General features: G+C 44.2%; 38 protein-coding genes, 1 rRNA gene, 1 pseudogene and 1 other annotated feature (1 of these 41 running past the window's edge). Of the genes and pseudogenes, 36 read left to right on the forward strand and 4 right to left on the reverse strand.

The features are described from left to right. Positions 1 to 170, forward strand: partial view of an alpha/beta hydrolase gene (locus C7R73_RS10240; RefSeq protein WP_106450428.1) — the final stretch only. It extends 565 nt beyond the left edge of the window; the window shows 170 of its 735 coding nt (coding positions 566–735); its start codon lies beyond the left edge, outside the window; the stop codon is at positions 168 to 170. Between the two features lie 23 nt (positions 171 to 193). Here C7R73_RS10240 and tnpB read toward each other — a convergent pair whose 3' ends face one another. Then, entirely contained in the window at positions 194 to 1402 is a 1209-nt protein-coding gene (gene tnpB, locus C7R73_RS10245) for an IS200/IS605 family element RNA-guided endonuclease TnpB (RefSeq protein ID WP_106450429.1), read from the reverse strand. Between the two features lie 205 nt (positions 1403 to 1607). Here tnpB and C7R73_RS10255 point away from each other — a divergent pair, with 205 nt between their 5' ends. From C7R73_RS10255 to C7R73_RS10275, 5 genes are all read left to right on the forward strand, one after another. Beyond that, on the forward strand, positions 1608 to 3074 hold the full coding sequence (locus tag C7R73_RS10255; RefSeq protein ID WP_106450431.1) for a glycoside hydrolase family 1 protein: 1467 nt from the start codon (positions 1608 to 1610) through the stop codon (positions 3072 to 3074). A gap of 26 nt (positions 3075 to 3100) precedes the next feature. Then, the gene (locus C7R73_RS10260) at positions 3101 to 3952 is read left to right on the forward strand and encodes an AraC family transcriptional regulator (protein WP_106450432.1); all 852 of its coding nucleotides are present in this window, start codon (positions 3101 to 3103) and stop codon (positions 3950 to 3952) included. Between the two features lie 38 nt (positions 3953 to 3990). Beyond that, complete coding sequence (locus C7R73_RS10265) at positions 3991 to 4752, forward strand: ChbG/HpnK family deacetylase (protein WP_106450433.1); 762 nt, start codon at positions 3991 to 3993, stop codon at positions 4750 to 4752. A 14-nt stretch (positions 4753 to 4766) separates the two neighbouring features. Then, entirely contained in the window at positions 4767 to 5066 is a 300-nt protein-coding gene (locus C7R73_RS10270) for a PTS sugar transporter subunit IIB (RefSeq protein WP_106450434.1), read from the forward strand. A 103-nt stretch (positions 5067 to 5169) separates the two neighbouring features. Continuing rightward, on the forward strand, positions 5170 to 6072 hold the full coding sequence (locus C7R73_RS10275; RefSeq protein ID WP_106450435.1) for an ROK family protein: 903 nt from the start codon (positions 5170 to 5172) through the stop codon (positions 6070 to 6072). 121 nt (positions 6073 to 6193) lie between these two features. Here the strand turns inward: C7R73_RS10275 and C7R73_RS10280 are convergent, their stop codons facing one another. Continuing rightward, the gene (locus C7R73_RS10280; protein ID WP_106450436.1) at positions 6194 to 7048 is read right to left on the reverse strand and encodes an aldo/keto reductase; all 855 of its coding nucleotides are present in this window, start codon (positions 7046 to 7048) and stop codon (positions 6194 to 6196) included. 162 nt (positions 7049 to 7210) lie between these two features. Next, the gene (locus tag C7R73_RS10285) at positions 7211 to 7429 is read right to left on the reverse strand and encodes a nuclear transport factor 2 family protein (protein ID WP_106450437.1); all 219 of its coding nucleotides are present in this window, start codon (positions 7427 to 7429) and stop codon (positions 7211 to 7213) included. A gap of 264 nt (positions 7430 to 7693) precedes the next feature. On the opposite strand from C7R73_RS10285, the gene C7R73_RS10290 reads away from it, so the two are divergent. From C7R73_RS10290 to rpoC, 29 genes and pseudogenes are all read left to right on the forward strand, one after another. Next, positions 7694 to 8014, forward strand: a complete 321-nt coding sequence (locus C7R73_RS10290; RefSeq protein WP_106450438.1) for a helix-turn-helix domain-containing protein — start codon at positions 7694 to 7696, stop codon at positions 8012 to 8014. 591 nt (positions 8015 to 8605) lie between these two features. Further along, positions 8606 to 9532: a sugar phosphate isomerase/epimerase family protein gene (locus C7R73_RS10295; protein WP_106450439.1), complete on the forward strand. Its 927-nt coding sequence runs from the start codon at positions 8606 to 8608 to the stop codon at positions 9530 to 9532. Between the two features lie 14 nt (positions 9533 to 9546). After that, entirely contained in the window at positions 9547 to 10644 is a 1098-nt protein-coding gene (locus C7R73_RS10300; RefSeq protein ID WP_106450440.1) for a sugar ABC transporter substrate-binding protein, read from the forward strand. A 28-nt stretch (positions 10645 to 10672) separates the two neighbouring features. Next, complete coding sequence (locus C7R73_RS10305) at positions 10673 to 12184, forward strand: sugar ABC transporter ATP-binding protein (RefSeq protein WP_106450441.1); 1512 nt, start codon at positions 10673 to 10675, stop codon at positions 12182 to 12184. Then, complete coding sequence (locus tag C7R73_RS10310; protein ID WP_205076508.1) at positions 12174 to 13175, forward strand: ABC transporter permease; 1002 nt, start codon at positions 12174 to 12176, stop codon at positions 13173 to 13175. The genes C7R73_RS10305 and C7R73_RS10310 overlap by 11 nt, the downstream gene beginning before the upstream one ends. Further along, positions 13165 to 14091 carry a ribokinase gene (locus tag C7R73_RS10315; protein ID WP_106450443.1) on the forward strand — a complete coding sequence of 309 codons (927 nt, stop codon included), beginning with the start codon at positions 13165 to 13167 and terminating at the stop codon, positions 14089 to 14091. Before C7R73_RS10310 ends, C7R73_RS10315 begins: the two co-directional genes overlap by 11 nt. Before the next feature lie 26 nt (positions 14092 to 14117). After that, positions 14118 to 14858, forward strand: coding sequence for a DeoR/GlpR family DNA-binding transcription regulator (locus C7R73_RS10320; RefSeq protein WP_205076509.1), 741 nt, complete (start codon positions 14118 to 14120; stop codon positions 14856 to 14858). Between the two features lie 130 nt (positions 14859 to 14988). After that, positions 14989 to 15742 (forward strand): annotated as a pseudogene (locus tag C7R73_RS10325) (transketolase-like TK C-terminal-containing protein); the annotation flags it as partial. 90 nt (positions 15743 to 15832) lie between these two features. After that, entirely contained in the window at positions 15833 to 16585 is a 753-nt protein-coding gene (locus C7R73_RS10330; RefSeq protein WP_161525928.1) for an HAD family hydrolase, read from the forward strand. 146 nt (positions 16586 to 16731) lie between these two features. After that, positions 16732 to 17337, forward strand: coding sequence for a sigma-70 family RNA polymerase sigma factor (locus tag C7R73_RS10335; protein ID WP_106450445.1), 606 nt, complete (start codon positions 16732 to 16734; stop codon positions 17335 to 17337). Positions 17338 to 17473: 136 nt separating this feature from the next. Next, positions 17474 to 18061: a Gx transporter family protein gene (locus C7R73_RS10340; protein WP_106450446.1), complete on the forward strand. Its 588-nt coding sequence runs from the start codon at positions 17474 to 17476 to the stop codon at positions 18059 to 18061. 227 nt (positions 18062 to 18288) lie between these two features. Continuing rightward, entirely contained in the window at positions 18289 to 20166 is a 1878-nt protein-coding gene (locus C7R73_RS10345) for an NAD(P)/FAD-dependent oxidoreductase (protein WP_106450447.1), read from the forward strand. A gap of 71 nt (positions 20167 to 20237) precedes the next feature. After that, on the forward strand, positions 20238 to 20660 hold the full coding sequence (locus C7R73_RS10350) for a NusG domain II-containing protein (RefSeq protein ID WP_106450448.1): 423 nt from the start codon (positions 20238 to 20240) through the stop codon (positions 20658 to 20660). 34 nt (positions 20661 to 20694) lie between these two features. Beyond that, positions 20695 to 21675 carry a polyprenyl synthetase family protein gene (locus C7R73_RS10355; RefSeq protein ID WP_106450449.1) on the forward strand — a complete coding sequence of 327 codons (981 nt, stop codon included), beginning with the start codon at positions 20695 to 20697 and terminating at the stop codon, positions 21673 to 21675. A gap of 211 nt (positions 21676 to 21886) precedes the next feature. Continuing rightward, entirely contained in the window at positions 21887 to 22423 is a 537-nt protein-coding gene (locus C7R73_RS10360; RefSeq protein ID WP_106450450.1) for an FMN-binding protein, read from the forward strand. Between the two features lie 126 nt (positions 22424 to 22549). Further along, positions 22550 to 23605 carry an FAD:protein FMN transferase gene (locus C7R73_RS10365; RefSeq protein WP_338064720.1) on the forward strand — a complete coding sequence of 352 codons (1056 nt, stop codon included), beginning with the start codon at positions 22550 to 22552 and terminating at the stop codon, positions 23603 to 23605. 11 nt (positions 23606 to 23616) lie between these two features. Next, entirely contained in the window at positions 23617 to 24558 is a 942-nt protein-coding gene (gene menA, locus C7R73_RS10370; RefSeq protein WP_106450452.1) for a 1,4-dihydroxy-2-naphthoate polyprenyltransferase, read from the forward strand. Further along, on the forward strand, positions 24555 to 25061 hold the full coding sequence (locus C7R73_RS10375; protein WP_106450453.1) for a GNAT family N-acetyltransferase: 507 nt from the start codon (positions 24555 to 24557) through the stop codon (positions 25059 to 25061). The genes menA and C7R73_RS10375 overlap by 4 nt, the downstream gene beginning before the upstream one ends. A 258-nt stretch (positions 25062 to 25319) precedes the next feature. Further along, positions 25320 to 27494: a PTS sugar transporter subunit IIABC gene (locus C7R73_RS10380; RefSeq protein WP_106450454.1), complete on the forward strand. Its 2175-nt coding sequence runs from the start codon at positions 25320 to 25322 to the stop codon at positions 27492 to 27494. Positions 27495 to 27686: 192 nt separating this feature from the next. Then, positions 27687 to 27839, forward strand: coding sequence for a 50S ribosomal protein L33 (gene rpmG, locus C7R73_RS10385; RefSeq protein WP_072763840.1), 153 nt, complete (start codon positions 27687 to 27689; stop codon positions 27837 to 27839). Between the two features lie 35 nt (positions 27840 to 27874). Then, positions 27875 to 28045, forward strand: coding sequence for a preprotein translocase subunit SecE (secE, locus tag C7R73_RS10390; RefSeq protein ID WP_106450455.1), 171 nt, complete (start codon positions 27875 to 27877; stop codon positions 28043 to 28045). 139 nt (positions 28046 to 28184) lie between these two features. Next, positions 28185 to 28733 carry a transcription termination/antitermination protein NusG gene (nusG, locus tag C7R73_RS10395; RefSeq protein WP_086628827.1) on the forward strand — a complete coding sequence of 183 codons (549 nt, stop codon included), beginning with the start codon at positions 28185 to 28187 and terminating at the stop codon, positions 28731 to 28733. A 127-nt stretch (positions 28734 to 28860) separates the two neighbouring features. Continuing rightward, positions 28861 to 29286, forward strand: a complete 426-nt coding sequence (gene rplK, locus C7R73_RS10400) for a 50S ribosomal protein L11 (protein ID WP_068562458.1) — start codon at positions 28861 to 28863, stop codon at positions 29284 to 29286. A gap of 104 nt (positions 29287 to 29390) precedes the next feature. Then, positions 29391 to 30080, forward strand: a complete 690-nt coding sequence (gene rplA, locus C7R73_RS10405; RefSeq protein WP_086628828.1) for a 50S ribosomal protein L1 — start codon at positions 29391 to 29393, stop codon at positions 30078 to 30080. 40 nt (positions 30081 to 30120) lie between these two features. Then, positions 30121 to 30247 (forward strand) — a sequence feature (ribosomal protein L10 leader region). 37 nt (positions 30248 to 30284) lie between these two features. Then, a complete protein-coding gene (rplJ, locus tag C7R73_RS10410) occupies positions 30285 to 30785 on the forward strand; it encodes a 50S ribosomal protein L10 (protein ID WP_106450456.1) in 501 nt (166 codons plus the stop codon). An 82-nt stretch (positions 30786 to 30867) separates the two neighbouring features. After that, complete coding sequence (rplL, locus tag C7R73_RS10415; protein WP_086986651.1) at positions 30868 to 31233, forward strand: 50S ribosomal protein L7/L12; 366 nt, start codon at positions 30868 to 30870, stop codon at positions 31231 to 31233. 135 nt (positions 31234 to 31368) lie between these two features. Continuing rightward, a complete protein-coding gene (locus C7R73_RS10420; RefSeq protein ID WP_106450457.1) occupies positions 31369 to 31977 on the forward strand; it encodes a class I SAM-dependent methyltransferase in 609 nt (202 codons plus the stop codon). A 314-nt stretch (positions 31978 to 32291) separates the two neighbouring features. Continuing rightward, positions 32292 to 35819, forward strand: coding sequence for a DNA-directed RNA polymerase subunit beta (rpoB, locus tag C7R73_RS10425; protein ID WP_176974279.1), 3528 nt, complete (start codon positions 32292 to 32294; stop codon positions 35817 to 35819). 119 nt (positions 35820 to 35938) lie between these two features. Next, positions 35939 to 39583 (forward strand): DNA-directed RNA polymerase subunit beta', encoded by a 3645-nt coding sequence (gene rpoC, locus C7R73_RS10430; RefSeq protein WP_106450458.1) that lies wholly within the window; start codon positions 35939 to 35941, stop codon positions 39581 to 39583. A gap of 61 nt (positions 39584 to 39644) precedes the next feature. Here rpoC and C7R73_RS10435 read toward each other — a convergent pair whose 3' ends face one another. Beyond that, on the reverse strand, positions 39645 to 40382 hold the full coding sequence (locus C7R73_RS10435; RefSeq protein ID WP_106450459.1) for a prepilin peptidase: 738 nt from the start codon (positions 40380 to 40382) through the stop codon (positions 39645 to 39647). Between the two features lie 510 nt (positions 40383 to 40892). Between C7R73_RS10435 and C7R73_RS10440 the strand changes: the two genes are divergently transcribed. Then, positions 40893 to 42451, forward strand: a 16S ribosomal RNA gene (locus C7R73_RS10440). Positions 42452 to 42493 lie beyond the last annotated feature (42 nt).

Genomic DNA, 42493 nt, shown 5'->3' on the forward strand with positions numbered 1-42493 from the left:
AAGATAATGTCAAATTTGCCCAAAAATTAAAGGAAAAGAATTTTGAACATACTTGGACCTTGGCGCCAAATTATCAACATGAATGGCGTTTTTGGAATGAATATATCGAAAAATTCTTAGATTGGCTTCCGAGGACTGACGGCTATAAAGATGTAAGAAGACCAGTTTGAACTACTCCCACCTACGCATTTGCTTAGGGGTGGGAGATTCCTACGAACACCGGAGTATCCCCCGGTTCATTGAGTAGGCTAGCCCCGCAGATTCCTGCGGTTAGAAGTCTCAAGGCTTCATTCATGATATTGATGCTTGCGTTCAGATCCCGGTCGTGGTGGGCATGGCACTTCGGGCACGCCCATTCCCGGACCGCGAGATTCTTCACGTCTTTGTTTTGGTATCCGCAGCAGGAACAGAGTTGACTGGACGGAAAGTTTCGGGCGACCGCTACGATCTGTTTGCCGTACCAGCCTGCTTTGTATTCCAGCATGGACCGGAATTGAGACCAACTGGCTTCGCTGATGGCTTTCGCCAAATTGGGATTCCTGATCAGGTTGGTTACATGCAGATCCTCGATGCCGATGATGTCGTGGTTTTTGACGATTTCGGTCGATATTTTCTGCAGGTAATCGGTTCTGGCGTTGCGAATCTGTTCGTGGATTCGGGCTACTTTGACGCGCTGCTTTTGGTAGTTTTTTGATTCGGACAATTTTCGTCCGTCCTTTTTTGCTTGCCTTGTCCTCCTGGAAAGGATTTTTTGTTCCTTAGCGAGTTTCTGTTCCAGTTTGTGAAAAACTCGCGGGTTCTCATAGACGGTATTGTCTGAAACTACGGCGAAATCCTTCAACCCGACATCGACACCGCAAGCGGAACCCGTTTTCGGCAGTTCCTGGACAGCGGTTTCGACCAAAAGGGAAATGAAATATTTCCCAGAAGGGTTTCGTCGGATGGTGGCGTTCAGTATCCTGCCTGCCACTTCTTTGGACTTGGCGAATTTGACCAGCCCCAATTTGGGCAGTTTCAGTTTGTTGCCCACGATGGCGATGTTGCTGTTCGTCTGTTTGGTTGTGTAGGATTGGACGGGGTTGCTTTTGGTTTTGAAGCGCGGCGCACGGTTCTGCTTTTTGAAAAAACGATCGAAAGAAGCGCTGAGGTTCCGCAGTGCGGACTGCAGCGCGATGCTGTCGACTTCCTGCAGCCAGAGCGTCTCTGTTTCCTTTTTCAGCAACGTCAACTGGGCGGAACAGGCACAGTAATTCAAACCTAATCCCGTCTGTTCATAGGTTTTGTTCCATTCGGACAGAAAATGGTTGAACACGAAACGGGAGCAGCCGATGGTCTTCCCGATCAGGATGCGTTGTTGTTGATTGGGGTAGATCCGAAACTTGTAGGCTTTATGGATCATCATTGTCATTCACCTTCTTATACCATCCATCGTACACGAACGTACGTTCTATGTCGAGCGGGAGGGCCTTCGTTAGCAACAAGAATTTTTCAAAAAAAATAGGCTAATGCCTACCGACATTCATCTCCCGCCTACTCGTTGGGCTGCGTCCGGTTCACTCCTTGAGGCGGGAGTCTTCTGTCGGAAAAAGATAAAGGAGTGTTGAAAAGTGGGATTTCCTAAAGATTTTTTATGGGGCGGAGCAACCGCTGCCAATCAATATGAGGGTGGCTATTTAAGTGGCGGTAAAGGCTTAGCGACTTCTGATTTTATCACTGCAGGAAGTATGACAGAACCTCGTATGATTGTGATTGAGCTTGAAAATGGTGAAAGAAAAGCCATCAACCGTTTTGAGGATGTTCCAAGTGGAGCAAGGGTAGTTATTGATGAGCAATTATATTATCCTAGTCATACAGCAACTGATTTTTACAATCATTATGAAGAGGATATTAAGCTGTTTGCCGAAATGGGCTTTAAGGGATTCAGAATGTCGATGACCTGGTCAAGAATTTTTCCAAATGGTGATGATGCAACGCCTAATGAAGAAGGCCTAGCCTTTTATGATAAAATCTTTGACTTATGCAGGGCTTATGGGGTTGAACCAATCGTCACCTTAAATCATTTTGATTTGCCGAATCATTTGGCTGTCACGTATCAAGGGTGGTTGGATCGAAAAACAATTGATTTCTTTGCCAACTATTGTAAAGTCGTATTTGATCGTTACAAGGATAAAGTCAAATATTGGATGACTTTCAATGAAATCAATTTCTTACGTGATTATAGTACCTTAGGAATTACGGATGCATCCGATTTGACGAAGCAAAATCAAGCAATTTACCATCTATTGTTGGGCAGCGCAAAGGGTGTGGCAATCGGGCATGCCATCAATCCGGAATTTAAGATAGGCTTAATGATCGCCAATATTTTATTCTATCCAGAAACATGCAATCCAAACGATTCGATTCGCATGATGGAATTGGAAAGAGGCTTTAAGGATTTCTATTACGATGTCCAATGTCGTGGCGCTTATCCAAACTATAAACTCAAGGAATTGGAAAGAGATCATGTAGAACTAAAGAAAGTCCCAGGAGACGATGAGATTCTTAAAAATGGAACAGTCGACTTTATTGGTTTTAGTTATTATAATTCTACTGTGGTCAGTACCAGCGCCGAGTCTGAACAAGCAGGCGGTAATCAATTTGGAGCAGCAAAGAATCCATATTTGGAAGCGTCTGAATGGGGATGGCCAATTGATCCCTCAGGTTTACGGTTGGTCTTGAACCGATTATATGATAAATATCAGTTGCCATTGATGATTGTCGAAAACGGTCTTGGGGCGATAGACAAAGTGGAAGAAGACGGCAGCATCCATGATGACTACCGGATTGATTATTTAAGAAAACACATTACAGAAATGAAAAAAGCTGTAGAAATTGATGGTGTCGAGCTGTGGGGCTATACGCCATGGGGTTGCATCGATCTCATTTCAGCCGGCACAGGGGAAATGAAAAAACGGTATGGCTTCATCCATGTGGATCTGGATGATGAAGGAAAAGGGACTTTGAAGAGGAGAAAGAAAGACTCATTCGAATGGTATCGTAAAGTGATCGCATCGAATGGTGAAGAGTTGTCCTAGTCCCAATTGATGAATGAGGTGTTTCCATGCGAATGATTTTTGATAACGAATACGAGGATTTAAAAGCGAGTGTGATCCGGAGAACCGATCCGAATAAACACTGCCTATTAGTAGAACAAGCAGGCACCAATTTAAGTCAAAGTATTATTGAAACGCATTGGCATGAATGGCTGGAAGTCACTTATATTATCGAAGGGTCCATGCAAGTTCAGTTTCCGAATGGACAATTAGAGGTCAACGAAGGACAAGTTGCTTTGATCGGTATGCAAACACTGCACAAGATTACCGGGGATACAGGGAAATATCACTTCAAATGTTTGCATATCAACTTCGGTTTAATTTCTCAATACGTAAATCCTTCAGTCTTGATGGACAAAGTAGTCCTTATCAAAAATACAGAATACTTAATCAAGGTTCTCGAAAATATTGATGCATTGATGGATTTGGACAATGTCGTTTCAAATATTCGCTATCAAAGCAATCTGTTGGAATTGCTGGCAATCGGTGTTGAAGAAGTTGAAAATGCTTCAGAAATGGATTCTCCGAGAGGGCCGATAGATTTCTTTTCCAAAATACTCTTTTATCTGGGTGAGCATTATCAAAATAATTTGTCGTTGGAACAGGTCGCGAAGCATTTTGGTTATTCCTCGCAACACTTGTCGCTGATGTTCAAAAAACAACTTGGCATCAACTATAAAGCGTACTTGACTCGGATCAGATTAGAAAAGGTAAAATTTCTGCTGGTGAATACTGATAATAGGTTGTTGGAAATCGCATTGGACAGTGGTTTTACATCCGAACATTCATTAATTAAAAATTTTAAGAAAACGTACCAACGGACACCTACAGAATATCGTCGGGAAAATCGGATAGGATGAAATAATCTGAGAGTGACATTCTTCATGGAGATGATTGTATGCCAAAGTTAATTTTGCGAGCGGATGATTTAGGAATCAGTGAAGGGGTTAATTACGGAATCTATAAAGCTGTCAGCGATGGGGCAATTTCTTGTGTGGGATTAATGTCCAACATGCCTGCAGCCGAACATGGCTATAAACTGGTGGAAAAGGCTTGTACTTGTGTCGGGCTACACCTGAACATTTGCTTAGGGAATCCTGTAGCCGCCCCCGCTAAAATCCCGTCTTTAGTGAACGAAGCGGGTCTATTTTATACGAGTCGGGAAATAAACCAGAGAAAGAACGATACAGCAGACTTAGCGGAATGTGTGATTGAGATAAAAGCACAAATTCATCGATTTGAACAAATCACAGGCAAAAAACCGGATTATGTCGATGGTCATGCTATCATGTCGCCTACATTTTTTCAGGCAATAAAGGCAGTCACCGAAGAACAACACTTATTTTTTTCGATGCCTTCATTCGATAAAAAATGGGGAAACGACAATGAAATATACGGATTGGATTTCTTGAGCTTCAATGAAAAAGGTCTCTACAATCCCAGCGAATACTTTGAACGTAATCTAGCAAAAATGAACGCCCAGTGTTGTTCTATTGCGGTTTTTCATCCAGGTTTTTTAGATCAATTTATCCTGGACCACTCTTCCTATACGTTCATACGTCCAATGGAATGCGAATTCCTGTGCAGTGAGTGGCTGGAAAATTGGATCGATCAAAATAATATTAAAATTGTTGATTTTAATAATTATAAGGGTATTTAATGGAGGAATAACTGATGAAAAAAATAGTATTGTTATGTGCAGCAGGAATGTCCACAAGTTTATTGGTTAAGAAAATGGAGCAAGCAGCGAAGGAAGAAAATTTTGAGGTGAAGATTGAAGCGCACTCTGTTTCAGGTTTCAAAGATCATACAGCAGGTGCAGATGTAGTCCTGCTGGGACCGCAAGTGCGTTTTCAATTAGCAAAAATCAAAAGCGGGATAGACTGTCCGGTTGAAGCGATTGATGTAGTGGCATATGGTCGTATGGACGGAAAAACAGTCATGCAACGTGCAAAGCAATTGATGGGTGAATAATCCTATAAGAATCAATTGGGTCCTCATCAAATCAGAGACAAAATAACAGTACGAAGAGTTGCAAACAAATCTGAGTTTGTGACTCTTTTTTAGGAGGGGTGAAATGACGATACGTGACTATTTTACAATTGATATTGGAGGTACTTATATTAAGTATGCCATTGTGGATGAAGCATTTGAGCTGAAGCAGCAGGATAAGGTGTCCACACCAAAAAATAAAGAAATGTTGATAGAAATGATTTATGGTCTGATTGGCCAACATCCCGAATTGTCTGGGGTTGCGATTTGTTGTCCAGGAAAGGTGACCTCAGATGGAACAGTCTACTATGGCGGCGCGTTACCGTTTATGCATGAAACGCCTTTAGCTTCGTTGATTACAACAAAATTCGCGATTCCTTGTTCGGTAATAAATGATGGCAAGGCAGCGGCATTGGCTGAACACGCAAAAGGCAATCTAAGAGGCGTGGCAAATGGTGCTGCGGTGATCCTTGGGAGCGGCGTTGGTGGGGGAATCATCCTGAATAATAGCCTATTGATGGGCGCCAATGATCAGGCCGGAGAATTCAGTTTCATCAATGCGAATCTTGATACGCGCCCAGTAGCGGGTCAGATGGTGGGGAGAAAACTGTCAGCCGTACATTTTGTGAATGAATGTGGCCGATTATTAGCGTTAGAGGATCACGATGATGGCCAAACAGTCTTTCGCGAAATTGAGAATGGATCTGACGAAAGGGTTGTGTCTTTGTTCAAAGATTATTGTCGAAAGGTTGCATCATTGATCATGAATGTTCAGGCAACCTTGGATATCGAAAAAGTAGTAATTGGTGGCGGAATCAGCTCACAGCCTATCTTAGTTGAAACGATCCAAAGTCAATATTATCAATTAATTGAAGAAATGGGCTTCTTCGGTGAAATGCTGCATAAAGTAGACATTGAAGTTTGCGCCTACTCAAACAGCGCAAACCTGATCGGCGCACTTTCGTATTTTAAAACAGTACATTCCTGAAGTAATGTATCGAATCATAGAAATCAAAAAAGACACGCGTCCGTGTCTTTTATTGATTTCTATTTTTGTAATTGTAATGCTTATACATCTTTGTGCTTAGCGTCCCGTTTGTTGCATCCACTTAGGCTTGCTTATCGTAGTTCATGCGTGTCAGCAAGAATATACGGTGCATCCATTTTGGCATATTGAAGAAACGTTTACCTTTGTCAATTTGGGAGATTTGCTCCAAGTCAGCCACTGTCAGTTCAAAATCAAAAATATCCAGATTACTGTCTATGTGTGCTGGATCTTTTGAACCTGGAATGACAATATTTCCTGTTTGGACATGCCAATGCAGGATGATTTGAACAACGGATTTATTGTATTTACTTGCCAGTTCAGTGAAGATTGGTTCGGCCAGCAAGTCTTTGTCAGCTGAACCAAGTGGATACCAAGCTTCAAGCGCAATATTATCCTTAGCAAGTTTTGCTTTTAAATCTTTTTGTTGGAAATAAGGGTGGCATTCCACCTGCACAACAGCAGGTTTGATGGTTCCTTCAGCCAGCACCTTATCCAATTCAGGTCCGGTAAAGTTAGAAAGACCAATGACCCTAATCTTTCCAGTTTTTACAGCCTCTTCCATAGCTTTCCAAGCGCCTAGATAATCGCCTACTGGTTGGTGCAACAGCATGAGATCAAGGTAATCGACACCTAAACGGTTCAGGGTATCCTCAATTGCTTGCTTAGCTTTTTCATATTTATATTCCGTCGGCCAGATTTTGGAGGTCAGGAAAATTTCACTTCGATTAATGCCTGATTTTTTGATAGCCCGACCAACAGCTTTTTCATTCATGTAAATATTTGCCGTATCAATCAATTGATACCCGTTTTTCAAGGCATGTTCCACGGAACATTCTGCATCTGTTGGACTGATCCGATACGTTCCTATCCCAAGGCTTGGAATAATCTCATTATTATTTAAAGTTGTATATCGCATTGTTTCCTCCTTATTTAGTAAAATCGCTGCTATTTTTCAAAAAATAGCGGGAGCATATTGTAAATGTATTCTTGAAAGTAAAAATTGGTCTTTTGCGCATCTCCTCCACATAGTTTAACACTTTCACAGTAACGAACAGCATCGTAAGCCTGTCCGAGTTCCTCACATTTTATATGTATCAAAATCAGTGGCTACTCGTGTATAGGTTTCGGCAGCTAATTTCCAGCCATCCTCAGTCTTTGTGAAGACTTCCGAGATGACGAAAGGATTCTGCACTTCATTTCCCCCGATTACCGCTGTTAAGATTAGTTTTTTGAAAATAATAGCGGTACTGCCGTAGTCCTCAACGTATTCCTCTGCAATATCAACCGCTTTGAACATCGTGTGTTATCATAATCATTCTCCCCTATCATTAATAAGTATAACCAAAACTTGGATTAAGTCTTGATTGTGATGATAAGCCCACTGTAAACCGTGGAGTTCAGACCATAGCAAGTGTTAGCCTTGTTTATATATATATTTCTTCTCCTGAGAGGGGTTACACATTCAATCTCCTCACCGTCTTTATAAGTAGAGACCCAGATAGCGATTCGCCTTCAAGGTAACGATACGGTCGAAACATATAAAAGGGAAGCAGGGAGAATAATGAATAAGATGGAAAACCAGGTAGATGTATTATCGATGGGACGTGGCATCATTCCGAGAATGGTGATGAGCGATCGTAATCTGACGGTCGAGGCGAAGACAATTTATTGTTACATCGCTGCGTGCATCGGAGCGGGAGACACGCGGTTGCCATCAGTGCCCGTTATCTGCGAAGATCTGAACATGGGGAAGGACCGCTTCCAAAAGCATAAGAAAAAATTGATTGAGCAAGGTTATCTGACGGTCCAAAAAGATACCGATGCAAACGGCAAGTACAGCACGAATGTGTATGTGATTCAGGAACGGATTGCCAACGGATAAAATAGAACAGAAAATCGACAAAAAGGATTGCCCTAAACCAAAAATGGTTTAGGGTAGTCCTTTTTGCATATAATTTGGAATCTAAGATCCTAGATTTTTACATACCAAAAGAAACGCCTGTGTCTCCATCTTAAAAATTTTCCAGGCAGTTGGCGGAAGCCATCCTTAATGCAAAATCATTATCGAACAGAAGCAAGTCTACGTCCAGAGCACTGATACTGGGTGCGTCGTGAATCTGTTGAAGGACTCGATCAACCGTTGAGAGCACGCTGGGGGAATGGACGAAGATGATGGTGGAGTTGCCGAGAGGGTAGGAAATGAAGCCATCGAATTTGTTCGACTCTGGATTATAACTTGCATTCTCGGGAATTTAAAACGAGGTTTTGCAGAATTCAGTAACACCAATGCATTAAGTGATTCTTCAGTGTCGATCCACCACGTTACATTTTTTTATAAGTGGTACTAATTATAGAAAAAAATAAAATAATATGAAATTATTTGGAATAAAGTGAAATTATATGTTGTTTTTATGAAATATAAATGTTATCTTTGTCTTGTGATAAAAATTAAGTCAAAGGAGTTACGCTAAAGATGAAAATTGCGACTAGGTTAAATTCATTTTTACCAAGGTACGACGGAGATATAAAGTCTGTATTTAAAGTTATTAAAGAGATAGGAACAAACTACGTTGATTTAAATTATCCTGAACATACTGCTGGATTTAAGTCCGAAGAAATGAAAGCGCTTATTGAATTGAATGGATTGAAAGCTAATGGAGTAGCTTTACGATTCAGAAGTGAGTTCATCAATGGTGAATTAGGAAATTCAGATGTCTCTATTTCGAATGACGCTCTTGAGTTGTGTAAAGAAGCTGCTGACTATTGCAGGGAAATCGGAGGAGAAGTTGTTACAATTTGGTTAGGTTTTGATGGTTTTGACTATCCTTTTCAAATTGACTACTCAACGGTATGGAATCAAATCAAAAATAATGTAATTGCCGTTGCTGATTATGCCCCTGATTTAAAAATCAGTATTGAGTACAAGCCATTCCAACCGCGTGCTTATGCATTTATAGATAGTGTTGGAGTGGCGCTGATGATGGTAAATGATGTGAATCGAGACAATGTAGGTATAACATTGGATTACTGTCATATGTTAATGAAACATGAAAATCCAGCTTATGCAATGGACTTGGTAGCGTCCAGAGGAAAACTTTTTGGAATGCATGTAAATGATGGATATGGATTAAATGATGACGGTTTAATGGTAGGTACGTCATCATTTATGCAAACAATTGAATTTTTCTACTACGCAAAATTGTATGGATATGATCATGCTATTTACTTTGACACATTCCCTATTATAGAAAATCCAATTGACGAATGTCAGCAAAATATCAAAATGATGAAAAAGATTGATGAGATTATTGAAAGAATAGGTATGGATGAATTTGGTAGAGTCATCAAACAAAATAGCGCCATAAATGTAAGCGATTTAATGTTAAAAATACTAAACTAGAGGAGAAATTTACCATGAAAAAAAACTCAACCTTAAGAGGACTTTTATCTTTATCAGTAGCATTAACATTATTAGCGGCATGCAATTCTGAAGGAAATACAGAATCTTCCGACTCTAGCTCTGAACAAGCAACGCCGAAAGCTTTTAATCCAGATGATCCAGGTGGTGTTGCGTATAAGGATTTATCTGAAGAACTAGGAGCAATTCCAAAAAATGATGAGCCTATTCAACTAGGCGGAGTAGCAAAATCATTTCAAAATGAATATTGGAGAACTTTAAAAGACGGTATGGAAATTGCTGTCGCAGATTTAGCAGCGGCAGGTTATGATGTCTCGATTGAAGTGAAATCCGCACAACAGGAAAGCGATGAACAAGGTCAACTTGCCATTGTATCCGATATGATTAATAAGGACTTCACAGCATTATTACTATCACCTATTTCAGATAGTAACTTAGGACCTGGGGTTACGGAAGCAAAAGAAAAAGGCATTCCGACCATAAACGTTAATGACGGAATTATTCAAGAAGCTGACATCTTTGTTGGCCCTAAGGCAGACCAGAACGGTGAATTGCTTGGAGAATGGGTAGATGAGAAGCTGGATGGTGAGGGAGAAGTCGCTATCATTGTGGGCATGCCCAAAGCATTTGCAGCAAAGCAGAGAACTATTGGTTTTGAGGAATATATGGCTGAGAACGCGCCAGGAATTGATATCGTAGAAAAACAAAACGCAGATTGGGACAGAGGTAAAGCTAAAAATATTGCTGAAACCTGGATTAAAACACACCCAGATTTAAAAGCAATTTTTGCTAATAATGACACGATGGCATTAGGAGCACAAGAAGCCGTTAATGCTTCAGGAAAAGATATATTGGTTGTTGGTGTTGACGGAACAAGTGAGGCATACGAATCAATACGTAAAGGAGAATTGGATGCTACTATTGATTCATTCCCATTATACAAAGGTCAAATTGCGGTAGAAGTAGCGTTACGGAGATTAGCCGAACAAGAACTTCCACGTGTAATCTGGACACCACAAGCTTTGATTGACAGTGAAAATGTAGATGAAAAGGCTGAAGATATCATTGAGTGGACAGGTCTAACACTTAACTAAGAAAATGGGTAAGGGAGATATGAAGTGAATGTCACATTCAGATAATATAATCGAAGTTCGTAACCTAACAAAAGTATTTCCTGGAATAAAGGCTCTTGATGATGTTAGTTTTTCTGTAAAAAAAGGTGAGATCCATGCTTTGCTGGGGGAAAATGGAGCGGGCAAATCGACACTGCTTAATATTCTGCACGGTGTTTATAACGATTATGAAGGTAATATTTATTTCAATGGCGAGAAATGTGAATTCAATAATGCTCATGAAGCGATTAATGCAGGAATCTCAAAAGTTCACCAAGAGGTGAGCTTGATTCCTGAATTAACGATAGCGCAAAATATCGTATTGGGATATGAGCCGATAAAAGGAATTTTTATCGATGAAAAAAAGATGTATAACAAGGCAAACGAATTGTTGAAAAGTTTAAATTGTAAATTTGACTCAAAATTATTGGCTGGGGAATTAAGTACGGGCGAAATGCAGATGGTGGCGATTGCCAAAGCGTTATATCACGATGCACAAGTAATCTCTTTGGACGAGCCAACTGCATCTTTGTCAAGAAATGAGATTGAAAGTCTATATGAAGTCCTATTCAATTTAAAAAATAAAGGAATCACACTAATCTATGTCAGTCACAAGTTAGATGAAGTATTTAAATTGTGCGACTCCGCAACAATTCTAAGAGATGGTAAGTTTATAAACACAGTAAAAATAAGCGACATCACTGAAAGAGAACTTATCAAATTAATGGTGGGGAGAGATGTTTCTGCATTTGCTGTTCGACAAAGACCACAACTTCAAACGACGGAGGTTGTTTTAGAAGTTGAGAACCTTACTAAAACTGGAGTATTTAACGATATAAGTTTCCATTTAAAAAAAGGTGAAATTTTAGGATTATCAGGATTAGTTGGTTCAAAAAGGACAGATGTCGTAAGAGCATTATTTGGAGCTGACCACTACGATGAAGGAACAATTAAAATAAACGGTCATACGGTCAAGATTAATAGTTGCATGGACGGTCTGAAAGCTGGTATAGGTCTTATACCAGAAGATAGAAAAAGACAGGGGTTCCTAAAAAACTTTAACAACTCAGATAATATTGCAATAACTACGGTGCCTAAATTTTCAAAGAATGGTTTGATCAATGAAAAACTAAAATTAGAAAACGCGCAACACTTTATTGATAAATTAAATCTTAATCCAAAAAATGCAGAATATCTCACAAAAGATTTAAGTGGGGGAAATCAACAAAAAGTTGTGTTGGCGAAGTGGCTTTCTTCGGATGTCGATATCATTATATTAGATGAACCGACAAAAGGTGTGGATATCGGTGCAAAATATGAAATATATAAAATATTAGAAGAACTAGTCATGAATGGAAAATCAATCATTATGGTTTCCTCAGAGTTGCCAGAAATTATTGGCCTCTGTGACAGGGTGATTGTAATGAGGGAAGGGTTAATAATGAAGGAATTGGTTAATGAAAATTTGGATGAAGAAATTTTATTACAATATGCGATGGGAGTGAATGAAGATGTTTCATAAAATGGGCCGAGAAATTGGTATGGTTGCCGCCATACTAATGTTATTCGTAGTTTTTTCATTCATTAATCCTATCTATATGAGTTATTCCAATATGATAGACATAATTGATCAAGCTACTATAAATGGGTTGTTGGCTGTAGGTATAACGTTTGTTATCATTACAGGAGGGATTGACCTATCGGTTGGATCAATCTTTGCAGTAACTATCGTAATCGTCGGAGACTTATTGGTTAAGGGAATGAATCCATTTCTGGGTATCTTAGCTGGGTGCTTAATTGGAGGAATACTGGGCTTAGTGAATGGGATTGTTATCACGAAGCTAAAGTTACAGCCTTTTATTGCTACTCTAGGTACGATGAGTGTGTATCGTGGATTGGCCTATATTATTACAGGTGGATGGCCAGTATTGAACATACCAGATAATTTTAGAAAGTTAATGGATGGAGATATAGGGTTGGATATTTCTTCCGCAATTGTAGTTTTGCTAGGATTTACGGTGCTTTGCTATATTTTGTTGAAATATACCAAATTCGGTACATTTGTCTTAGCTACGGGTGGAAATGAAGAGGCAACTAGGCTATCAGGTGTGAATGTAGATAGAACAAAAATGTTGACTTACACACTTTGCGGAGTTGCAGCAGCATTGGCTGGCATGGTCATGTTGGCGAGGTTAGGAGCTGGAGAACCCACAGCAGGACAAGGTTATGAGACGGATGCAATTGCAGCAGCAGCTATTGGTGGAGCAAGTTTAGCTGGAGGTAGAGGGAATATCTTTGGAACAGTATTAGGAGCTATTCTATTATCTGCATTGAAAGTTGGTCTAGTAGTTGTCGGCGTAGACAGTTTTTGGCAGTTCATTGCAACAGGATCCATTATCGTTGTCGCAGCATATTTTGATGTTATTCAGACAAAAATTAAGGAATTATCTATGAAGAAAAGAAAGGCTTCTACTATTGAAAAAGTGAAGGCTGGTATGAAAAATGAAAGATAATGATGTAATAGTTGTCGGTAGTTTAAATTATGATATTTTGTTTAAGCAAGAACGATTACCACATATTGGAGAAACATATACGGCCGATGAGGTTGCCTTTGCTTGTGGTGGAAAAGGTGCTAACCAAGCTACACAATGTGCAAAACTCGGCCTTAACACCTATATGGTGGGTAAAATTGGAAATGATAATTTCGGATCAATATTGAGAACTAACTTAATTAAAAATCATGTAAATGTTGATTACCTAGGTGAAAGTGATACATCTAGTACTGGTCTAGGAGTCGTTAACGCTTTTAATGATGGATCTGTCATTGCAACAATATCAAAAGGAGCGAATTTTGATATATTAGAGCAGGAAATAGAATTAGTGGATCCTATATTTAAGCGATGTTCAGTCCTGATTATTCAATTGGAGATCCCAATTGAAATCGTTGAGTTAGCTGCAGTGAAGGCAAAAAAACATGGTAAAATAGTAATCTTGAATGCTGCTCCGGCAGTTCCACTGACAGACAGAATTCGAGATAATGTTGATTACTTGGTTGTTAATGAGACTGAAGCACAATTTTACACGGAAATTTCAATTAATTCGATAGAGGATGCACATAAAGCTGCTGAAGTATTATGGGAAGAATTTCATTCAAAGATCATCATTACCCTTGGAGAAAGCGGAAGTTTATATTATGATGGTAGTGACTACTACTTTGAACCTGCGAAAAAAGTGAAAGCTATTGAAACAACAGGTGCAGGAGATTCCTTTGTAGGAGCACTTGCATACTCATTAATTAACAAATTTTCTGTTAGAGAAACATTACAGTTCTGCACAGCTGCTAGTGCATTAACAGTACAAGGAATTGGTGCGCAAGAATCGATGCCGAGATTGAAGGAAATAAAGTCATTCATGCAAAATGGTGACTAAAGTTATGTCGTCTAGAAGGTGGTAATATGATGATTCCTTATTTAAGAAAGAAAAAAATTGTTGAAATACTTGGAAATGAAGAAATTTTCTATATCGACGATTTTTTAAATCACATCGAAGGCATTTCTAAATCTACGCTCAGACGTGATTTAAAAGATTTAGAAGATGAAGATGTGGTTGTTTTTTTAAAAGGAGGAGCAGTTAAGCTGAAAAGTCAGTCCTTAGAACTCCCAGTATCAACAAAATTAGGTTTACAAAAAAAAGAAAAAGACATCATTGCAAAGACTGCCGCATCATATATTTCTGATGGAGATGTAATATACATTGATTCTGGTACAACATGCACAAGCTTGATGAAATATATCAATAATAAAGACATTACAGTAGTGACTTCAAATACAGCTTTATTGAATGGACAGTATGAACATATTAAGATGTACATCATAGGTGGAGAATACAATAGCGATATTAGTTCTGTTAATGGCCCTATTGCAGAAAATAATTTACGGAATTTCAATTTTGATAAAGCTTTTATAGGAACATCGTATCTGGATGTATCCCGAGGAATAACTACACCCAATATTCACGAAGCAAATAAGAAGAAAATTGTTATAAGTAGATCAAAAAAAAATTATGTGTTATGTGATAGTAGTAAGTTTAATAAGAGCGCTCTCTGTTTTGCATTTGGAGTTGAGGAATGCACAGTGATATCAGATAAGTATGACGAAAAAATTGCTAAAGCAACAGAGTTTATAGTTGCAGAATAGTGTTTTAAGTAAGTTCGATTATAAAATGATAGAACGACAAACGTTTCCTTAGTGAGACGTTTTTTTATTTGTCCTCTAAAAGCATATTTCATAACTAAGTAGGGACCAAAAAAAATGATTCGCCTTCACGGCAGCGGCTATGAATGGGATCCAACTACATGGCGGAACAAAAGTTTATGGCGGAACATTTTTCGTATTCCTCGACTATCTGAAAGCTGCTGTACGTCTGAGCGCCATTCAAAAAGTCCCGGTTACATACGTAATGACCCATGATTCCGTGGCGGTCGGGGAAGATGGACCTACCCATGAACCAGTCGAACATTTGGCAAGCCTACGCTGCGTGCCGAATGTCCATGTCATCAGACCCGCTGATGGAAATGAGACAGTCGCGGCCTGGAAAATTGCGATGCAGTCAAAAGAGACACCTACAGTCTTGGTGCTGAGCCGACAAAACCTGCCGGTCATTCCTCAAACGAAGGAACTGGCTGAGGCCGGTGTCGCAAAAGGCGGCTACGTCCTCTCCAAACAACAGGGCGAAAAAACCGGACGGCATTCTGATCGCAACCGGATCGGAAGTGAATCTTGCAATCAAAGCCCAGAGCAGCCTGCGTGAACAAGGCAAGGACGTCTCCGTCGTGTCCTTCCCAAGCTTCGATCTGTTCAACCGCCAGTCGTCGGAATACAAAGAATCCGTGTTGCCGAAAGACGTGAAGAAGCGCGTGTCGGTTGAAATGGGCTCCAGCTTCGGTTGGGAACGCTACGTAGGGGATCATGGTGCTATGATTGCAATCGATACATTTGGAGCCAGCGCACCTGGTGAGACGGTCATCAGAGAATATGGTTTTACTGTCGAACGCGTCGTTTCTGTTTTTAATACGTTGTAGAAAAACGAAAGGGATAAGACTCGATGGAGTTTTGTCCCTTTTTGTACTATTGTTAAGATAATGGATTACACCTTAGGGAGGATCATTAAAATGGTGACAACATTTATATTCGATGTCGATGATACATTGTACGACCAATTGGAACCCTTCAGACGGGCTTTCCAAAAGCATTTTAGCCGGTTTGAGGATGAAGTGAAGATAGAAGAACTATATAAGCTGAGCAGAAAATACAGCGATGAGGCTTTTGAATCGACGGGCTATGAAATCACAAACATGAGAAAGATGCACATTTACCGCATCTCAAAGGCATTCGAGGAGCTGGGCATCCGGATAACCGATGAGGAAGCGTTGCAATTTCAAATGGCCTACGAAGCATTTCAGAACGAAATCAAACTAATCGAAGAGATTCCGCAGATTTTTGAACTGCTGCTCCAAAGAGGCGCCAAAATCGGCATCATCACAAACGGTGCCAACGATAACCAACTCAGGAAAATCAATCAATTGGGTCTCGACAAATGGATCGCTCCCGAAAATATGCTGGTTTCGGAAGGAGCCGGCGTCTCCAAACCCAGTAAAGAAATCTTCGAAGCGATGGAAAGAAGAATGGTTTTCTCGAAAAACGACGTATATTACATTGGAGACAATTTCGATAATGATGTAATTGGGGCAACTGCGGCTGGCTGGAAGACAATCTGGGTGAATTTCCGGAACCACAAAATAACCAACCAGGAAGTGTCGGCAACTTATGTGGTGGAGACCCCGGAGGAATTGTTGCGGTTGGTGGATGGACTTACTCAACCAAACGAGAAAGCATCCAGGAATTACTACCTGTTTAAAAGTTAAAGTATAAGAACGAAAATTGGTGAATAAAAAAACAAACTAATGTTTGACAGCGCTTTCTTTATTGGTATAATAGGTGTTAGGCGATATATTATGGATTTATGGAGACACATGATACATTGTCTAAATATAACTGGGGGGATTAAATTATGAATGAAGAAATGGAACTATCGGAACACAGCCCGGAAAAATTGGTGGAACTGATCCAACAAGGGCATCCTATGTACTTTGAAGAACTTTTCTACAGGTTTTTGCCGTTGGTTAAGAAATTCAACAAAGCTTATTACCTACGTTCTTTGGAACAGGAGGACTTTTGGCAAGAAGCACGCATGGTTTTGTATAAGGCTGTTCAGTCTTATGTTCCCGAAAAAGGCTTGCAGTTTGCGAGTTTCTACAAACTGACTCTTAAGCACCACATTTTTAGCTTGATCAGAAAAGAAAGCGCCGTCAAGAGGAAGATTGACAAAGGCGCGGTGTCGTTGGATGCAATCTTGGAAAATCAGTACAGCAATCATACGGAATATTCCTTTGAAGGCGTAGTTTCGATGAACTTCTCTCCTGAAGAGATCGTTATGGTGAAAGAAAGTGCATCAGGTTACTTTGAAATTTTGTCTGATTTCGAGCAAGCTGTGTTCATTCGTTTCATCAATGGATCGGATTTTCTGACCATCGCCGATGAACTGGATTGCGAAGTGACTTCTATTAAGAATGCCTATGATAGATGCCACCGCAAAATGAAACGTTTGTTAGATTGATATCCGAATAATGCCTCGCCGGAAAAACTTTCCGGCGGGGTATTTTTTCTTTTAGTAAAAACAGTTCCTGAGTTCATTTATTTGGCTCAATTGTGCTACACTTTAAGTACGAATTTTATTAAGCAAGGACCTAACTATGAATAAAAATAAACGTTTGATCTATATTTCATTATTGGCTGCGCAAGGTGTGGTCATCACGATGCTGGAGCGGGCGATTCCGTTTCCGTTCGCGTTTGCCCCTGGTGCGAAGCTGGGTTTGGCGAATATCATTACATTATTGGCAATCTTTACGCTGCCTTATAAGGACAGTTTGAAGGTCGTGTGGATGCGGCTGTTGATCTCGACGTTGTTGGGCGGGACGTTATCTACCTTCCTTTACAGTTTTGCGGGGGCTTTTTTGAGTTATGGCGGGATGCTTTTGGTCCGGCTTTTGGGTCCGAAGCGGGTCAGCATGATTGGGATCAGCGCTGCCGGAGGGATTCTGCATAATGTCGGCCAGCTGGCGATGGCAAGTCTGATCGCGCAATCGTTCAGTGTGATGCTCTACTTGCCGATCCTTTCCATTACCGGCATCTTCTCGGGGATCGCGGTCGGTGTGGCAGCGAATTACTTGTTGGAGCACGTTTCGACGATTCGTCAGTTCCAATTGGAGGAGTCCGCTAAAAGTAAATTGACGAAAGCGTGGTATGAGGCTTCATTGGTCTACCGGGAAGGGAAAGACTAGCGTTTTATTGTGAGAACATCTCCAATGCGAAAGGTTTTAAGCCGACCCGTGAGGAAGAAAACAAGGTGAAAAAGATGAAAAAATGCTCATACATGAACTTTTTCATGCTACTTGCAGGTTTTGCATGGACAATTATTCACAAATACACTATACTTATAAATGTGGTTATTTTAAATAAGTGAATGAGCGCTGCGAGGCGCTGGACATAGAAAAAAGGAGACTGCCAAATGAGTAAAAAGAATATTGTGGTTGTGGGAGCAGGTTTCGCCGGTGTGGCCGCCGCGAAGAAACTGTCCCGACATTTCAAGAAAAATCCGGATGTCTTGATCACCTTGATCGACAAACATTCCTACCAGACTTACATGACCGAGTTGCATGAGGTGGCAGCGGGACGTGTGCAGCCCGATGCGATCCAATACGATCTGCAACGTCTGTTCAGCCGTAACAGAAACGTGGATATCATTACGGATGAAGTGACCCATGTGGACCGTGAAGCGAAAGTGGTTACAACTAGCAGCCATAGCTTCAACTATGACTACCTGATTCTGGCAATGGGTGGCGAGCCGAATACGTTCAACGTCCCCGGTGTCGATGAGAATGGTTTCACGATGTGGTCCTGGGAAGATGCGAACAAAATTCGCCGTCATATCCAGGATACAGTCGAAGCAGCTTCAAATGAACACAATGATGAAAAACGCAAAGCAATGTTGACTGCAGTAGTCAGCGGAGCTGGTTTTACCGGTGTGGAACTGGTCGGCGACCTGATGGAATGGAAAGACCAACTGGCTAGAGCCAACAAATTGGATCCGGCTGAATTCAGCCTTTATTTGGTTGAAGCTGCACCACAAATTTTGGGTGTCGTTACCGAAAAGGAACAACAAAAAGCTGAGAAATACATGCTGAAGCAAGGCATCCAAATCATTAAAGGCAATGGCGTTGCAAACGTCAAGAAGGACAGCGTCGAGTTGTCTGATGGAACCGTCATTCCGACACACACGCTGATCTGGACGGCAGGGGTAAAAGCGAACACAGACGTAGCTGCTTACGGCATCGAACAAGCAAGAGCGGGCCGTTTGGTAGCCAATAAATACATGGAAGCAAAAGATTCCGAAGGCGTCTATCTGGCAGGGGACTTGGTCTACTACGAAGAGCCTGACAAAAACAACGCGCCAGTACCGCAGATCGTTCAGTCCGCGGAACAAACGGGACATACAGCCGCAGCCAACATCATCGCTTCTATCGAAGGCACCGAGAAGCACGAACACAAAGGAACGTATCAAGGATTCATGATTTCGATCGGTTCCCGTTATGGCGTGGCCTACTTGATGGACAAAATCCATTTGAGCGGCTTCATAGCAATGTTGGTGAAACACATGGTGAACTTGTTCTACTTCATGACGATTGGTTCAGGTTATTATTTCGTGCAATACATTTATCATGAATTCTTCCATATCAAAGAAAAACGCAACATCTTCCGTGGTCACTTGTCCCGTTTGGGTAATGTACTTTGGGCACTGCCATTGCGTGTCTTCTACGGCAGCATGTGGACGTGGGAAGCGCTCAAGAAGATCTTCGGCCTGTACGGCACGACTTCTTGGTTCGGCGATGAAATCGTCCTGCCTTTCGCTTGGTTGAAGGAAGCGACAACCGGGGCATCCGAAGCGGTAACCGACACGGCTGCTGCAGTCAGCCAGCCGGTATTCGGTTTGAGCTATGCCTACGGTGAAGAACCGATGATGATCTTCAAAGAGGCGCCTGAGTGGTTCAACAGCATCATGCAGGTCATGATCCCGAATCCGGAAATGGCTTTGTTCTTCCAGAAATTCATGACAATCGTCGAGTTGCTGATCGGTTTAGCGATCATCGCAGGCTTGTTCACTTTCTTGGCAAATGCCGCAACGATCGCATTGGTGATCTCGTTCTCCTTATCCGGGATGTTCTACTGGGTGAACATGTGGTTCATTCCTGTGGCCATCGCTTTGATGAACGGTTCAGGCAGAGCCTTCGGTTTGGACTACTACGTGATTCCATGGATTCAGAAGAAACTTGACAACTGGTGGTACGGTAAGACAAAATCAATCTATAGACCGGGCATCGGTCAATAATAACGATCTAACAGGGTTAAGGTGGGGAGACTTGCTTTAGCCCTTTTCTTTTCAGAAGAGAGGGACGGGAAATGAGAAAATACCTGAAAATGATCCGCAGGGGCGATCTGCTCATCATCCTTTTTTTGATGGCGGCTTCCTTCCTGCCGTTGGGGGTCTTCTCCTACCATCAAGCCAATGCGGAGAGCGCGGATAACATCGCAGTCATAAGTGTGGACGGCAACGTGGTGAAGGAATTTGTCCTGAAGGATGACGGCAAAACGGAGACGTATGTCTATCAGGACGACCACGGGCATGAGAATGTGATCGTGCGGGAAGGGGCCCAAATCCGGATTGCTTCCGCCGATTGCGACGACCAATTGTGTGTGCGCATGGGCGCGAAGGATGGCATCGGGGAGACAATCATGTGTCTGCCGAACCGCGTGCTGGTGGAGGTGCGGGGTGCCCAAGGGGCGACTGCTGACGATGAAGAGGCCCTCGACATCATCTCCTGACAAATACTTAAGGGCAGAACAAAAGGAGTTCAGTATGAAAATTCATTCGATGTGGGACCAGTATCCGCTGTTGGAAGCGGAGTTGGTCGCCACCAATGAGCTGTTGGAAAAAAACATAACACTCAAAAATCAAGCGGTCAGGGAAGCGATCCTGTCGCGGCTACTCTCGGGTGGGAAAATGCTGCGGCCGGCCTATTGCCTGTTGTTTTCCTACTATTCCCCGCAACGGGATGCGGAACGGGCGCAGGCGATCGCGGCGGCAGTGGAGCTGTTGCATACGGCGACGTTGATGCATGATGACGTGATCGATGAAGCCGGCACCCGCCGCGGCCAGGAGACGATGAACCGAGCATTCGGCAATCAGATTGCCGTCTATTCGGGGGATTACCTGTTCACGGTCTGCTTCCGCTTGCTGTCCGCTTATGCGGGCGATGCGGCGGTGCTGAAGATCGACACGAATGGGATGGAAAGCATTCTAATCGGCGAGCTGAACCAGATGGATATGCGCTACAATCCGAACATGCGCATGCGCGATTACTTGCGCCAGATCCAAGGCAAAACAGCCCAACTCTTCGCCTTGAGCTGCTATGCCGGTGCCTATGGATCGGATGAGGATGAGAAGTTGGCCCAGCTGGCCTATCGGATCGGCCACAATATCGGCATGGCCTTCCAGGTCATGGATGATGTATTGGATTACACGCAAGACGATAAGACCTTGGGCAAACCGGCTCTGAGCGACTTCCGCAACGGCATCTACACGGCGCCTGTGCTGTATGCGATGCAAGCCGATCGTAAAGCCTTCGCTGCCTATATCGCCAAAGGGGCGGATGTGACTGCTGAGGAGCTCGCGGAGATTCATGGTTTGGTGGAACGCTATGGCGGCAATCGCGCTGCACAGGCCTTGGCCAAGAAGTACACGACGAAAGCGCTGAAGTTGATCAAAAAGTTGCCGGATCATCCCGTAAAGGAAACGCTAACGAAATTAACTGAGCAATTGCTTTATCGCAATATGTAGCAAAGCTGTTGTGACGCGTTATGCGGATTGATAGCATCTCATTTTAAGATAAAACATTAGAAAATAATGGTTTTTTTATATAAATATAAGGATTTTATTTGGCTAAAGATGTAACAAATGGTATGATAAGTAAGTGGAGAGATATAGGGAGCTTGTGATTGGCATCACATATCTAGCCATTATAATAAAATAGAACAGGGTGGGATAGATTATGGAACTAAAGAAAACGTTATCTACAGCAACTCTTTTGTTGGCATCAACTTTCGTATTAGCAGCTTGCGGCGGAGCCGACACAGAAACTGAATCCTCAGAAGCGGCTTCATCCGAAGTTGTAGTTGAGTCTTCTTCTGAAGCATCTTCAACAGCAGCTGAATTGCAAGACGGCACTTACACATTGGTTGAAAAGAACTTCGACACACGTGGCTGGAAAACTGAATTCTCGATCACTGTCGTGGACGGAAAAATCACTGCCTCAACATATGAGAACGTGAATGAAGCCGGCGAAAAGAAATCTGAAGATGCGGAATACCAAGCTAACATGACAGGTAAAGTTGGCGTAGGTCCTGCTGAGTACTTCCCAGCATTGAACAGCCAATTGGTTGAAAAACAAGATCCTGACGCGGTGGAAGTCGTAACAGGCGCTACGAATTCTTCTGACACCTTCAAGAAATATGCACAACAGTTAGTTGATGCAGCAACAGTCGGCGAAACAGATCCAATCGAAGTCGACAACGTAGTCGAAGAATAAACCAAGTTTCCGCTTTTCTGGTGTATTCAGGAATAAAAAAGATTATCATAGACAGGTAGGGACAGCGTTCTTGTTCCTGCCTGTTTTTTTTAAATGTAGATATGGGGTGAACGGATGAAAAAATATATGAATAAAGCCGGGCTTTCGGGTGTAATGCTGCTGGCGCTCCTCTTAGGGGGCTGCGGCAATAGCGACACACCAGAAGAAACGACTGTACGGAAAGAACCGTATGAGAAAACGGAATTTCTGATGGGGACATATGTGACGGTGCGCGTCTATGACGAAGGCAAAGAGGCCGTTTTGGAAAAAGCGTTCGACCGCGTGGAGGAACTGGCCGACAAGATCACTGTAAATGAACCCGGGTCGGAGATCGATGCAGTCAATACTGCGGCAGGGACGGCGGCGGTGGAACTGTCTGATGATGTCTACCCGTTGGTGAAGAGCGCGTGGGCTTACAGCGAGGCGTCCGATGGGGATTTCGACTTGTCGATCGGGCCGATCACGGAACTGTGGCATATCGGCTTCGATGACGCCAGGAAGCCGGAACAGAGCGAAATCGATGCGGCATTGACTTTGGTCGATTACGAGCGCGTCGTGCTGGACGAGAAGGAACAGACTGTCCAGTTGGCAGATGCGGGCATGCGCTTGGACTTGGGCGCCATCGCCAAGGGCTACATTACCGACGAAGTGAAGGAATTGCTCGTCGAGGAAGGTGTGACGACGGCCATCATCGACCTCGGCGGTAACGTTTACGTGCTGGGGGGATCGCCGTTGCGTGAAGGGGAGTCCTGGAACGTAGGCATCCAGGATCCGTTGGCGGCGCGCGGGGAAACCATTGGCAAGACGAAGCAAAAAGACCGTTCGATCGTGACTTCAGGGATCTATGAACGCTACATTGAAGTGGACGGCATCAGCTACCACCATCTGATGGATCCGGAAACGGGCTATCCGTTCGATAACGACATCGCCGGTGTTTCAATACTGTCCGATAAATCGATTGATGGGGATGCCTTATCGACGCTCGTCTTCGGTCTCGGGATGGAAGCGGGTCTGGCCTATGTCAACGAACGGGACGATATCGAAGCCGTTTTTGTCACAAAGGACAAGAAAGTCTACGTTTCGGACGGTTTGGCGGATAATTTTGAACTGACGAATGACGATTATATTTGGGAAAATGAGTAGGAGTGAATGAGATGAATGTACCTGTATTTTTGGAATTTGTGGAAATCAAAACCAAGTTGGCCAGCCTGTTTCCGTTTGTGCTCGGAACCTTGTTTACCCTCTACCATTTCGGCAGCATCAATGCGTTGAACACTATTTTATTCTTCATAGCAATGGTCGTATTTGATATGGCGACGACAGCCATCAACAATACGATGGACTATGTAAAAGCGAAGAATCTGGTTTACCGCGATGAGGAAAATATCCTCGGGAAAGCTTCGATTTCCGTCAAAAAAGCTGCGACGATCATCGTTTCGATGATTGCATTCGCTGCGTTGCTCGGATTGATTTTGACGGCGCGGACCAATCTGTTGCTGCTGGTGATCGGTGCGCTCTGCTTTGCGATCGGGATCCTGTACACGTTCGGTCCGTTTCCGATTTCCCGGATGCCTCTTGGGGAAGTGGTTTCGGGACTGACGATGGGCTTCGGCATCTTCTTCATCGCTGTCTTCGTGAACGTGCCAGCCGGAACGTTGGCGTCGCTTCTGGTTCAATGGCCGAACTTTACGTTGGCGGGAAACATCGCGACGCTGCTGGTCATCCTGCTGCAGTCAGCGCCGCTTGTGTTCAGCATCGCCAACATCATGCTGGCGAACAATATCTGCGACTATGAAACGGATATTTCCAATCACCGCTACACGTTGACTTTCTACATCGGCAAGCCGGTTGCTGTACGCCTGTATGCTTGGCTGTATTACGGCGCATTCGCTGCGACGACAATTTCGGTGCTGTTCGGTATCTATCCGGTCTGGATGCTGTTCATCTGGGCGATCTTCCCGATCATCCAGCGCAACATCAACCGCTTCAAAGCCAAACAGGATAAAGCGACGACCTTCGATTTGGCGATCAAAAACCTGATTCTTTATCACGGTTTGGAAATCATCCTGCTGATTGTGTCGCTTATCCTGAAATGATCACGATCAGACACGGAGCCCCTGCGGATAAGTTATTTCTGAAGGAAATGACTTATCAGGCGATCTATTCGCCCAAAGGCGGGGGCTTTTTGCCGCGGAAGGTCTTGGAAGAGCCGGCAATCCGACGCTACTATGCGGACTTCGGCAGGGAAGGCGATTTGGCCTTCGTAGCGCTGTCCGATGGTGAATCGGTCGGGGCTGTGTGGGTCCGGTTTGCAACGACTGAGCAAAAAGGCTATGGTTTCGTCCGCGAAGATGTGCCGGAGCTCATGGTTGCTGTGCTGCCGGCTTTCCGCGGGCGCGGAATCGGGACAGCGCTTCTGGAGCGGGTGCTGATGCATCTGCGGGCAATTGATTTGGAGGCTGTCTCCTTGAGTGTGGCCCGCTCCAATCCGGTGCACCGCCTTTATGAGCGCTATGGATTCCGCACCGTGAAAAACCAGCGGAATTCTTGCACAATGTTGCTTGAATTAACATGCCTATACAATGAAGCGTTTTCATAATGGCAGTTTCGAAAAAGCTTTTAAAATTGTGTCCAAAATGTTACTTCTTGCTTTTAATGAAAAGCCAGTTACGTTATAATGGCTATGGATTCGGAGTGTCTTATCTTTCGGAATCTTCATTTATTGACCAAGAAAGCGCTATATTCATCCCCTGCATTTTCCGTCCGCTTAAATAAAGAGAACGAGGTCAGTTGCAATCGGAGCGGGTCAACCTGTTCCGCAACGTAATTTTCCTTGTCCGTATTTGGAGGATTAAAAATGAAGGACAAACTTTTTGGTGTTTTACAGCGTGTTGGCCGTTCGTTCATGTTGCCAATCGCCATTTTACCAGTAGCCGGACTCTTTTTGGGTATCGGTGGGTCATTTACTAATGCTACGACACTAGAAACATATGGTTTAACGGAACTGATGGGTCAAGGGACCTTCATTTATGATGTATTGAACGTAATGAACCAGGCCGGATCGGTTGTCTTTGGGAACTTGCCGTTGATCTTCGCTGTCGGCTGTGCCATCGGTATGGCGAAAGCTGAAAAAGCGACTGCATCTTTGGCTGCTGTCATCGCCTTCCTGATCATGCATTCATCCATCGGCGCTATGATCGTAGCCCGTGGCGGCGCAGATCAGTTCATCGAAGGATCAATCTCAAACGTATTGGGTATCGAGTCATTGCAAATGGGTGTTTTTGGAGGTATGATCGTCGGTTTGGGTGTTGCTGCACTTCATAATCGCTTTTATAAAATTCAATTACCAGCTGCTCTTTCATTCTTTGAAGGCACTCGTTTTGTTCCGATCATTTCATCGATCGTCTACTTGTTCGTAGGTATCCTGATGGTTTACATCTGGCCGCCAGTGCAAGAAGGCATCAATGCGATCGGTGCTTTGGTACAAGGTTCCGGTTATGCAGGAACATGGCTGTATGGTTTCATGGAGCGTGCGTTGATTCCTTTCGGTCTTCACCACGTATTCTACTTGCCTTTCTGGCAAACAGCAGTGGGTGGAACGATGGAAGTCGGCGGAAAAATGGTCGAAGGTGCACAAAACATCTTCTTCGCGCAATTAGCTGATCCTGACACAACTATCTTCAGTGTTGCCGCTACACGTTTCATGTCAGGTAAATTCCCGTTGATGATCTTCGGCTTGCCTGGTGCTGCTTTAGCGATGTACCGCACAGCTAAACCAGAAAAAAGAAAAGAAGCCGGCGGACTATTGTTGTCTGCTGCGTTGACTTCCATGCTTACGGGTATCACTGAACCGTTGGAATTCACATTCTTGTTTGTTGCTACACCGTTATATATCATTCACTCTGTTTTGGCCGGTGCTGCTTATATGCTGATGCATATGTTCAGCGTAGGTGTCGGTATGACTTTCTCAGGCGGATTCATCGATATGTTCTTGTACGGTATCCTGCAAGGGAATGCAAAAACGAACTGGATCTGGATCGTCATCATCGGTATTGCTTACTTCGTAGTCTACTACTTCCTGTTCTCATTCTTGATCAAGAAGTTCAACTACAAGACTCCAGGTCGTGAAGATGATTCGACTGAAGTGAAGCTGTATACACGTGCTGACATGAATGCGAAAGCGCAAGAAGGCGCTGTAGACCTTTCGTCAGTCGTGAAAAACGAAACGGATGAAATGTCTGCTTCCATCATTTATGGTCTAGGTGGCGCAGCGAACATCGTGGACGTCGACAGCTGTGCGACACGTCTGCGTACAACTGTAGCAAACGGAGATTTGGTTGATGCAGAATTATTGAAGGGCACGGGAGCTTCCGGCGTCATCCATAAAGGAAACGGCGTTCAAGTTGTTTACGGACCGAAAGTTTCTAACATCAAATCAAACCTGGAAGAATTCATTGAAAGCGGCAGTGCTGCAAAACTGCCTTCCAAAGAAGACTACTATGGTCTGAAGGCTGTTGAAAAAACAGAAGAAAAAGCAACAGTAACACCAGCAGCGCCTGCTGCTGAAGAAAAAGCGACAGTTGCCACTACTTTGCGTTCGCCTATCGCTGGTATCGCCATTCCATTGACGCAAGTGGATGACGCTGCCTTCGCCAGTGAAGCATTGGGTAAAGGGATCGCAATCGAACCTGCAGTCGGTGAAGTTGTTTCACCGATCAACGGTAAAGTCGTCATGGTTTTCGACACGAAGCATGCTATCGGTCTTGAATCGGACGAAGGTGTTGAAATTTTGATCCACATCGGCTTGGATACAGTCAATCTGAAAGGTGAAGGTTTCACTACCTATGTTAAGGCTGGAGATTTTGTTGAAATCGGAGACAAATTGGTTGATTTCGATATCGACTTCATCAAAGCTTCCGGTTACAAGACAACTACTCCTATCGTAATCACAAACACTTTCAATTACAAAAACATTGAAGTTGTTGCAGAAGGTACTGTAGATCTTGGCGATGCAATCGTTACAGTTCAATAAGAAGTAAGATTCAACGCGGATAAGGTAATGCAGAAATGAATAGCGCAACAAAAAGGTTTCCGGTCTCAGATCCGGAGGCCTTTTTGTATTTCTGGGCGTATCCACAAAAATAAAAAGGTTGACTATTTGGGGCAGGCGCTCTAATATTAGCTTGTATTGTGTACACAAATAGAGAGAAAATAGGTGAGCGACATGGCTATAAGAAAAGCCGCATTAGCCTGTACCGTATGTGGATCAAGGAACTACACCATCACACCTACTGAAAAAGGTCGTACAGAACGTTTGGAAGTCAAGAAATTTTGCCGGTACTGCGGAAAGCATACCTTGCACAAAGAAACGAAATAAAGACGAAACTGGCAACATATAGTAGGAGGATAAGCATGAAATTTCTGAAGAGCGTAACGGATGAAATGAAGCAAGTGACTTGGCCGACTGGTAAGGAATTAGCAAAATATACAAATACGGTAGTCGTTACAACCATTCTATTCGGAATATTTTTTGCCGCAGTAGATTTTGGGATCACAGAGACAATGGATTTAATCTTAAATTAAAAGAAGATTTGTAGCCATACGGTCTTCGTGATGCTATAATGTTAACGCCGTACAGAAGGAACCTTTCAAAGACAGGAAGGTTTTTTTGTTTACAAAAAACGAAGTCAAATAAAAATCCACCAAGAAAGAAGATGCAGAAATGGAAACGATCGAAAACGAAAAACAATGGTATGTGTTGCACACTTATTCAGGTTATGAGAACAAAGTGAAGCTGAACATCGAATCGCGTGCGCAAAGCATGAACATGGAAGACCATATCTTCCGCGTCGTCATCCCGGAAGAAGAGCAAGTAGAAGTGAAGGACGGCAAAGAGAAGGCAACTACGCAAAAAACCTTCCCTGGTTATGTATTGGTTGAAATGATCATGTCTGATGAAGCATGGTTCGTTGTCCGTAATACACCGGGCGTTACCGGTTTCGTCGGATCGCATGGAGCAGGAAGCAAGCCATCCGCTTTATTGAATGAAGAAATCGAAGTCATTCTGAAACGCATGGGCATGAGCACACGCATGCATGACGTGAAATTCGAAAAAGGCGAGCCTGTCACCATCACCGATGGCGCATTCAATGGCTTGTCAGGGTTCGTTGAAGAAGTGGACAGCGAAAAAGGCAAGTTGAAAGTCATGATCGAAATGTTCGGCCGCGAAACGATTGCCGAGCTCGATTACGACCAAGTTGATAAAGGTTAAAAAAACTATTGCATTAATTTGGGTGTACTGATATAATATATCGGTACGTTCAGGCGTATGGATTGAGTGGGAGGGGAAATCTTAACCCCATTAAACCACATCACGAACAATCAAGGAGGTATGTCTCGTGGCTAAAAAAGTTGTTAAATTAGTTAAGTTACAAATTCCTGCAGGTAAAGCATCTCCTGCTCCACCAGTAGGTCCAGCTTTGGGTCAAGCACAAGTAAACATCATGGGATTCTGTAAAGAATTCAATGCACGTACAGCTGACCAAGCAGGTATGATCATTCCCGTTGTCATTTCTGTATATGAAGATCGTTCATTCACCTTCATTACTAAAACTCCTCCAGCTCCAGTATTACTGAAAAAAGCTGCAGGTATCGAATCAGGTTCAGGCGAACCGAACAAGAAAAAAGTTGGTACCGTAACACGTGACCAAGTTAAAGAAATCGCTGAAACAAAAATGGTAGACTTAAATGCAGCAGACGTAGAAGCTGCTATGCGTATGGTCGAAGGTACTGCCCGTTCAATGGGTATTACAGTTCAAGACTAATTCAAAAGGCAGCTTCTCATGTGGCCTTCCGAACGCTCGTTAGACGTTTTTGGCCACACGTGGGAGGTTAATCCGTTAAAACCACAATCTAGGAGGAAAATTCAATGGCTAAAAAAAGTAAAAAATTCCAAGATGCTGCCAAAAAAGTGGATTCTACTAAATCATATTCAGTAGAAGAAGCAGTAGCATTAGCGAAAGAAGTCGATTTTGCAAAATTCGACGCAACTGTTGAGGTCGCTTACCGTTTAGGGATCGACACTCGTAAAAATGACCAACAAATCCGTGGAGCAGTTGTGCTTCCAAACGGAACTGGTAAAACACAACGCGTTTTAGTATTCGCTAAAGGCGAAAAAGCTAAAGAAGCTGAAGCTGCTGGTGCAGACTACGTAGGCGACGCAGACATGGTTCAAAAAATCCAAGGTGGATGGTTTGACTTTGATGTTGTTGTTGCAACTCCTGACATGATGGGTGAAGTTGGACGTTTGGGTCGTGTATTGGGACCTAAAGGCTTGATGCCAAACCCTAAAACAGGTACTGTAACAATGGACGTAACGAAAGCTATTGACGAAATCAAAGCTGGTAAAGTTACATACCGTGCTGACAAAGCTGGTAACATCCACGTTCCTATCGGTAAAGTATCATTCGACGATGCTAAATTGTTGGAAAACTTCCGCACAATCCACGATGTAATCGTGAAAGCTAAACCAGCAACTGCTAAAGGCCAATACGTTAAAAATGTAAGTGTAACAACTACATTTGGACCTGGCGTTAAAGTGGACGCAAGCTCTTTATAAAAAAACCTTGACCTGAACGACTATCTTTGGTATAGTCGTTGAGGTTAATATATGCTTACCGAAGACAGCAGGGGGTGCGAGCCTTAATATACCTGCCGAGGAAGAATCCAATGAGATATTTATGGATCCTCTATGTCTAGGTGACATAGAGTTTTTTGTTTTTACAAGAAATTCTATCATAAAATCCAGGGGGTGAAATATAAGATGAGTGAAGCTGCTATTGCACAAAAACAACTGTTGGTTGAAGAACTGACAACAAAAATCCAAGAATCCGCATCTGTAGTCGTTGTTGATTATTTAGGTCTTACTGTTGAACAGGTGACTGAATTAAGAAAACAATTGCGTGAAGCTGGCGTAGAAATGAAAGTTATCAAAAACTCTCTAATGATACGTGCTGCTGTCGCTGCAGGTTTGGAAGGAATGGAAAGCATTTTCAAAGGACCTACTGCTGTTGCATTCAGTTCTGAAGATGTTGTTGCTCCAGCCAAAATCATGGCTGAATTCGCAAAAACTGCTGATAAACTAGAAATCAAAGGTGGTATCGTTGAAGGCAACGTTTCTTCTAAAGAAGAAATCGAAGCTTTGGCAAAACTACCAAACCGCGAAGGTATGCTTTCTATGTTACTTTCAGTATTACAAGCTCCAGTCCGCAACTTTGCGTTGGCTATTAAAGCTGTATCTGAGAAAGACGGCGCAGCTGCATAATCTGCAGTTCTGCTGAAGAATCAAACACAAGCTTCCTTTCGGAGGCACAAAAAAACTTAAACCAAAAACGGAGGAACACAAAATGTCATTAAACATCGAAGCAATCATTGCTGACATCAAAGTAGCAACAGTTTTAGAATTAAACGACTTAGTAAAAGCTATCGAAGAAGAATTCGGCGTAACAGCTGCAGCTCCAGTAGCAGCAGCAGGTGCAGTAGCAGCAGCTGAAGAAGAGCAAACTGAATTCAACGTTGAATTAACTTCAACTGGCGATTCAAAAATCAAAGTAATCAAAGTTGTACGTGAAGCTACAGGCCTAGGCTTGAAAGAAGCTAAAGCTCTAGTTGACGGCGCTCCTGGCGTTATCAAAGAAGCTGTATCTAAAGAAGATGCTGAAGCATTGAAAGCTCAATTAGAAGAAGTTGGCGCTTCTGTAACAATTAAATAATCTTTTTCCAAAAGATTGTTTCTACAGAAACACAATTCTTGATTGTGTAAATAGACTAGCCAGGATAAGCAATTATCCTGGCTTTTCTTATATTTTCCTTGCAGTATCGGACTTCCGTCAGAAGGAGTTGGAAATATGTCAAATCATTACTACACAAAGAATCCTGAAACCGAAAGCAAAGAAACTTCCTGGACGTTTCCTTTGCGGGATCGCGAATTCCGTTTCATCTCGGACAGCGGCGTCTTCTCCAAAAAAACGGTCGACTTCGGTTCGCGCTTGCTGATCGAAAGTGTGCGCTTGAATGAGGAAGTAGCCGGGGATATCCTGGATGTCGGCTGCGGTTACGGACCGATGGGGCTTGCGCTCGCGCATGCTTATCCTGCCAGACTGGTGGAGATGGTGGACGTAAACGAACGGGCGTTGTCTTTGGCGCGCAGAAATGCGGAAGCCAACAACATCCGCAATGTGAAAGTCTACGAATCGAATACCTACGACCAAGTGTCGGAAGGAAGGCAATTCGCTGCAATCGTCAGCAATCCGCCGATCCGCGCCGGGAAACAGGTCGTCCATCGCATCCTGTCGGAAGCACACACGCATCTCTTGCCGGGTGGCACGCTGACTGTGGTCATCCAAAAGAAGCAAGGCGCGCCGAGTGCTGAACAGAAAATGCTGGATGTCTTCGGGAATGTCGAAGTCATCGCCCGCGACAAAGGGTATTGGATCATCCAATCGGTCAAGGCTTAATGCGCGTCCCGGATCGCTCCGGATGCGGGCAGAAGGCTGTTGACAAATGAAAGCCATGTGTGTAGAATAGTAAGGTAATATAGACGCATAAGATAATTCAGAAAACGCGACTGAAATATTGTCCAGACGCGCTTTTCGAGGCAGAAAACAAAAGAAAGAGTAATTTTCTCAGAAATTGCAACCTTCTTTTGGTTTTTTTTTGCCAAAAAAACGTTGCGGAATGTATATGTAACAAAAACGTAACACTTGTTGCGAAAATGCAACATAAGAGTGTGTTGTCGCTAAATGTCTAAATTTAAGTAGGGGTGAAGAAGTTGTTAGGGCATAATGAAAAATTCGGGAAACAACGTACCCGCAGAAGTTATTCGCGTATCAGTGAAGTGTTAGAGCTTCCTAACCTGATTGAGATTCAATCGGATTCTTATGAATGGTTCCTGGAAACTGGGATCAAAGAGATGTTCAAGGACATCACACCGATCGAAGATCACACAGGGAACTTAGCATTGGAATTTGTCGACTATGAATTCCATGATCCAAAATACACTGTTTCAGAAGCACGTGCACATGATGCCAACTACTCGGCACCGATTTATGTAAAACTGCGTTTGATTAACAAAGAAACAGGCGAAATCAAAGACCAGGAAGTTTTCTTCGGTGACTTCCCATTAATGACAGACATGGGTACCTTCATCATCAACGGAGCGGAACGTGTTATCGTCTCCCAATTGGTTCGTTCTCCAGGCGTTTATTTCCATAACAAGATGGACAAAAACGGAAAAGAAAGCTTCGGAAACACATTGATTCCTAACCGTGGCGCATGGTTGGAATATGAAACAGATGCGAAAGACATCTCTTACGTCCGTATCGACCGCACCAGAAAAATCCCGTTGACCGTATTGGTCCGCGCATTGGGCTTCGGTTCGGATGATCAGATTCTTGAAATCTTCGGCGACCACGAAAGCTTACGTTTGACTATGGAAAAAGACGTGCATAAAAACGCATCGGACTCCAGAACAGAAGAAGCGTTGAAAGACGTCTACGAGAGACTTCGTCCAGGCGAACCGAAAACGGCAGACAGCTCGCGTAACTTGCTGAATGCCCGTTTCTTCGACCCAAGAAGATATGACATGGCTCCTGTTGGACGCTATAAAGTAAACAAAAAATTGAATGTCAAAACACGCTTGTACAACCAGATATTGGCTGAAACATTGGTCGATCCTGAAACAGGTGAAATCATCGCAGAAAAAGGGACTGAATTGGACCGTGGCATGATGGAACGCTTAACGCCTTATTTGGACAACGGCTTGAACCAAGTGACGTTGTATCCTTCTGATGATGGCGTTGTGACAGATCCGGTGGTTATGCAAGTAGTGAAAGTCTACTCTAAAAAAGACCCTGAGAAAGTCATCAACATCATCGGGAATTCCGAAATTGCTGACGATATCAAACATCTGACGACTGCCGACATCTTTGCTTCCATGAACTACTTCTTCAACCTTACTGAAGGATTGGGAACAACGGATGACATCGATCACTTGGGTAACAGACGTATCCGTTCAGTCGGAGAGTTGTTGCAGAACCAATTCCGTATCGGTTTGTCACGGATGGAGCGTGTCGTGCGCGAAAGAATGTCCATTCAGGATGTTTCTACCGTCACACCGCAACAATTGATCAATATCCGCCCGGTAGTGGCTGCAATCAAAGAATTTTTTGGTTCATCCCAATTGTCACAGTTCATGGACCAAACGAATCCATTGGGCGAATTGACGCACAAACGTCGTCTTTCAGCCTTAGGACCCGGCGGTTTGACGAGAGACCGTGCCGGATATGAAGTCCGAGACGTTCACTATTCCCACTATGGCCGTATGTGTCCGATCGAAACGCCTGAGGGCCCGAATATCGGACTGATCAACAGCTTGTCCAGTTACGCTAAAATCAACAAATATGGTTTCATCGAAACGCCTTACCGTCGTGTCGACTGGAACACGCATAAAGTTACCAATATCATCGACTACTTGACCGCTGACGAAGAAGATAACTTCACCGTTGCGCAAGCCAACTCGGTCCTGTTGGAAGACGGAAGCTTCGCCAACAACATCGTCATGGCCCGTTATATCCATGACAACTTGGAAGTTCCGATCGAACGCGTCGATTACATGGACGTTTCTCCAAAACAAGTAGTTGCTGTCGCGACAGCCTGCATTCCGTTCTTGGAAAACGATGACTCCAACCGTGCTTTGATGGGTGCCAACATGCAACGTCAAGCTGTTCCGTTGATCAACCCGCAAGCACCGTTTGTCGGTACCGGGATGGAATACAAAGCCGCTCATGACTCAGGTGCAGCTCTGTTGTGCCAAAATGATGGTGTGGTTGAATACGTGGATGCCAAAGAAATCCGTGTCCGTCGTGACAATGGTGCTTTGGATAAATACGAAATCATCAAGTTCCAACGTTCCAACTCAGGAACTTGCTATAACCAACGTCCAATCGTAGCTTTGGGAGACCGTGTCGATGTCGGCGAGACATTAGCGGATGGCCCATCTATGGAAAAAGGCGAAATGGCTCTTGGACAGAACGTTTTGGTTGCCTTCATGACTTGGGAAGGTTACAACTACGAGGATGCTGTTATCATGAACGAACGTCTTGTGCGTGATGATGTGTACACTTCTATCCATATCGAAGAATATGAATCAGAAGCACGCGATACGAAGCTTGGACCTGAAGAAATCACCCGCGAATTGCCTAACGTCGGCGAAGATGCTTTGAAAGATCTTGACGAGCGCGGCATCATCCGCATCGGTGCGGAAGTTAAAGACGGCGATATCCTGGTCGGTAAAGTCACTCCTAAAGGGATGACGGAACTGTCTGCGGAAGAGCGTCTGTTGCATGCCATCTTCGGTGAAAAAGCCCGCGAAGTGCGCGATACATCGCTACGTGTTCCTCACGGCGGCGGCGGTATCGTCCACGATGTGAAGATCTTTACCCGTGAAGCAGGGGATGAATTGTCACCTGGCGTGAATCTGTTGGTGCGTGTCTATATCGTTCAAAAACGTAAGATCAACGAAGGGGATAAAATGGCCGGACGTCATGGTAACAAAGGGGTTGTATCCCGTATCATGCCTGAAGAAGATATGCCATACATGCCAGACGGCACTCCTGTTGACATCATGTTGAACCCTCTAGGGGTACCATCGCGTATGAACATCGGACAAGTATTGGAACTTCACTTAGGTATGGCTGCCCGTTCATTAGGCATCTACGTCGCATCTCCGGTATTCGATGGTGCGGATGAAGATGACGTTTGGGGTACTGTAGCTGAAGCTGGTATGGCGAACGATGCCAAAACGATCCTTTATGATGGCCGTACAGGTCAACCATTCGATAACCGTGTATCAGTCGGCGTCATGTACTATCTGAAACTTTCCCACATGGTTGATGATAAATTGCATGCTCGTTCAACTGGACCATACTCTCTAGTTACGCAACAGCCGTTGGGTGGTAAAGCTCAGTTCGGTGGACAACGTTTCGGAGAAATGGAAGTTTGGGCACTGGAAGCTTATGGTGCTGCCTATACATTGCAAGAAATCTTGACATACAAATCAGATGATGTTGTCGGTCGTGTGAAAACATACGAAGCGATCGTCAAAGGCGAAACAATTCCTCGTCCAGGTGTACCTGAATCATTCCGCGTATTGGTGAAAGAATTGCAAGCACTCGGATTAGATATGAAAGTGCTTGATGAAGCAGAAGAAGAAATCGAATTGCGCGACATGGACGAAGAAGACGATGTTGTGAATATGGAAAGATTAAACAAACAATCTGAAGCAATGAAGAGAGACTAATTCGTGTTCCCGGGCGCTGCTGAGGCGTTCGGGTGCATGTTTTATCAAAGCGCATTGCCTCACGAGAAACGCAGATAGAGCATTTTGGGCAGCTCAAAGAATAAAGGGAGGTTGGCCCCTTGATAGACGTTAATAAATTTGAAAGTATGCAAATCTCTTTGGCTTCTCCTGATAAGATCCGTAGCTGGTCTTACGGGGAAGTTAAAAAACCAGAAACAATCAACTACAGAACACTGAAACCTGAAAAAGAAGGTTTGTTCTGTGAGCGAATTTTTGGACCGCAAAAGGACTGGAAATGTTCATGTGGTAAATACAATGGTATCCGTTACAAAGGGATCGTTTGCGATCGCTGTGGCGTTGAAGTAACCCGCGCTAAGGTCCGTCGTGAAAGAATGGGCCATATCGAATTGGCTGCTCCTGTAACCCATGTATGGTACTTCAAAGGGATTCCTAGCCGTATGGGACTTGTATTGGATATGAGCCCGCGCGCATTGGAAGAAATCATTTACTTCGCTTCCTACGTTGTCATCGAACCAGGTGACACTGTGTTGGAGTCGAAACAGTTGCTGACGGAAAGAGAATACCGTGACAAACGGGCGCAATTCGGAAACAGTTTCCATGCGGCCATGGGTGCGGAAGCCATCAAGCAATTGCTTGATCGCGTCGATGTCGATACTGAATGTGAACAATTAAAAGAAGACTTGAAATCCGCGACTGGACAAAAACGTACGCGTGCAATCCGTCGTTTGGACATCTTGGATGCTTTCCGTTCTTCAGGAAACAAACCTAGCTGGATGATCATGGATGTAATCCCGGTTATCCCTCCAGATTTGCGTCCGATGGTTCAATTGGAAGGCGGCCGTTTCGCAACAAGTGACTTGAACGACCTTTACCGTCGTGTCATCAACCGTAACAACCGTCTGAAACGCTTGTTGGACTTGAACGCACCGAACATCATCGTTCAGAATGAAAAACGTATGCTGCAGGAAGCTGTCGATGCTTTGATCGATAACGGTCGTCGTGGCCGTCCTGTAACAGGACCGGGTAACCGTCCATTGAAATCACTTTCGCACATGTTGAAAGGGAAACAAGGACGTTTCCGTCAAAACTTGCTGGGTAAACGTGTTGACTACTCCGGACGTTCCGTAATCGTAGTTGGACCTTTCTTGAAAATGTATCAATGCGGATTGCCGAAAGAAATGGCGATCGAGTTGTTCAAACCTTTCTTGATGAAAGAATTGGTTGCCCGTGATATCGCAAGCAACATCAAAAATGCAAAACGCAAAATCGACCGTATGGACGATGATGTATGGGATGTATTGGAAGATGTCATCAGAGAACATCCAGTATTGCTTAACCGCGCACCGACGCTTCACCGTTTAGGTATCCAAGCATTTGAACCGGTACTTGTCGAAGGTAAAGCGATCCGTCTGCACCCGTTGGTATGTGAAGCCTACAACGCCGATTTCGATGGTGACCAAATGGCCGTCCACGTACCGCTGGGCGAAGAAGCACAAGCAGAAGCGCGTCTATTGATGCTGGCTGCACAGAACATCTTGAATCCAAAAGATGGTAAACCAGTCGTAACACCATCCCAGGATATGGTCTTGGGTAACTATTACCTGACTCTGGAAGAAATAAATAAAGTCGGCGAAGGAATGATCTTCTCCAATGCCGAAGAAGCTGGCCTGGCTTATGAAGGTGGCTTTGTCCATCTGCATACAAGAGTAGCGATCAGCACGAATTCGTTGCCTAAGAAACCATGGACAGAATGGCAAAGAGGCCGTCTGTTGGTAACGACAGTCGGTAAGATCTTCTTCAACGAAATCATGCCTGATGAATTCCCGTACCTGAATGAACCGACCCAGTTCAACTTGGATGTTGCGACTCCGGATAAATATTTTGCCGAACCAGGCGAAGATATTCCGGCGTTCATCAAAAAACAAGAAATTGTCGGACCGTTCAAGAAGAAATACCTTGGGAACATCATTGCTGCCGTATTCAAGAAGTTCCAAGTAACGGAAACTTCGAAGATGCTGGACAAAATGAAGGACCTGGGTTACAAAATCTCGACTCGTGCAGGTATCACTGTAGGGATCGCCGATATCTTGGTATTGGAATCCAAAGCAGAGATTCTCGAAAGAGCCCACAAAAAAGTCGATAACATCATGAAACAATTCCGTCGTGGTCTGATCACTGATGACGAAAGATACACCAGCGTCATCATGACCTGGAACATGGCTAAAGACGAAATCCAAGTCGAACTGATGAAGACATTGGGACAAGAAAACCCGATCTTCATGATGAGTGATTCCGGAGCCCGTGGTAACATCTCCAACTTTACCCAGTTGGCGGGTATGCGTGGACTGATGGCCGCTCCAAACGGTAAGATCATGGAATTGCCGATCACTTCGAACTTCCGTGAAGGACTAAGCGTTTTGGAAATGTTTATCTCTACCCATGGAGCTCGTAAAGGGATGACCGATACAGCCTTGAAGACAGCCGATTCAGGTTACCTGACTCGTCGTCTGGTTGACGTGGCGCAAGATGTCATCATCCGTGAAGACGATTGCGGAACCGATCGTGGTCTGATAGTCCGTTCCATCCGAGAAGGCAATGAAGTCATTGAGGACTTGGAAGAGCGTCTGATTGGCCGTTATGCTCAAAAAACAGTTGTCCATCCAGAGAACGGCAACGTTCTTGCTGTACATAACCAATTGATCACAGAAGATATGGCGAAAGAAATCATTGATGCCGGTATCGAAGAAGTGACAATCCGTTCCGTGTTCACGTGCCACACTAGACACGGCGTCTGCAAACGTTGCTACGGCCGCAACTTGGCTACTGGTTCAAATGTTGAGGTCGGTGAAGCAGTCGGTACGATCGCTGCCCAATCCATCGGTGAACCAGGTACTCAATTGACCATGCGTACATTCCATACGGGTGGGGTTGCCGGAGACGATATCACACAAGGTTTGCCGCGTATCCAAGAAATCTTTGAAGCGCGTAATCCGAAAGGGCAAGCAATCATCACAGAAGTTACAGGGGAAGTTGTCTCCATCGATGAAAGTGCGTCCGACCGTTCCAAAGAAGTAACAGTCAAAGGTATCACGGATACAAGAACGTATACCATCCCTTACACTGCACGTACGAAAGTAGCTGAAGGCGACATCGTTCACCGTGGTGATCCATTGACTGAAGGATCCATCGAACCTAAGAGCTTGCTGCGCGTCCGCGATGTACTGTCTGTTGAGACTTACTTGCTGCGCGAAGTTCAGAAAGTATACCGTATGCAAGGGGTAGAAATCGGCGACAAGCATATCGAAGTTATGGTCCGTCAAATGTTGCGTAAAGTCCGCGTTATGGATCCGGGTTCAACAGATATCTTGCCAGGTACGCTGATGGATATCTCAGATTTCGAAGACCGTAACCGTTCTGTCATCAACGCTGGGGAAGTTCCAGCAACAGCCCGTCCAGTCTTGTTGGGTATCACAAAAGCGTCCTTGGAAACAAACAGCTTCTTGTCTGCTGCTTCCTTCCAAGAAACGACTCGTGTCCTGACGGATGCTGCGATCCGCGGCAAGAAAGATTCCTTATTGGGTCTTAAAGAGAATGTTATCATCGGTAAGATCATCCCTGCTGGTACAGGTATGGCCCGCTACCGTAAGATGGAGCCGAAAGCCGTCGAAGCCGAAAGTGAGAGCGTCTATAGCATCACTAATACAGCCGAAACAGGTTCCGACCTATCTGATTACAGAGGATAAAACAAAAAACGTCCCGGAAAAGCGATTTGCTTTTCCGGGACGTTTTTTTTGTGTCCGGAAACTAACGAATCAGCAGCATCTGTGCGAAGTGCACCACGACAGCAGAAGCAGCAAGGAAGGGCCCGAACGGCAGTCTGCGCTGCAAGGAGCTGCCTTTCGCCATGTGAGTGTGCAGAAAATAGGAACCCGCGGAGAAACTGGCCAACAGGATGATGAACAAGGTGGGCTCCAACCCGAAAGTGAGGCTCAAGATCGAAAGCAGTTTAACATCGCCGCCCCCGATCCCGTCAGGAAGAGCGAGACTTGTGAAAAATAACAAGGAAAAAATCACAAAGAAACTGATGAAGGCTGCCGGCCAATCCGAAACCGGCAGCACGGCTTGGCGAAACACGACACCGAAAAGCAATAAGAGCTGGAAGCGGTCGGGAATCAACAGGTAGAGATAGTCGGCAATCGCTATGACCAGCAGCAACGAGAACACAAAAGCGAGAGCAACCAACTGCAGCACGTCTGTTGCGTAGAAATAATAGAGCAGACAGGCCACGAAACCGGAAATGATTTCCGAAGTGAAGTACAGAGCATCTATTCTTGTGGCGCAGTACGCACACTTCCCGTGGTGGGACACGTAAGAAAAAATCGGAAAAAGATCTTTGGTCTGCAGCGTATGCTGACAATGGACGCAGTGGGAACGCGTGGTTGTGAAGTTTTCTTTGATGGGGATGCGCGTTCCCAGGACGGTGAAGAAAGATCCGAAAATGGCTCCGAAATAAAAGATGGATACGTAAGCAACGATGGTCACAACAATTCCTCCTTGACGAATAAACTGACTATAATATCCGCAACTAGTGTGATGAATCTTTTTGTGCGCGGGTTTGGAAAAAATTGGAAGATCGTTTTGAGAAATGTTCTATTTATTGTTGACAGGGCGTCCGCCAGATGGTAGACTGTTTAAGTTGTCAAATTAATCTTTTGTCCCGATAAAAAATAGTTGTTGACAGATGATTCTGGATTTGATAATATATAAGAGTTGCTACTGCAGTTCAAAAACGTTCAAAATATCTTCAAAAAATATTTTAAAAAGACGTTGACAATGAACTAGTCAAGTGGTATTATAAATAAGCAATCACGTAACACGTGATACACGATTGACCTTTGAAAACTGAATAAAGAATGAACGAACCAAATGTGCAAGGAGCTTAGACTTCGGTCGAAGCAAACGAAGACGATACTTAGTATCGCAAACATAAAGTCAGCAAAACAACAAGAGCAATCAGCTTAACGTGTAGGATTTCTGTACAAGAGTCCACATTTACATGAGAGTTTGATCCTGGCTCAGGACGAACGCTGGCGGCGTGCCTAATACATGCAAGTCGAACGGTCTTTTCTATGGAAGCTTGCTTCCACTGAGAAGATAGTGGCGGACGGGTGAGTAACACGTGGGTAACCTGCCCATAAGAGGGGGATAACATCCGGAAACGGGTGCTAATACCGCATAGTTTTTCTGATCGCATGATCGGGAAAGGAAAGACGGCCTTTGTGCTGTCGCTTATGGATGGACCCGCGGCGTATTAGTTAGTTGGTGAGGTAATGGCTCACCAAGACGATGATACGTAGCCGACCTGAGAGGGTGATCGGCCACATTGGGACTGAGACACGGCCCAAACTCCTACGGGAGGCAGCAGTAGGGAATCTTCCGCAATGGACGAAAGTCTGACGGAGCAACGCCGCGTGAGTGAAGAAGGTTTTCGGATCGTAAAACTCTGTTGTCAGAGAAGAACAAGTCGGAGAGTAACTGCTCCGGCCTTGACGGTATCTGACCAGAAAGCCACGGCTAACTACGTGCCAGCAGCCGCGGTAATACGTAGGTGGCAAGCGTTGTCCGGATTTATTGGGCGTAAAGCGAGCGCAGGCGGTTCCTTAAGTCTGATGTGAAAGCCCACGGCTCAACCGTGGAAGGTCATTGGAAACTGGGGAACTTGAGTGCAGAAGAGGAGAGTGGAATTCCATGTGTAGCGGTGAAATGCGTAGATATATGGAGGAACACCAGTGGCGAAGGCGACTCTCTGGTCTGTAACTGACGCTGAGGCTCGAAAGCGTGGGGAGCAAACAGGATTAGATACCCTGGTAGTCCACGCCGTAAACGATGAGTGCTAAGTGTTGGAGGGTTTCCACCCTTCAGTGCTGCAGCTAACGCATTAAGCACTCCGCCTGGGGAGTACGGCCGCAAGGCTGAAACTCAAAGGAATTGACGGGGACCCGCACAAGCGGTGGAGCATGTGGTTTAATTCGAAGCAACGCGAAGAACCTTACCAGGTCTTGACATCCTTTGACAATCCTAGAGATAGGACTTTCCCTTCGGGGACAAAGTGACAGGTGGTGCATGGTTGTCGTCAGCTCGTGTCGTGAGATGTTGGGTTAAGTCCCGCAACGAGCGCAACCCCTATTGTTAGTTGCCAGCATTCAGTTGGGCACTCTAATGAGACTGCCGGTGACAAACCGGAGGAAGGTGGGGATGACGTCAAATCATCATGCCCCTTATGACCTGGGCTACACACGTGCTACAATGGATGGTACAACGAGCAGCAAGACCGCGAGGTCAAGCGAATCTCTTAAAGCCATTCTCAGTTCGGATTGCAGGCTGCAACTCGCCTGCATGAAGCCGGAATCGCTAGTAATCGCGGATCAGCACGCCGCGGTGAATACGTTCCCGGGTCTTGTACACACCGCCCGTCACACCACGAGAGTTTGTAACACCCGAAGTCGGTGAGGTAACCTTTTTGGAGCCAGCCGCCTAAGGTGGGACAGATGATTGGGGTGAAGTCGTAACAAGGTAGCCGTATCGGAAGGTGCGGCTGGATCACCTCCTTTCTAAGGAATATAATGGAATCCTTGCTTGGTTCAATCATTCTT

The organism is Trichococcus alkaliphilus, from assembly GCF_003008695.1.
Lineage (GTDB): Bacteria > Bacillota > Bacilli > Lactobacillales > Aerococcaceae > Trichococcus > Trichococcus alkaliphilus.

Bases quoted from the DNA above. Each gene is read 5' to 3' on its own strand.
- C7R73_RS10380 (WP_106450454.1), top strand. From the start codon at position 25,320: ATGAAGGACAAACTTTTTGGTGTTTTACAGCGTGTTGGCCGTTCGTTC.
- rplA (WP_086628828.1), top strand. From the start codon at position 29,391: ATGGCTAAAAAAAGTAAAAAATTCCAAGATGCTGCCAAAAAAGTGGAT.
- C7R73_RS10350 (WP_106450448.1), top strand. From the start codon at position 20,238: ATGAGAAAATACCTGAAAATGATCCGCAGGGGCGATCTGCTCATCATC.
- tnpB (WP_106450429.1), bottom strand. From the start codon at position 1,402: ATGATGATCCATAAAGCCTACAAGTTTCGGATCTACCCCAATCAACAA.
- C7R73_RS10375 (WP_106450453.1), top strand. From the start codon at position 24,555: ATGATCACGATCAGACACGGAGCCCCTGCGGATAAGTTATTTCTGAAG.
- rplJ (WP_106450456.1), top strand. From the start codon at position 30,285: ATGAGTGAAGCTGCTATTGCACAAAAACAACTGTTGGTTGAAGAACTG.
- C7R73_RS10345 (WP_106450447.1), top strand. From the start codon at position 18,289: ATGAGTAAAAAGAATATTGTGGTTGTGGGAGCAGGTTTCGCCGGTGTG.
- menA (WP_106450452.1), top strand. From the start codon at position 23,617: ATGAATGTACCTGTATTTTTGGAATTTGTGGAAATCAAAACCAAGTTG.
- C7R73_RS10355 (WP_106450449.1), top strand. From the start codon at position 20,695: ATGAAAATTCATTCGATGTGGGACCAGTATCCGCTGTTGGAAGCGGAG.
- C7R73_RS10330 (WP_161525928.1), top strand. From the start codon at position 15,833: ATGGTGACAACATTTATATTCGATGTCGATGATACATTGTACGACCAA.
- C7R73_RS10285 (WP_106450437.1), bottom strand. From the start codon at position 7,429: ATGTTCAAAGCGGTTGATATTGCAGAGGAATACGTTGAGGACTACGGC.
- C7R73_RS10360 (WP_106450450.1), top strand. From the start codon at position 21,887: ATGGAACTAAAGAAAACGTTATCTACAGCAACTCTTTTGTTGGCATCA.
- C7R73_RS10305 (WP_106450441.1), top strand. From the start codon at position 10,673: ATGTCACATTCAGATAATATAATCGAAGTTCGTAACCTAACAAAAGTA.
- C7R73_RS10310 (WP_205076508.1), top strand. From the start codon at position 12,174: ATGTTTCATAAAATGGGCCGAGAAATTGGTATGGTTGCCGCCATACTA.
- C7R73_RS10275 (WP_106450435.1), top strand. From the start codon at position 5,170: ATGACGATACGTGACTATTTTACAATTGATATTGGAGGTACTTATATT.
- C7R73_RS10340 (WP_106450446.1), top strand. From the start codon at position 17,474: ATGAATAAAAATAAACGTTTGATCTATATTTCATTATTGGCTGCGCAA.
- C7R73_RS10260 (WP_106450432.1), top strand. From the start codon at position 3,101: ATGCGAATGATTTTTGATAACGAATACGAGGATTTAAAAGCGAGTGTG.
- C7R73_RS10295 (WP_106450439.1), top strand. From the start codon at position 8,606: ATGAAAATTGCGACTAGGTTAAATTCATTTTTACCAAGGTACGACGGA.
- C7R73_RS10365 (WP_338064720.1), top strand. From the start codon at position 22,550: ATGAATAAAGCCGGGCTTTCGGGTGTAATGCTGCTGGCGCTCCTCTTA.
- C7R73_RS10315 (WP_106450443.1), top strand. From the start codon at position 13,165: ATGAAAGATAATGATGTAATAGTTGTCGGTAGTTTAAATTATGATATT.
- secE (WP_106450455.1), top strand. From the start codon at position 27,875: ATGAAATTTCTGAAGAGCGTAACGGATGAAATGAAGCAAGTGACTTGG.
- rpmG (WP_072763840.1), top strand. From the start codon at position 27,687: ATGGCTATAAGAAAAGCCGCATTAGCCTGTACCGTATGTGGATCAAGG.
- C7R73_RS10265 (WP_106450433.1), top strand. From the start codon at position 3,991: ATGCCAAAGTTAATTTTGCGAGCGGATGATTTAGGAATCAGTGAAGGG.
- C7R73_RS10270 (WP_106450434.1), top strand. From the start codon at position 4,767: ATGAAAAAAATAGTATTGTTATGTGCAGCAGGAATGTCCACAAGTTTA.
- C7R73_RS10420 (WP_106450457.1), top strand. From the start codon at position 31,369: ATGTCAAATCATTACTACACAAAGAATCCTGAAACCGAAAGCAAAGAA.
- nusG (WP_086628827.1), top strand. From the start codon at position 28,185: ATGGAAACGATCGAAAACGAAAAACAATGGTATGTGTTGCACACTTAT.
- C7R73_RS10300 (WP_106450440.1), top strand. From the start codon at position 9,547: ATGAAAAAAAACTCAACCTTAAGAGGACTTTTATCTTTATCAGTAGCA.
- C7R73_RS10320 (WP_205076509.1), top strand. From the start codon at position 14,118: ATGATGATTCCTTATTTAAGAAAGAAAAAAATTGTTGAAATACTTGGA.
- rplL (WP_086986651.1), top strand. From the start codon at position 30,868: ATGTCATTAAACATCGAAGCAATCATTGCTGACATCAAAGTAGCAACA.
- C7R73_RS10335 (WP_106450445.1), top strand. From the start codon at position 16,732: ATGAATGAAGAAATGGAACTATCGGAACACAGCCCGGAAAAATTGGTG.
- C7R73_RS10290 (WP_106450438.1), top strand. From the start codon at position 7,694: ATGAATAAGATGGAAAACCAGGTAGATGTATTATCGATGGGACGTGGC.
- C7R73_RS10280 (WP_106450436.1), bottom strand. From the start codon at position 7,048: ATGCGATATACAACTTTAAATAATAATGAGATTATTCCAAGCCTTGGG.